The organism is Nitrospiria bacterium (assembly GCA_036397255.1).
Classification (GTDB): Bacteria; Nitrospirota; Nitrospiria; order DASWJH01; family DASWJH01; genus DASWJH01.
The window spans coordinates 57,672-98,874 of record DASWJH010000048.1 but is presented as its reverse complement, the minus strand read 5'-3'; the positions used below and the strand labels follow the sequence as shown (position 1 = coordinate 98,874).

Genomic DNA, 41,203 nt, shown 5'->3' with positions numbered 1-41,203 from the left:
GAGGTTCCTGCAAAATCCAGTTCGTCATTCCCGAATGTTTTTATCGGGCCCGCCTGCCGGCAGGCAGGAATCCAGGATTCAAAAAATCAACATCTTCTGGATTCCCGCTCCCCGATAGAGGCATTCGAGGACAGGTTTCGCAGGAATGACGGGAAGGGCCTGGATTTCCGCTTTCCCCTGCCTGCAAGTGCCCGCCGGACAGGCGGGTAATGACAAAATTTACCCACTCACTTCCACGATGAGCCAATTTAATAAAATATCTTAAAATGAGAAGGATTAATTGTTAGGTGATTGCTTGATAAAAATACTTAATTTCCAGAAAATAAAATTTATGGTACAAACATAAGAGATAATAACCGGTTTTATTTTTTTAGTTTTTTTTTGGTGAATAGAGTAATAAGGCGGGTATGGAAAAAATTCGGATTTTTTTGGCAGATGACCAGGTCCTTTTGCGTGATGGAATTCGTGCAATTTTTGATTGCCAACCAGGATACGAGGTCGTGGGTGACGCAGGGAATGGTGTCGAAGCGATTGAGAAGATCAGAGCAGAAAACCCCGATGTGTTGATAATCGACATTCGGCTTCCGGGCCTGAACAGTTTTCAGGTCATTAACCAAATCCATCAAGAATTTCCGAATTTAAAACTCTTGGTCTTGACCATCTATTCCCAAGAAGAATATATTTGCCAAGCCAAAAAGGAAGGGGCGTCCGGCTTTTTAAATAAAAATTCCCCTTCTTCAGAGTTAATTCGGGCGGTAAAAATAATTAGCCGGGGGGATTCTTATTTTAGTCCTTCCCTCCCTGGAGATTTAAAAGAAGAAATTTTGGGAGACCTTGGCTCGAGAAAAGAGAAAAAAATTGGAATTCCTTTGACGGAAAGAGAACAGGAGGTTCTTTTGCTTATCGCTGAGGGATTAACCAATAAGGAAATCGCAAAAAAATTAACTTTAAGTGTTAAGACTATTGATAACCATCGCTCCAATCTCATGATGAAACTTGGGATTCATGAAACCGCGGGTTTGGTCCAGTTTGCGGTCCTACAGGGTTTTATTGATCTCAAAAAATAGAAACGGGGGAGAGTAACGTAAGTTAAATCTTTTGGAATTAAACGCCTTTATTTTTTCAAAGACTCAAGACTTTCTTTAGGGTCTTTTTTTTTTTGAAAATAAGGGGTTTACCGGATTTACAAGGTGTTATCGCCATATTAGAATCTCTAATTGTTTGATCATGATTAACTTTTAATATTTTAATTTTTAGAAAGGGGTAGTCCCGTGAGCGATAAGACAATATCTGTTGTTATTTTTTCTGGAGAAATGGGAATTCCCAAGCAGCTTGAGGGCGCCATCTCTATTCCGAGTAAAATATCCGTTGTTCTTCAAACATCAGATTTAGAAAAGGGTTTTAAAAGGGTAAAAGAATTAAAGCCTCAAATTATTATTGTTGATTTAAATCAAGTAGAGGATGAAAAAGTTCCCTTTTTAATTAAAATCCAGGTTTCTCATCCTGAGGCAAGAATTTTGGTTCTTTTGGATGAGTACCTTTTAGGGGGGTGGTTGCAAATTTTTAAAGTGGGGGTTAAAGGGATTCTTGAAAAATCAAATATCGAACAAAATCTTTCAAAAGCCATATTGGTTGTTCAACAAGGGGGAATCTTCATAGAACCCAAGAGAATAGAACAGTTTATGGAGCAGACTGCGGCCAGAGTAAAACAAGCTGAAGAAAAAGCGGGGAACCTTCTTACCGATAGGGAAATCCAGGTTTTGAGGCTTTTGGCAGAGGGGTATACCGTTAAAAAAGCCGCTTCCCTACTGGATTTAAGCCCGAAAACAGTAGATACTCACAAGGCAAATTTAATGCGTAAAATAAACGTTCATCATCGAACCGATCTGATTAAATATGCACTGAGGAAAAAAATAATTTCTTTGCATGAAGAGTGAGTGAGTTTTCCTTGAGGTGATGAATTTCGGATAATAAATGGAAATAGAACAAGCGTTTTCTTTAAACCTTACCTCCCAAAAATTTTAATACCAACAAGGGGAAAGGGGTAGTTCATCCTTTTCCCTTGTTGAAAAAATAAGGATCCTTACGGAACCCTTAAGACCTGTTTCTAAATCAGCATCCTTCCTTGGTTTCTTCTCTTCCCATTTCATAAAAAAACTCAAAACCGATTCTTTCATGAACGTTTTATACCTTTGGGTTCTTGGGAAAAAACAATCCTTTAATTTAATTTGAACCCCTAAACCAGAAATAGAAGGAAAAGCGTTTTTTCTTAAAAAAATTACCCGGGCAAAATCCTGTTTTTTTCTTAAAAATACATAAATTGTGAAATTCCTTAAGCTTGACCTGGCCTATTTTCCTGGAGTACATTGAAAAGAAAAGGAGGGCGGTATGAGGGTTTTTGGGGTGTGTTTAGGAATTTTTTTGTTGGTTGGATGTATGGGGCCTTCGAGAATACCCCCTGGCACAGATGAAGGAATTGAAATAAATCTATCTTATCAAATGGCGTTCCAAGAGCTAAAAAGTATGCTCCAGACACGAGGGTATACTGTTTCAATCGCCGATGAACGGGTTGGGATTATTGAAACACTTCCGAAACTTATGGCAGAAAACCCCGGAAGCATTCAGCATAAAGTGCTTCTTTCATTTTTGCTCAGAGGAGATAGTACCCGTACGACAGTGTATATGAGGTTTATTGTAACCAGTGATGTTCCGGAGGAGAGGAAAAAATTTAAGGAAATGCTCAAAGGGCTTTCCCCTTAAAATTGACAAAGGTTTGCAAACATGAGGCCTGTTGAATTCAGAACATTTGTTTTTCTTTTCATTATTCTTATGGTTCCTTCAACAGGATTTTCCTTTCATTATGGGGATCGGGTCAGTCCCGTTCCCGTTTCTGTAGAGCTGATTACAGGGGTCCAGGAAAGGGATATTGTTGAAAAGAGTGAAGATTTGGTGGACCCATGTTGTAAATTTAAAGGGGATGCGGTTTCCTCCCGGTTATTGGCTCGGTTAGGGATTGAGGCCTTCCATCGGGTTGAACTGTTTGGCCTGTTTGGTGGGGTGGGGTTAAGTATCGATGAATTCGGTGGGTTTGATAGTAATTTAAATATGACTTTTGGAGGAGGGGCACGGTTCATACTTTATGAAGCGCCATTTCCGCAGGCCTCCCACATTTTTTTAGAATATTCCTATCTTCAGTTCGATGCGGAAGATCGTGTCGAGATTTCCAAGTGTTCAAATCCAAATGCCAGTAGTAATTGTAGTCTTTCCACTGCTACCTTTGTGGGGACGGTTCAAGATGATGAGATTAAGTGGAGGGAACATGTTGTGAAAATTGGGGGTGATTCCCGGGTGGGTTATTATAGACCTTATGGGGGGATCAGGTTTTCTTTGGTGAGGGGGGATGAACATTTTTCTTTGGTAAGCTCTCCCTCTGTTTCAGATCCAGGTTTTAATCCAAATATTCGCTCTGCTAGTATTGAAGAGGATGATTTTTTCGGAGTGTTTGGGGGTGTTGATTTTTTTTTAGATCCAAGCGATTCTCTGGTCTTAAACATTGAGGTTAACCTTTTTGATGTTAATTCAATTCAGGGGGGTTTACGTTTTAAGTTTTAAAATTGTGGGATTGGAAAGAGTAGGTTATGAGAAAAACTAATTTTCTTTTTTTAATAATTTTGTTTGGAGCAATAATTGCGGGAGGGTGCTATCGTTACACCGATGGGTATCCAAATAGTTCCTTTTATTCTTCTGAATCCTCAATCCTTCCGTTCTCTCAAATTTACTACAATAATCCTGATTACGGCCCGTATTATACCCCTTATCCCTATTATGGATATCCATACCCAAATTATTATCCTTACCCTTATTATTCCCCTTACCCCTATTACCTCTATCCCTATGGACCCTATCCCCGGTTTTATTTTGGGGGATATTATGTTTATCCACAAGGGGGTTTTCCTTCCTCGTCTCCCCACCGAACTTTTCGTTCCCACTCTTCAAATAACCCTTCTCCTAATACCCCTGCCCCGCCTAAAAAAGAACGACGTTTTAAGTAAAAAAATCGTTCCCTTAAGTGGGTCTAGTTTTCATTGGATTTGTGTTTGAATTTGACAGGTTCGTAAAATCATGATATTTAAGCTATAGATTTAAGTCCTCCTTTTTTTCGTTGAAAAAATTGAATTTTTAAAGTATCCAATAGGACATTTATGGAAAATTTAGAAAATTATTTGGAAAATCTACAAAAAAAGTTGGGTCTCACCGATTCTGAAAACCTTGCTGATCGGCTTTCCATTCCCCATGAAACCCTAAAGGGTATGTTGCGGAACCAATGGATACCTAATGATGAGCTTTGTTTGAGAATTGCCTATCTTTCTGGAGACGATCCTGCTTTGGTTTTAGCCATTGCTCATTTTTCAACTGCCAAATTGACTTCAAAACCTTTCTGGGAAAAAATTCTTTTAAAATTGAGAAACGGTCGTGTTTTTAGTCGGGGTTATAGGGATCGACGTTCATGGAATGAAAGGCGTCTGCTTTACTCAAAACCTCCACCACCATTAGTTTCTGGCTCAACCCCAGAGAGGCGTCAAGGTGCCGAAAATCGTCGGATGGTGATGGACCGGCGGCTACCATCCTTTTAATTTAAATTTAGGGGATAACAATGCTCTCTAAGACCTTGAGTTGTGTGCTCTATGGTCTGGATGCCCACCTGGTCGAGGTCGAAGTTGATCTGTCCTTAGGTCTTCCCATGTTTTCAATTGTAGGACTTCCCGATCTGGCCGTAAAAGAAAGTAAAGATCGGGTTAGGGCGGCCATAAAAAACACCGGGTATCCTTTTCCAGTCAAAAAGATTACTGTTAACCTCGCACCCGCCGATGTGAAAAAGGAGGGCTCAGGTTTTGACCTTCCCATGGCTGTTGGAATTTTGGCTGCGGAAGGAATTATTAAGGAGGAAACCCTTCGAGATTTTTTGATGATCGGTGAGCTATCCCTGGATGGAAGTATCAAAGGGGTAAAAGGGATTCTTTCCATGGCAGTGGCTGCCCGTAGTGCAAGGGTGAAGGCTTTTCTGGTTCCTGCTTCAAAGGCAGCGGAGGCTGCTGTTGTTTCAGGGGTTGATGTTTTTCCCATGGAAACATTACCTCAAGTTGTTGAATTTTTGAATAAACGGATTAACCTTGAGCCCCGAAAGGTAAATTTAGAGGGGTTATTTGCGCAGAATTCCCACTACCAACAAGATTTCTCCGATGTAAAGGGCCAGGACCTTGCCAAAAGGGCTTTGGAGGTATCCGCTGCTGGGGGCCATAACATTCTGATGATGGGCCCCCCCGGTTCGGGAAAAACCATGTTGGCCCAACGGATACCCACCATTTTACCCCCAATGAATTTTGAAGAAGCAATTGAAACCACCAAAATCCATAGTATCATGGGGCTTTTAGCCGAACGACAAGGGTTGGTGGGAACTCGTCCTTTCCGATCGCCCCATCATACCATTTCGGATGCGGGGTTAATTGGAGGGGGCCAAATTCCAAAACCAGGGGAAGTGAGTCTTGCTCATAATGGTGTTCTTTTTCTGGATGAGCTACCCGAGTTTAAACGAAATGCTCTGGAGGTGCTGAGGCAACCGTTAGAGGAGGGGAAGGTTACCATTTCCCGTGTCAATGCATCCTTGTCTTATCCTGCTCATTTTATGCTAATTGCGGCCATGAACCCCTGTCAATGTGGATTTTTTACGGACAGGACAAGGGAGTGTTTATGCACCCCCGCCCAAATACAAAGATACCGGGCAAAGGTTTCTGGTCCTCTTTTAGATCGGATTGATATACATATTGAGGTGCCTACCGTGCCATTTAAAGAGTTAACTCTGGATCCCCTTCGGGAAGATTCAAAAGCCATTCGAGAAAGAGTGCATCGAGCCAGAAAAATGCAGGTAGAACGGTATAAAAGAGAGGGCATTTATTGTAATTCCCAATTGAATCCCAAACAGTTGAAAAAATATTGTGAATTGGATGATGATTCCCAAAAACTGTTTGAAATGGCCATGAATAAATTAAGTTTATCCGCCAGGGCCTATCATCGGATCCTAAAGGTATCCAGAACCATTGCGGATTTAGATCAAAGAGGGCGAATAGGTGCTCAGGACGTTTCTGAGGCCATTCAATACCGGACCTTAGACCGAAAAAATATTGTTTAACCCATTCCTTTGTGATTATCCCTTCCCTTTCTACCCTTTTTCTTAAAAAGAATGATACAATAATGAAGGTTTCCTGTATTTATTAGGGACCGAAAAAAGTAAGGTTTTATCAATAATAAAGGTTATTATTCGTGGCCCCAAGGGAAAGAAACCCAACCTCTTCCGTTAAGCGGTTATTGCTTTTGGCCTTCCTCTTTTTTGGGAGTGTATCTTTTCTTTTTTTTGCCAGTGGCGCAGGCATCGTTTGGTATTTTTCTAGGGATTTACCCTCTTTGGATTCATTGCGCCAATATCAACCCAGTTTAGTGACCAAAGTGTATTCAGAAGATGGGAGTGAAGTTGGACAGTTTTATATTGAGCGTAGGGTCCTTGTTCCCCTTTCTCAGATGCCCCAAGAACTTTTTCAGGCTATCATTGCAGTGGAAGACTCAAGGTTTTTTGAGCACAAGGGAATTGATCCTTTTGGAATTTTCAGGGCGATTTTAGCCAATTTGGAGGCTTTTAGGATTAGGCAGGGGGCAAGTACCATTACCCAACAGTTAGTTCGGTCTCTTTTTCTTTCCGCTGAAAAAAGCTTTAAGCGAAAGATTAAAGAGGCCATCCTGGCACGGAAAATAGAGCGGATTCTTAGCAAAGATGAGATATTGGAAATTTACCTCAACCAAATCTATTTTGGCCATGGGGCCTATGGGGTCCAAGCGGGAGCACGAACGTATTTTGGTAAAGATGTTAAAAGTCTTTCTCTTGCTGAATCTGCCTTTCTCGCAGGTCTGCCCAAGGCACCAAGAGACTATTCTCCCTATAATGATCCAGAAAAGGCAAAACATCGGCAAGGGGTGGTTTTACGCAGGATGGTGGATGAGGATTTCATTACCGCAGAGAAATATCAAGAAGCTTACCAGGAAGACATGTATTTCCAAAAGTTAGGCCATAGTGAGGAGACCGGGCCTTATTTTTTGGAATATGTGAGGCAGTATATCGCTTCTATTTATGGGGAAACTGCTTTATACCGAGGGGGATTAAACGTTTATACCACTATGAACCTTCAAATGCAAAAAGTGGCCACTCAGGCGGTTAAGGAAGGATTGCGAGCCATTGATAAACGTCAAGGATTCCGTGGACCCATTGATCATTTTATGAATAATGAAGCAAATGAAAATGGAAGTTTAATGAAGGGAATGGTTAATACCATTGAAATAAAGCCAGGAGCTATTTTAAGAGGGGTGGTAACCGAAATCTCCCCAGATGGGGTGGGGGTGCTCGTTAATGATGTGAAAGGGAAAATTTTAAAAGGAGATATGAACTGGGCGAAAAGAAAGGTTACCGGCAAAGATTTAAGGAAAGATTTTCAGGTTTCCTCTGAATTGGATCCCGGAAAAATTTTTCAGATTGGTGATGTGCTATGGGTTAAAACCAAGACATATCATCCCCTTTCCAAGGAGGGCACTTTTTCTTTGGAGCAGGAACCGTTGGTTCAAGGCTCTCTCTTATCTTTAGATCCAACCACGGGTGCGATTAAAGCCATGGTGGGGGGGTATGATTTTGAAAAAAGTGAGTTTAATCGGTCCATTTATGCCAAACGGCAACCCGGATCGGCATTTAAACCTATAATATTTGCAGCGGCCCTAAACCTGGGTTTTACCCCGGCGTCCATTGTGTATGACTCCCCTGTCATTTTTGAAAACTTTCAAATGGAAAAAGTTTGGAAACCAGAAAATTATGAAAAGAGGTTTTATGGGCCTATTTCTTTGAGAGAAGCACTGACTCACTCCCGTAATGTGGCCACCGTCAAACTCTTAGAAAAAATAGGAATAAAAAATGTAACTCAGTTTTCCCGTCAACTGGGCATTGTAAGTCCTTTAACCAATGACCTTTCCCTAGCCTTGGGTTCATCCAGCCTATCCCTGGTTGAATTAACCTCGGTTTTTGGGGTTTTGGCAAATGAGGGTTTACGAAATGAGCCTTATGTTATCGATTTAGTCACGGATCCTTCGGGGAAGGTATTAGAGCGCCATTACCCTGAATCTCAAGGGGTCGTCCCCAAGCATACCGCGTATTTAATCACTAACATGTTGGTGGATGTGGTTCAGCGGGGGACAGGAAGGCGGGCAAAAGTCTTAGGAAGGCCACTTGGGGGAAAAACAGGAACAACCAATGATTTTACCGATGCGTGGTTTGTTGGGTTTGTAAAAAATTTAGCCACGGGGGTTTGGGTTGGGTTTGACGATATGCGATCATTGGGGGATCGTGAATCTGGGGCAAAAGCCGCCCTTCCTATATGGATTTCTTATATGAGAGAAGCGCTTGAAATAATTCCTTCGATACCTTTCGAGATTCCTGAGGACATTGTGTACGCAAAAATAGACCCAAAAACGGGACTGCTGGTTTCTCCTGAATCGAAAGAAGGGGTCATTGAAGTTTTTGTGAAAGGGACAGAACCTCAGGAGCATTTCTCCTCGTCCCCTAAACCTGTTGAATTTTTTGAGTTGGATCAATCCCTTTAAGTTATATTTTTCCCTCCAAAAGTAAATTTTTAACCCTGGTTTCGAGGGGGTTTTTAAAAAGGGTGTCGAAAGCTAACTAAAACCTGAAAAAAAAGGTAAAAAAGGTTTTTGTTGCTGTCATTGTTTCTTGTTCCTCCTTTATTAAATAAAACCGTTGAATCCAATTTCAAATACTTTTAAAATATAATGGAGTAGTAGAAAAGTTAACAGGCCATTTCCCATCTATGGTTCAAGAATGAGACGCATTGACGAAAAGCTAAAGGAAAAAAATCCCTCGGATCTGATTCCTGGTCTCAAAAATATCCTCCAAGAGAAACGGTTTGAAATATATGAACTTCACAAGCGGGGGGCATCAGGAAAGCATACCGTTGTCGCTTTGACAACACTTGTAGATGAGGTCCTCACTCATTTGTACCGGGAAATTTTTAAAAAAAATCCCACCCATGAAAACATCCAATCACAATGTTGTTTAATTGCCGTGGGAGGGTACGGAAGAAAAGAGTTGGCCCCATTCTCGGATATTGATCTTATGTTTTTATTTGAACCCGGGGTGAAAGCCGAATATGAGGAAATAGTAAAGGAAATGCTTTACCATCTCTGGGATTTAAGGTTTACCCTGGGGAATAGTTTGAGAACAGTTGCAAATTGTATTGAAGAAGCTCAAAAAGATATAACGGTTAGAACTTCCTTGATGGAAGCCCGGTTACTCTCCGGTAATGAATTTCTGTTTCGAAAATTTAGAAAGGAATTATATGACAAATTCGTGGGTCGAAAAATTGATCGATATGTAAAGGAAAAAATAGAGGAAAGAAAAGCGAATTTTTCACGATATGGGGGAACGGTGTATCTTTTGGAACCGGATATTAAAAAAAGTGAGGGAGGGCTCAGAGAAATTCATTACCTCCAATGGATTGCTCTAGCCAAATATAGAACCTGTTCTCTTCCTGAACTCCAGCAGCAAGGGTATTTATCTGTGAAAGAGTTTAATATCCTGGCTGAAGCTCAAGATTTTCTCTGGAAGGTTAGGGCCGAAATGCATTTTTATGCCGGTAAAAATTCGGATATCCTGACCTTTGATGAACAACAAAGGCTGGCAGGGCTGTTTCATTTCTGTGATCAAGACCATCAGTTAGGGGTCGAACGGTTTATGCAGCAATATTATCTTTATTCCACACGTATTCATGAGATCTGTTCCAGGTTTATTGAAAGGAATAAAAACAAGGGAAGGGTTGTCAATATCTACAATCGTTTTTTCTCCAAGACCCTTAATGGAATGTTTGCTCTTGGAAAAGATGAAATCAGTGTATTGGGAGTGAATAGGGAAAAAATTTTATCCCAAGGAAAATATATTCTTGAGCTGTTTTATTTGGCGAAAACCCATAAACTTCGGATTTCGGATGAGACTCTGGAAATGATTCATCATGGGATGGAATTTCTCCCTGAATCTTTTTTTAATACCTCTGATGTGGCCCACTTATTTATTTTAATCTTGAGTGAGCCGGGGGGAATTGCTAAAACCCTTCGTTTAATGCACCAGGTATCTTTGCTGGAAAAGGTAATTCCCGAATTTTCCAGGGTCAACCGGCTTGTGCAATTTAACCAATATCATAAATTTACAGTGGATGAACATTCATTCAACGCCGTTGAGCATGCGGAAAACTTAACTAAAGTCGGGGAAAATTTAAATAACATTTATAGTGAAATCAAACGAAAGGACATCCTCCATTTGGGTATACTCCTTCATGATATGGGAAAAGGATTGGGGGGAGATCATAGTGAGAAGGGGGCTGAGATAGCGAGCTCTGTTGCATTTCGTTTGAATTTTGATAAACGAGACCGGGATCTTTTGGTTTTCCTGGTTAGGTTTCATCTTTTAATGACTCATATCGCTTTTCGACGGGATCTTTCCGATGAAAAGGTGTTGGTTAATTTTGCCAGAAAGGTTGCAAAACCTGAGGTTCTTAAAAAATTATATGTGCTCACCTGTTCTGATATTAAAGCGGTGGGGCCTGGTACATGGAACGGGTGGAAAGAGAACCTTTTGGCGGACCTTTTTTATAAAACATTGGAAGCATTGGCGGGAACCGAAAGCACCCTTTCTAATAAACAGCGCATTCAAAAAATTTGGGAAGAGGCCCTACAACGGGTGGGTTCGGATTATCCCCAAGATTGGCTTGAGGAACAGCGAAAGGATATGTCGGAACGATATCTTTTGGTGACTCCCGTTGAAAAAATCATTAAAGATTTATATCGGATTCGGCAATTGGAACCTGGGGGAATTGTTGTAGATGTGGAAGATCGTGACCCCTCAGGGGTGGTTGATTTGAGTGTTTATACTTTTGATAATATTATTCCTGGACTTTTCTCTAAAATTTCAGGGGTTCTTGCGGCCAAAGGTCTACAAATATTGGGAGCACAAGCCCACACTAGAAAAAAGGGGATTGTGGTGGATACGTTTCAAGTGGTAGATCCTGATTATACTGGAAAAACCCCGCAAGAACGGTGGAACGAAATCGAGGAAACCCTGAAAGGGGTTTTACAGAAGAAAATTGAGGTGGAAAAACTTTTTGGAAAAAGGTTTTCTGGAGGTGAGAATAAACAGGTAGGCGCTTTATTGGAACCCACCTTGGTTGAGGTGGATAACGATTCCTCAGATGATTATACTATCATTGAGGTTTTTGCGGCCGATCGGCGGGGATTACTGTATGTTATTACCAAAACCATTTTTGAATTAGGCCTCTCGGTTTTTTCTTCCAAAATTGCAACACGTTTGGACCAAATTGTGGATGTCTTTTATGTCAAGGATGAGGAAGGAAAAAAGGTAGTTGATGAAAATAAAATTAGTGACCTAAAAGAAAAAATTATTAAAGCAATTGAAATTTAAAATCTCTCCTGAGATCCCCCCTTTTTTCCTTTCCCGTACCCAATAAAATTTATCTTTTTCCTTATGAAGTAAAGGAAATAAATTAAATAAATTAAAAAACAACCGTTGACCTAAAAAACTAAAAAGATTTTCTATAAACCCTTTATGTTCTTTACTTAGCAATCCTGTTTTGTTAATGATGAGAAAAGAAAAAAAATTGCAACGGTTGAAAAATCCTAATTCTTGTGGTTGGTTCACCGTTGAATGAATTTTTTGGAAAATTTTGGAGGAATGGGAAGGTGACGGCTTTTAGAATAGGAATGGCACAGATTAATCTGACCGTTGGGGATATAGAGGGAAACGGGGAGAAAATCCTTTCGTATATAGAAAAAGCCGAAAAACTGGGAGTGGATCTACTTTCCTTCCCTGAATTGGCAATTACAGGTTACCCCCCAGAAGATTTATTTTTAAAACCTAACTTTATTCAGGAAAATATTGAAATTCTTCGAAAACTGTCTCGGAAAACCGAGGGAACCGCTGTAATTGTGGGGTATGTCGAAAAAGGGGAAAAACTCTATAATTCAGCCGCTGTTATGGCACAAGGGAAAATTTTTGGCTCCTATCGAAAAATGTTACTACCCAATTATGGTGTATTTGATGAAAAGCGTTATTTCAGGGAAGGGGAAGACCCGCTGGTTTTTGAGTGGTTAGGAACCCGTTTTGGGGTAACCATTTGTGAAGATGTGTGGTTTTCCCATGGTCCATGTCGGGTTCAGGCTGGAATGGGTGCCGTTTTGATTATGAATATTAGTGCCTCTCCCTTTTATGTAGGAAAGTGGAAGCTGAGAGAGAGAGTTCTCTCCCAACGCGCACGGAAGGATCGGGTTTGGATTGCCTATAATAATCTTGTGGGGGGGCAGGACGAATTGGTTTTTGATGGGCATGGAATGATCCATGATGATCGAGGGATTTTGATCAAAAGAGGGAAAGTTTTTGAAGAAGATTTAATTCTATTTGATTTAAATTTTAAAAATTTAAAGGATGCCGAAAAAATTCAAAAACCCCTCCTAACCAATAAAAATAAATGGTTCGTAAAAATTCAATCTCCTTTGTATAGAAAAAATAGAAAACCGATCAAAGCTTTGAGGAAAAACGAGGAATTCCGGATTAACCCAGTGGAAGAAATTTACCGGGCCCTGGTAATGGGAACAAAAGATTATGTTGAAAAAAATGGGTTTTCTGAAGTGGTCATTGGATTGAGTGGAGGAATTGATTCTGCATTGACGGCCACCATTGCCGTTGATGCCCTGGGGTCAAAGAGAGTCGTTGGGGTGTTCCTTCCCTCCCAATACACCTCTCTGGAAAGTGATCAGGATGTTCATTCTTTGGTAAAAAATTTAAATATTCGTTTTATTCAGATTTCCATTCAAAACCTTTTTCGAGAATATACCAAAACCCTGAAAAAAACCTTTGGAGGGATTCCGAAAGAGATTACAGAAGAGAATATCCAAGCCAGGATTCGGGGAAATCTTTTAATGGCTCTATCTAATAACTTTAAATGGTTGGTCCTTACCACCGGAAATAAAAGTGAAATGAGTGTGGGCTATGCAACCCTCTATGGGGATATGGCAGGTGGTTTTGCGGTCATCAAGGATGTTCCCAAAATGATGGTATACCGGTTGGCTCGATATCGAAATGGACCACATGGGGGGCTTATCCCACAGTCCACAATCAAAAAAGAACCCTCTGCTGAATTAAAACCGAATCAAAAAGATGTGGATTCATTACCTCCGTACCGGATATTGGATCCCATTTTAAAAGCCTATGTTGAAGAAGATCTTTCTTTTTCAGAAATAGTCCAATTAGGGTTTGATTGGAAAACCGTTAGAAAAGTGATCGATCTTGTGGATAATAGTGAATACAAAAGAAGGCAAGCCCCACCTGGAATTAAAATTACCCCCCGGGCCTTTGGAAAGGATCGAAGGATGCCCATTACAAACCGATATAAAGATAGGGGCAAAATCCCTTGATCCAAATTTAAAGGAAAATCACAGGATGAATAGGTAGAGGTTTTTTATTTATTTTGTGTTTCCCTATTTAATTAAATTAGGTTTTTTTATTTAAAATAAGAGTCGTCCTTTGGGTTAATAGTTGAAGTTGACTAAATTCCTTTTTTCTTATATATTTAAAGGACTTTTAAGTTTTAGCAATATCTGAAATATATTAAAAATGCCTGCTAAATTCCAAATATGGAGGTTTAAAGTTTTTGACTTTTCATAGCGTTGAAGACGTGCTTAAAGATACCCGCCAAGGAAAAATGATCATCATGCTTGATGATGAAGACCGAGAAAATGAAGGGGATCTTGTCATGGCTGCTGAAAAGGTGACTCCAAAAATCATTAATTTTATGGCCCTTCATGGGCGGGGATTAATCTGCCTCACTTTGACATCAGAAAGAGCAGAGGAACTTCAATTACAATCCATGGCTCAAGAAAATACGGCATCCTACGGGACTGATTTTACGGTCTCAATAGATGCCAAAGTTGGGGTCACAACAGGAATTTCCGCAGCGGATCGAGCCAAAACAATTCTGACTGCCATTGATCCAAAAACCAAACCGGCTGATTTATTGAGGCCCGGGCATGTTTTCCCCATTCGGGCGAAAAAAGGTGGGGTTTTGAGGAGGGCAGGCCAGACGGAGGGTTCGGTGGACCTGGCGAAATTAGGCGGGTTGTACCCCGCTGGTGTAATCTGTGAAATTATGAATGAAGATGGGACAATGGCCCGGTTACCCCAGCTTTTTGAATTTTCAAAGAAGCATGGGTTAAAAATGACTACGGTGAAACATTTGATTGAATTTCGAATGAAAAATGAATCCTTTATTCGAAAAGAGGCTTCCGCTTTTTTACCAACCGAATATGGTGATTTTAAAGTGGTTGTATTTAAAAATGAAATCGATGGGGGTTCCCATTTGGCCCTGGTGAAGGGAAAAATTCGGGGGGGGGAAGGGACCTTGGTTCGTGTCCATTCTGGTTGTTTGACGGGAGATGTTTTAGGTTCAAAAAGGTGTGATTGTGGTGATCAATTGCATAAGGCAATGCAAATGATTGAGAAAGAAGGGCGGGGTGTATTGCTTTACCTCAATCAAGAAGGCCGGGGAATTGGTTTGTTGAACAAGTTAAAAGCCTATCAATTACAGGATGAAGGCAGGGATACGGTTGAGGCTAACCTTGAATTGGGTTTTAAACCTGACCTCCGCGATTACGGAATTGGGGCACAAATTTTAGTTAGTCTTGGGTTAAAAAAAATAAAATTGATTACCAATAACCCTAGAAAAATTGTTGGGGTTGAAGGATATGGTTTAAAGGTAGTCGAACGGATTCCAATCGAAATGCCTCCCCATGATCGAAATGTTCGGTATTTGAAAACTAAAAAGATGAAATTGGGTCACCTCCTAGAGCAGGTTTAACTTTTAAAAATAATTTGAATTATGGGAAGAATTTAAGCGGAGAACCGTGTGGCACGAGAAATTCGTATTGGTATAGTGGCCAGTCGGTTTAATGATTTTATTACCGATCCCCTTTTAAAAAATGCTGTAACCGCTCTCAGACAGAAGGGAGTGAAGCAGAGTCATATTGAAGTGGTTAGGGTTCCCGGTGCCTTTGAAATTCCAATTGTGGCAAAAAAACTTGCACTTTCAAACCGCTTTGACTCTATTTTGTGCCTGGGTGCCATCATCCGGGGTGAGACACCCCATTTTGATTTTTTGAGTGCGGAGGTTTCTCGAGGGATAGGGCAGGTTTCTTTAGAGGTGGGCATTCCGGTTATCCATGGTGTTTTGACAACCAATACAGTAGAGCAGGCCATCGAACGCTCAGATTCAAAAAGGAAAAACAGGGGGGAAGAAACCGCCTTATGTGCCTTGGAAATGGCGACACTAATCAAAGTTTTTAAATGAAAAATTCCATTTTACGCTGGAAATTAACTTAATCGGGTTTAAGTAACGGAGAGTTGTTGATGATCAGTTCACGTAGAAGGGGAAGGGAATTAGCCCTTCAAATGTTGTTTCAATGGGATTCGGTTCAAAACTCCTCCCCCCAAAGCATTTTCGAAGCATTTCAGGTCCAAGGGGCTTCCGAAAATGTGGAAGGGTTTGCAAAGGTTCTTGTAAAAGGGGTTATTGAGCACCGCTCTGAGATTGATCAGATCATTCATAAAAATGCGGAGCATTGGACCCTGAATCGAATGCCGATTGTGGACCGAAATATTCTCCGTTCTTCAATTTTTGAACTTCTTTATTTAGATGAAATTCCGGCAAAAGTCACATTGAATGAAGCCATTGAGGTGGCAAAACGGTTTGGTTCTGAGGACTCGGGGAAGTTTGTGAATGGGGTGTTGGATAATATTTTACAAAAAAACGAACGGCTTTTTCAAAAGTTAAAATCTCAGGAATTCCAAAATAAAAAAATTAATATTTAAGGTAAAAAAAGTTTTATCCCTAGAGTTTGGCCAGGCAGTTTTGAAGCCATGAGGTTAGCAAAATTACTATAGAATAGGTTTAACCAATTAGGCGAAGGGTTTAGATGTGATTAGCCGTTATACACTGCCCGAAATGGGAAAAATTTGGGATATTCAGAAACGCTTTGAGACTTGGTTACGCATTGAAATTCTTGCCTGTGAGGCCATCTCGCAGCTGGGTTTGATTCCAAAGGAAGCGGTTCAGACCATTAAAAGAAAAGCGGTTATAGATGTAGACCGAATTTTGGAGGTGGAAGCAGAGACCAAACATGACGTCATCGCATTTGTAACCTCAGTGGCTGAATCCGTTGGGCCTGAGGGTCGTTATATACATTACGGTTTAACCTCTTCGGATTTATTAGATACCTCCATGGCTTGCTTACTGAGGGAAGCGTCGGAACGGATTATCGGGGGTTTAAATGAATTGCTTGAGGTATTAAAAGAAAGAGCCAAAGAATTTAAACAAACCGTTATGATCGGCCGGTCCCATGGCATCCATGGGGAACCCATCACTTTTGGTTTTAAATTGGCCATTTGGTATGAAGAGACACAAAGAAACCTCGAAAGAATGGAAAAGGCTAAGGAAGAAATTTCGTACGGAAAAATTTCTGGATCCATGGGGACCTTTGCCCATCTGCCTCCATTCGTAGAGGAGTATGTTTGTAACCAAGTTGGGTTAAAACCGGCCCCCATTTCGAATCAGGTGGTTCAGAGGGACCGTCACGCCCAATTTATGACTACCTTGGCCATCGTTGCAAGTAGTTTGGATAAATTTTCAACTGAGATTCGTCATTTGCAGAGAACGGAGGTTAGAGAGGTAGAGGAATTTTTTTCTGATACACAAAAGGGTTCTTCCAGTATGCCTCACAAACGAAACCCGATTGGGAGTGAAAATATTTCAGGGTTAGCCCGTTTGGTTAGGTCCTATTCGCTTGCTGCATTGGAAAATATTCCTCTTTGGCATGAACGAGATATAAGTCATTCCTCTGTGGAACGGGTCATCCTGCCGGATGGAACCATTTTGGTAGATTTTATGATCCAGCGCTTTATCAATCTATTAAAAACGCTTGTGGTATTCCCCGAACGGATGGCAAAAAACTTGGATTTGACTGGAGGTTTAATTTACTCTCAACGTTTTTTGCTAGAATTAACTCAGAAGGGAATCGAACGCGAACAAGCATACGGTTTGGTTCAAAAGTATTCAAGGGAGTCCATGACAACAGGGAAGCGTTTTGATCAACTGGTGAGGAAAGATCCATTGATCCAAAAACATTTTAATCAAAAAGAAATTGACGGATGTTTTGCTCCTGACTTTTATTTGAAACATATTGACACTATTTATAAAAGGGTTTTTGATTAAAACCTGCTTTACCCTTTTTTATTTTTAAGGAAAAATACACATTTATATACTGACAATCTTTCAGGGGATCCCGTAAATATTTTTGAAAATATGGAATTTATCAATTGAGGAATCCCTCAGCCAAACGAGGGAATTCTTAAAACCGATTGGAACGTAACTGATTATTATTTGCCCGCCATGCCTCTCCAGTAAAATGAGGAGAGTTCCCTGGGCATTCTGTTTTTAATAATGATGGCCAAATTCGCATGAAAGCCCGTGTATATGTCACTCTTAAAGAGGGGGTTTTAGATCCTCAAGGAAAAGCCATCGGAAATGCTCTGGGTAGCCTTGGGTTTAAAAACGTTAAAGATGTTCGTGTGGGAAAATTTTTTGAAATAGAGCTGGTTGGTATTAATGCCTCGCAGGCCGATTCTCAGCTTAAAGAAATGTGCGAGAATTTATTGGCCAGTACAGTAATTGAAGATTTTAGATTTGAAATCATTCAGGGTTAGATTCCGGGTTTTTAATCCTTTGTGATATAATTAAATTGCAAAAGAATCGGCTTGATTTCGCTTTAAAAAGGAAAAAACTCCCCAATGAGTCTTGAAGGTCGTCTAGAGGATTTAGGCCTACCGGATATTTTTCAAATTATTGGACTCAGCAAGAGATCAGGCGTTTTGACAATTATCAGAAAGGAAGGATCCGGACGCCTCGTTTTTCATGAAGGTCAGGTTGTTTTTGCCAGCTCTGATCGTTTAGGGCGATTGGGGTACAGCTTGGTCAGAAAAAACTTGATTTCGAATGAGGATTTGGAAAGTGCGTTGAGGCTCCAAAAGGCCAAATCCCTTAAAAAGCCAATAGGAACTATTTTATTGGAAATGGGTTTGATAACTCAAGACGCTTTAGAAGGAGAAATTCGAAATCATATTCTTTTGGTTGTCAGGGATCTTTTGTCATGGGAAAAAGGTTCGTTTCATTTTGAACTGGGAAAAGTAATTACTGAGGATATTGTCTTCAGTGGGGGAATGAATACAGATTTCTTGTTATTGGAAGGGGCTCGTCTCCAGGACGAGGAAAAAGAGAGAGGAGGGGGTGGGGGCTTTCCCTCTGAGCCCACTCCAGAAAAATCTGTTTCACCAATGGGGTCTCTACCTCCTTTTTCTCCGACCCCTGAAACGGAAGAATTCCATCCTGTAGCTTCCCCGGGTCCAAACCCGATCCAACCCCTCTCAATGAGTCCTTCCAAAGGCCCTTTTACCCCCTCAAAACCCCTGTATTCCCCTGTAACTCCTTCAGAAATTCCCCTGTCAGATCCACCCATTGGGGCCAAGAAAAACAGAAAAGATTTAGTTCTTCTGACCTCAATGATTGAAGAGTTATCCGGGCCTTCGACCAGTAGTGAAATTACATTATTGGTTTTAAGATATGCAAGTGAACTGATGAATCGTGCGGTTGTTTTCTTGGTTCGAAAGGATGATATCATGGGGTTGGGGCAATTTGGGGTGGTGCTCAAAGAAGGGGGAGAAAATGAAAAGGTCCGAAGTATCCTTATCCCCCTAGAGGGACAATCGATTTTTAGGGATGTGGTTCACAAAAAAATTTCTTATAGAGGTCAGGTGGATCAAGGCCACTGGGATTCTTATTTACTGGAACAATTAGGGGGGGGCAAACCCTTAGAAGTATTTGCTGCCCCTTTAATGAGCGATGGAAAAGTAATTGCCATTTTATATGGGGATAATTTGCCCAAACAAGAACCTATTATGGAAACAGAAGGTTTAGAAGCATTTATTCGGGTAGCCGGGTTTGCCTTTGGGAAGGCTTTTTTAGAGCGTAAATTGCACGAATCCAAATCCTGAGGAACCCCTTAACAGGGGCCGGAGATTCCTCCCAAATGAGTTTCACACAGAAGGAAAGCTTATGCCAAAAAAAGTATTGGTGATTGATGATTCGGCAACCATCCGTTCGATGATTTCAAATTCCATAGAAGAAATTGGGGATTTTGAGACATTGGAGGCCAGTAACGGATTTGAGGCCCTCAAAATGCTTCCTGCAACCCTGTTTGATTTAATCATTACGGATATTAATATGCCTGAAATAAATGGTTTGGAAATCGTTAATTTTGTCCGAAACCATCCGGTTTATCAAAAGATTCCCCTTATCATTGTAACAACGGAACAAGGCGAAGAAGACCGGAAAAAAGGAATTGAATTGGGAGCCACAGAGTACGTTACCAAACCATTTGATCCCGAAGAGTTAAAAAAGATTGTTTTAAAAGTAATGGAAGAACCGCTTTCATAAATTTTGAAAAATTTCTTTAATAAACCTTGTTAGGGGTATCAGAATGAGTGAGAAAACCCAAAGTGCTTCGATAAAAGAATTTGTGGCGGAAGCAGAAGAGATTTTGGAGGGACTAAATCAAAATTTATTGGCTATGGAGGCAATTCCAGACCGATCGGTTGTAAAGCCGGAAATAATTAATGCCATTTTTAGAGGTGCCCATACCTTGAAGGGGATGGCAGGGATGGTGGGACTTGAACAAGTTTCTATTTTGAGTCACAGCCTTGAGGATTTGTTTGATAAAGTAAGGATGGGGCGTCAAAAGGTAAGCGATGGTTTGGTAGATGTGCTTTTTGAGGGGGTTGAAATTCTAAGGAGTCTTGTGGAACTGGCCTCCAAAGGGAAAAGTAACAAAATTGATACTTCCGTATTAATTCAAAAAATTCAAGAAATTTCTTGTGGGGAAAAAGGACAAACCAGCGATCAAATTTTGGAAAAGGCCGGGGTTGACCCTGAAATTTTAAAAGTCTTGACTGAGTATGAAACCCATCGATTAATTGATAATATTCAGAGGAAGATCCATTTATTTGAAGTCGTTTCCGTTTTTAAATTGGAATCATTTGATCGTGAATTAACCCTTCTGAATTCTAAAATTCAGTCTTTGGGTGAAATTATTACCAACCTTCCCAACAGTGATTTTGCCAATGCCGAGGGGATACAATTTAGATTAATTGTTGGGAGTAGTCATGACTATTCCTCAATTTCAAAGGCCCTAGAAGATGCTGGTGTTCAAATTAAAGAGATCCAGTATGGATTAGAAGGACCATCTGAAAAAGGCCTAAAAGAGACCACATCCCATTTCTCTACGGGGGACCAAAATGAAGGAGACAAGGAGGTTCAGCCTGAGGCCGGTCAAACGGTTTCTCTTAAGAGCCTGAGTCAAACCATTCGGGTTGATATCAATAAATTGGATGGCCTTTTAAATGTGGTTGGGGAACTGGTTTTAACCAAAGCCGTCATTCAACAAATTGCAAAAGATTGGGTGATGGAAAGAGGGCTAACCGGGTTAGCCGGAGAACTACAGAAAACAGTGCAAATATTAGACCGACGGGTCACGGACCTGCAAGAGGGTTTGGTCGAAGTGCGAATGATTCCAGTGGGTCAAGTTTTTGATCGCTTGATTCGTGTTGTACGAAAAATTTCAAAAGAAATCGGAAAAGAAATAGATTTGCAAATTTCAGGGGAAGAAACGAAATTAGACAAATTAATGATTGAAGAAATTGCCGACCCCTTGATGCATATTATTCGAAATTCCATTGATCATGGAATTGAAAACCGGGAGGAGCGTCGGGCTTCAGGAAAACCGGAAATTGGGAAAATTCGATTGAATGCAATTCAGAAAGGGAATAATGTGGTTATTGAGGTTTCCGACGATGGCAAGGGAATAAACAGGGAAAAAGTTTATCAGACCGCTCTTAAAAAGGGCCTGGTTGTCGAGAATAAGGAATACAGTGATAGGGAAATTTTAAACTTTCTTTTTGTTCCTGGTTTTAGTACTAAAGAGATCGTTACTGAAATCTCTGGTCGGGGTGTAGGCTTAGATGTGGCTGCTAAGAATATAGCAAAGCTGAGTGGTATAGTAGATGTTGAGTCGGAGTTTGGTATTGGAACTACCTTTTCCATTACCCTCCCAATCACCCTGGTAATCATTCAGGCATTGATTGTTAAAGTAGAAAAGGAGGTTTTTGCAATTCCTCTTAATTCTGTTCTTGAAAGCCTTAGAATTTCCCCTTTAGATATTAAGACGGTTAAAAGAAAAGAGGTTATTTATTTGCGGGATCGAACCCTTTCATTGGCCCGGCTAGATGTTATTTTTAACCTGGTCCAGGGGGAAAAGAATCAAGAGAACTTATATGTTATTGTAGTGGGAATTGCTGAAAAAAAGATTGGTTTAGTGGTGGACGGGATAGAAGGACAACAGGAAATTGTCATTAAAACGATTGGGGAATTTTTAAAAGGAGTAAAGGGCATTGCAGGTGCAACGGAATTGGGAAACAGAAAAACGATTCTGGTTCTGGATGTCGGAAATTTAATTGAAGAATCCAGTAAAGGGGAAACTCAAAAAATAGAGCAATCCACTGAAAAATAAGCAAAAGGGAATTTTTATAATTTTAAAGATTTTTTTCAACAATCAGGACCTTTGGGGGATTGGGCTACTTTTTTAGTAATTTCTAAATTTTATAAAATGATTATCATGGCTCTACCTTTTGGGACTGACGAATTTTGTTCACATTATTAAATTTTGTACACCTGATATTTTCTTTCCGACGAACACCTTCCATTTAAAAAATTATAACCTATTGTTTTAAATATTGTTTTTGGTTTTAAGGTTCCCAAAAGCATTGGCATATTGTTTGCTTATTTTTAAGGGGAATCTACAACAACCCTGTGGATTGTTTTAATGACCCATCTTATGAAGGTATTGGAAAATCAGACATACGGCCCCAAAGATATTTGCAATAGGGTAGGAATATCCAACCGGCAATTGGAATATTGGGTATTAATTGGAGTGGTTGAACCTCTCTCAGAACCCCATGGGGTTAAGGTTTTCAGAAGGTTTACACAAGAAGATTTAGAAATACTTCTTCAAGTTAAAAAATTAACTGATGAGGGGGTGTTGGTAAGTCGGGCGGCTGAAAAGGTAAAAAAGGAAAGAAAAAAGGAGGAACCCTTATAGCGGGTTCACCCATTTGGCAGGGTAAGAATGAAGAATCAAAAAACATTTCCTGGTAAACAGAAATCGGAAAAAAATAAAAAAAGAGTGAAAAACAGAAGGACTTTAAGAAAAAGTGAACAAAAAACTGGTTCGAAAAAAAATACAAGTAGAATGGGAGATCCAACACCGACCAGGGACCCCACGATTCAAGAGGAAAAAGATTCGAGTTACTTAGTTGAATCAAAATTAAACGAAAAAAAAACAGAGAAAGTCCAATTGGAAGAAAATGAAGAATCTAATGTTACTATCTCCTCTCATGAACCCATTAAAGATAAGAGTTCCTGCTCCCGAGGTAATTCTGTAATGATGGAACCTTTGAAAAAATATTTTGCTCACACCCATGTTTCAAAAGAAGGGAAAATGGGGTTACCAGATCATGATGAGGGGTGTGAAGGAAAACATGAATTTGAACAAGGGGATGAGGGTTTTTACCTCAGAGAGTACCTTGCATTTATGTTATCCGGGGAGGAATATTCCGTCGATATCATGATGATTAAAGAAATAATAAAACCCGTTGAATTTACACACGTTCCCCGAGCCCCTGAAATTATCATGGGAATTATTTCCCTGAGAGGAACCATTTTGCCCATTTTAAATTTAAGGAAAAAAATGGGTTTAATAGATTTTCCCGTAAATCGTCAAGCACGAATTGTTGTGGTTTCATCTGAAAAGGGATTGGTGGGTTTGTTGGTGGATTCGGTTACTGGAGTGGTTAGAATGTCTGAGCCTGATATTGAACCTCCCCCTTCGGTGTTGAATGAAGTTGAAACGGTTTTTATAAAGGGGGTTGGTAAGTATCGGGACCGGTTTATTATTTTTATGGATATCAATAAGGTTCTTTCTGGTGACTTTTCTCCTTCTGCAGAAGGAAAGGTAAGCGTTTAACCCTTAAAGGCGCGGGGAATGATAATAATCGAGTATTTAGGAGGATAGGTAATGGCAGAAACTAAAAGCATGTCTTCCCCCTCCACCGTTCAGGTTGTTGATTTTATTAATGGCAATGATGAATATGCGATAGAGATTCAATATATTATTGAAATCATAAGTTTTCGGGATCCTGCAACGGTTCCCGGTTCCCCCGAATTTGTTGAGGGTGTGGTGGATCTTCGAGGACAGGTGATTCCCGTTATCAACTTAAAAAAAAGATTAGGAAAAAAAAGGGAGATTGATTCAAAACCAGGCCATATTCTGATTATCAAATTAAAGGATATGTTAATTGGAATATGTGTTGAAAAAGTTTTGGAAGTGACCCATATTCCCATTGAGAAAATTCAAAGTACACAGGACATTTTGAAGGGAGGCGATGTCAATTATGTAAAAGGGTTTTGTAAGGTTTCCAACCGTCTTCTTCTTTTATTGGATGTCACTCTGATTTTATCCGATCAGGAAAAAGAACTGTTAAATAGAGGATAAATGAAAGTTTTTAAGTTGTTTTTAATATTTCCTGTGAAGGGATAGAAAATTTTCCTAGGTAAAACCGGTGGGTAAACCAGAGATTTAAAGGAGCTCCTTTACCCATTTAAAATGAAAGAAAAAACAGCAGAATTTATTTTTTTAAAAACTATAGCCTAGAGGATTAACATGAACATACAATGTCCAAACTGTAAATCAAATTTTGATTTAGAAATATATTTCACTTCAAATGGCTCATCGGTTGATGCCGTTTGTGGCCATTGTAATGCAAAATTAAATTTATCCTTAACGGTAAAGGTTGAAACCGGAGAGGTCTTTTCCAACCAGCGAGCATCTTCAGAAACCGTTTTTTCGGAGGGAGCGAAACCACCCCTTTCCCAGGACAGGGGAACACCATTTAAAAAAGAGAAGGTGCTAGTGGCTATCGAAGGAGATACCAGCCGACAAGCCATTGTGGGTAACTTAACCCGGGCCGGTTTTCCCGTATTGGAAGCTGCCGGGGGTCGTGATGCCCTTGATCTATTACAAAAGGAGAAACCCGCTGTGGTGTTATTAGATGTGGGGTTACCACAAATGTTTGGATTTGAGTTGTGTGACATTATAAAAAAATCCCCATTACTCAAGGAAATAGGGGTAATCCTGGTTGCCTCCATTTATGATAAAACCCGTTATAAGCGACAACCCAGTACCCTCTATGGTGCAGATGATTTTATTGAAAGGCATCAAATTGAAGAGGAATTGGTTTCAAAAATTAATCAATTAATAAAAAATGAGAAAAATAAGGAAAAAAAATCCATATCTGAATCTGATCCGATTGAGCAATCTCCGAAAAAACCCATTGAGAGGGGGAACATTTCCCAAAGTACCGATCAGTCATTTGAAGTAAAGCCTATGGAGGAATTGCATCCAGGGATTAAGAGTAATTTACCCGTTTCACCCGGGGAAAACGGCCTTTCTAAAAAAGAAGGTATAGTTTTATCGCCGGAAACATCCATAAAGGGTGAGAATTTGCATCCTTTAAAAGGAAATGCTTTCCCTCACGAAATTACCCTTAGCGAACCCGCAATGAAGGCTTGCACTTCTGCTGTTACCGAAATCCCTCAAAAGGAGGAAAGAAAAGACAATTCTTCTGTTCACGATGGGGCCCGGCGTTTGGCCAGAATTATTATTTCGGATATTGCCCTTTATAACCAAAAGAATGTCGAGGCAGGCTTACAAAAGGGTAAATTTTCCGAGGTTTTAAAAAGTGAATTAGAAGAAGGTAAAAAACTTTACCAAGAGCGTGTTTCTCCAGAAATATTCAATTCCACTGATTATTTTGAGGAGGCCATCCAGGAATTTATTGCCAAAAGAAGAGCGAAGGTAAAATAAGGAATTTGATTTGATGGAAGAAATTTTAAAAAAATACCAGGAAAGCGAAATTGAAAAACGGTTAGAAACCATTAAGGGATGGGAACAGGAAAGGGAAAACTGCGCTATTCCCTGGTTAATTTTTGCTTTAGGGGACCCGGAATGGCGCGTTCGGAAAGCGGCCAGCTCTGCCTTACTTCAATTTGACCGTGATGTGGAATTGGTTGAAGCTTTAATTGGAGCCTTAAAAAATGAAAAGAACGCGGGTTCTCGAAATGCTGCCGTTGAAGTTTTGACGCATTTTGGGCATTTTTCTGTCTTCCCTTTGATGAGTATTTTTCGTGAAGTAGACCATGATGTTAAAAAATTTATTTTGGATATTTTAGGAGATATCGGTGATCCAAGAGCGACCCAATTTTTTGTAAAAGCGCTTAATGACAAAAATGAAAATGTCCGTTTAGCTGCGGTAGAGGCCTTAGGAAAATTTAAAGATAATCAGGTTGTCCCCAATTTAATATCTCTTTTAGAGTTTTCCAGTCCACTTTTAAATTTTACTATTGTGAGGTCCCTTGAATTGATCGGCGATTCTCGCGCTCTGGACCCACTGGTTTCTATGATGAATAAAAAAGGCCTGGAAAAAGTGGTTCTGGAAGCATTGGGAAGTTTTGGGGATTTAAGGGCGCTTAATCCTATTCTTTCATCCTTGCAAGGTGGGGGGAAATCAATTAAAAAATGTGCGGTTCGCAGTCTCCTAAAACTGAGCACTAAAATTTCCAAACACCAAGAAATATTGATTACCAGTCGTCTGAGAGAAATTTATTCACAGGGACTCGGCCATTTTTTAATGGAAGCCCTGGAAGACCCAGATTTAAAAATTAAAAGTGGGGCCGTTAAGATCTTTGGGTGGGTACGGGAATTTAAGGCAATAACGAAATTAATTCCCTTTTTAGAAGGAGACCTGAGAGATGTGGTGGTGGAAACGTTTATTCATTTGGGAAGGGAAGCCGTAGACGTCCTTATCATTGATATTTCAAGATACCCAGAGAAGGTCCGAGAGGAAATTGGTTTTGTCCTTGGAGAAATCGGGGATCGCCGAGCGGTTTCCGCTTTGATTCAGCTATTAGAGGATCCCGTGGGGCATGTTCGCCAATCGGGTGCGAATTCCCTTGGAAAATTAGGTGATCGAAACGCGGTTAGGCCTTTGATTAGAACCCTGGAGGACCCCTATCCCAATGTTCAGGAAGCAGTTCTTGAAGCCTTACTACTCATCGGGGGAGAGCAGGTGGTTCAATCCTTAAAGGGCATGGTTCATCATGATTCCCCAAGAATGAGGTGTCATGCCATTACCCTTTTGGGAAAATTGGCTCCCATGGAAAACCAGAATGAAATTTTTATGGCTTTGAAAGACGAAAACCCTGATGTTCGTAAAACCGCGATTACCGCCTTGGAAGGAATGCGCACAGAAGAGTCTACCTTGTGTATCCTGGGGGCTTTGGGGGATGAGGAACCCCAAGTTCGCCTATGTGCCCTAAATGTTCTTTTTCAGAATAATAAGGAGAATTGGGTTAAACATATGGCACCTTTAGCCAAAGATGAAAACATTTGGGTAAGGGCCTCCATTGCCAGGGGATTGGGGCATTTTGGGAAAAAAGGGAAACCTCTTCTTTTGGATTTACTAAACGATAAAGTTGGGGTGGTCCAGATTGCAGCCATGGAAGCTTTAGGTAAAATTCAAGAGACATCTGTTGTTCCTCTCATTTTGACAAAGGTACAGACAACGGATCCCGATATTAAGGTTGCCGCCATTGATTCTTTAGGGTGCATTGGGGACCCCAGTGTTAAAGAGTCTTTGAGGATTTTTTTAAAAGATACTCATTGGAACGTGCGAGCCGCTACGGCAAATGCTTTAGGAAAACTCAAAGATGCGGCGGTTCGTGAGTCTCTTTTGCGATTGGCCAATCACGATCAAGACTCCTTAGTTAGACAGTCTGCCAGGTTTGCTTTGGATCAAATTCAAGAAACCTAAGAAAAAATTTTTGAGATTATTAAAAAATAATGCAAAATATCATTGAACTGTCTAATGATGTCTATAAACTTCTCCGAGATATATTTTATGACCATTGTGGAATATTTTATGATGACAAATCTAAATATTTTTTAGAAGGGCGACTTCAAAACCGATTGCAAAAGCACCAATTTCACAATTTCAAGGATTATTACTATTTTTTAAAATATGACAGGAAAAAAGAGGAAGAGTTGGCCTATGTTATTGATCTCTTAACCATTCATGAAACTTATTTTTTTCGTGAAGAACGCCAACTGAAGGTTTTTTCTGAGGAAGTACTTTCGGAATTAGAGAAAAAGAAGGAAGATCGAAAAACCTTAAGGATTTGGAGTGCCGGTTGTTCTACGGGAGAGGAGCCGTATACCTTGGCCATGTTGATTATGCAGGAAGGTTATTTCCGGGATTGGAAGGTTGAAATTTTTGCAAGCGATATAAGCCAGCGGGTTTTACAAAGTGCACGCCGTGGAATTTATCAGCAACATTCGTTTCGATGTACAGACCCCTTTTTTGTGAAAAAATTTTTCCATAATGAAAACCATGGTTTCCGAATATCTGATGACGTTAAAAAGTATGTAACGTTTTTGTGTGTTAACCTCTTGGATATCAATAAATTGGCATTTATCAACACTATGGATATTATATTTTGTAGAAATGTAATAATTTATTTCGACCAAGAAGCAAAACGTAAAGTGATTGAGACGTTCCATCGAAAATTAAATCGCGAGGGGTATTTATTTTTAGGACATTCCGAGTCTTTGTTGAATATTTCTACTGATTTTGCCTTGCGCCATTTTAAGCATGATATTATTTACCAAAGGGGATCCTAAAAAAATGGATGGAAAGACAAAAATTAAAGTTTTAGTTGTTGACGATTCTGCTTTCTATCGCCAATCCATTATTTCCATGTTAAAGGCTTTTCCCGATATTGAGGTAATTGGTAGTGTGGCCAATGGGCATGAGGCCATGAGATTTGTTTTAAAAGAAAAACCAGATGTGATCACTCTGGATTTAGAAATGCCGGAAATGGATGGTTTTACCTTTCTCAGGTGGCTGATGCGAAATGCCCCGATTCCTGTTTTGGTGATTAGTTCCCAATCCGAGGCCGCAAGTGTATTTAAAGCCCTTGAGTTAGGGGCCGCCGATTTTATGGCAAAGCCCACAAAAAAAGCCTCCCTAGAAATAATGAATTTACAGGCGGAGCTTCGTCTCAAAATTGGTACCATAGTAAAAATTCCACCTGAAAAAATGAAAGTTCGGATTCAAGCACCCAGCCGGTTTTCCGGAGAGAGAATGGAGGCTAAAGTTTCAAGAGGATCATCTTACCGAAATTCAGTTGATCTCATTGCTATTGGTGCATCAACAGGAGGACCTCCCGCCATCCAAGCCATTATCACCATGATCCCAAAGGATTTTTCAACCCCGATCGTAATTGCCCAGCATATGCCACCTGTTTTCACCCATTATTTTGCGGAGCGATTGGATCGAATATCGCAATTAGAGGTTAAGGAAGCTGAACCCGGGGATATGGTAGGACCTGGGCGTGTATTAATTGCTCCTGGGGGTTCCCATATGGTTTTTGAACGAACGGGTGATTGTATTTTTGTTCGGATTCAACCTCCACAAAAAGGAGATCGGTATGTTCCCTCAATCGATTCATTAATGGCCTCTTCTGCAAATGTTTTTGGGCCTAAAGTTTTGGGGGTTTTATTAACGGGAATGGGTAATGACGGCAAAAAAGGAATGAGGAAAATTAAGGAAGGCGGGGGAATAACAGTGGCGGAGTCAGAAGAAACTGCTGTTATCTACGGAATGCCTAAAGAGGCAATCAAAGATGGAGTGGTGGACCGAATTTTACCCCTGTTGAGTATTCCTGAGTTTATTTTAAGCCGGGTTTCATTAGGGGAAGCAGTGGGGGAAAAGAGTTAGTAATAAAATTTTAAAAATTTCGTGTTTTCTTATTAATTGTTGGGGGACACGCTATTGAGTTTGGAGGGGCGTCCATTTAAAAAAATAATTGATTTTTTGATCGTTTAAGAGGAGTTTATTTTTCACTAATTGATCTCTAAAATCCTTGCTAAGCTTAAAGTGTTATGAATACATAAACCATTTTTTGGTGCTTTTCAGGAGAGTCAGAATATGGACAAGAACGAAAAAGATAGCGAATTAATGCGTAAAGCCGAAGATTTTTTGAGGATTTTTAAAAAAGGAGAAGAATTTACCCAAGAACTTCTCGTAGAAAATGAGCGACTTCGATTTAAAATCTTAAAAATGGAAGAAGAAAATAAGATCCATAACAAAAAAATGGGAGACCCAGAAATAAAAAAACTTCAAGATACCATTCAACAATTAGAAGATGAACGTCAAAAGCTTTTAAACCGTTACAAGGAGGTAGAAGAAGAGAATAAGGATTTTATTACGAAATATGTCGAGGTGGAAGAAGAGAATAATAATCTTGCGAATCTTTATGTAGCCAGTTACCAGTTGCATTCCACATTGGATTACAATGAAGTTTTGAGAATTATTATTGAAATTATTATCAATATGGTGGGTTCGGATCGATTTGGTATTTTCTTGCGGGATGAAGAATCCGATATGCTTTCGATTGCAGCGGCTGAGGGGATTGAAGGGGAAAAAACAAAAAGGGTAAAAATCGGAGAAGGTGTCATTGGTGAAGTTGCAAAAACCGGAGAGAGTTTTTTTGAAGAAGACCTAGAAAATTCAATACACACTTCTGAATTAGATCCCATTGTTTGTATCCCTTTAAAAATTAAAGAACATCTGATTGGGGTTATTGCCGTTTTTTCTTTATTTGAACAAAAAAAAGAGAAATTGACCAGGGTTGATTTTGAGCTTTTTTCCATGCTGGCAGGGCATGCGGCCACTGCTATTTTTAGCTCCAGGCTTTATTCTCAATCTGAACGGAAGCTTTCGACCATACAGGGATTTATCGATTTATTGGGCGGGAAAGTTTAGAAAAATACTGGGGTAGATTTTTTTTGTTAAAAGGTGGAGGGTTTTATGGGTGACATAAATTTTCTAATTGTGGAAGATTCACCAACCATGCGGCAATTAATTTCCTTTAGTTTGAAAAGAATCCGAAATTCCCGGGTTGTAGAAGCCACGGATGGTGTCGATGCATTAAAAAAACTCTCCGAAGGGAAATTTAATCTCATCATTGCGGATATAAACATGCCTCTAATGGATGGATTGAAACTATTGAGTCTAGTTCGAAAAGACCCAAATTATAAACAAACCCCGGTGATAATTGTAACCACAGAAGGAGCCGAGGTGGATCGAGAAAAAGGCCTTAAGTTAGGAGCCAATGCCTACCTTTCCAAACCTATCCAAACCAACGAACTGCTTAAAACTGTAAAAGAACTATTGCAAATTCAGGCTGAATAGGTGTAAAAAACTCTAGTCAGAGAAATTTTCCCGTTTAATAACCTGTTTTAGGCGAATCCATTCCCATTTAAAGCCCAATATAGTATAAAATGGATTTTTTGAAGGAGATGTATTTTGCGCTTTGGAATTCTTAATTTTCCCGGTTCAAACTGTGATCATGATTGTTATTGGGTGGTAAAAAACCTTTTTTCCCAAAATGTGGAGTTTGTTTGGCATAAGGAAACCTCGCTTTCTTCTTTTGATGTGATGATTATCCCCGGTGGATTTTCTTATGGGGATTATTTGCGTTGTGGTGCAATTGCGAGGTTTTCCCCGGTAATGAAGGCTCTTGAAAAATATGTTAAACAAGGGGGGCTGGTTTTGGGGATTTGTAATGGTTTTCAAATCCTTCTTGAATCAGGAATTTTGCCCGGGGTTATGCTCAGGAATCAATCCTTGAAATTTGTGTGTAAGGATGTTTTTTTAAAGGTTGAAAATAACCGAATTCCTTTTACCCGGTCTAACCAGGAAAATGATATCTTAAAACTTCCCATTGCCCATGCGGATGGGAACTATTTTGTCGATTCCAAAACCTTGAAAGAAATGGAAAAGAACCACCAAATTGTTTTTCGATATTGTAATGCCGAAGGAAAATTGTCTGAACCCAGTAACCCTAACGGTTCCCTTCACCATATTGCCGGAATTTGTAATAAGGAGGGAAATGTCTTGGGTTTAATGCCCCACCCTGAAAGGGCGTGTGATCCTCTGTTTCAACAAGTGGATGGCCGAGTCATTTTTGATTCATTAATTCATTCGAGGATTTCCTAATTCGATGAACAAGGTTCGTGAAGATTTAATTAAACAAATGGGGCTGACCGAAGAGGAATATTTGAAAATTTGTGAAATTTTAAGCAGAGAGCCTAATCCCGTAGAGCTGGGCATTTTTTCAGTGATGTGGAGTGAACATTGTAGTTATAAAAGTTCTAAGCGTTTTTTAAAAAAATTTCCAACTCAAGGTGATTGTGTAATTCAGGGTCCAGGGGAAAATGCCGGAGTGGTGGATATTGGGGATGATTGGGTGGCTGTCTTTAAAATTGAAAGTCATAATCATCCCTCTTTTATTGAACCGTTTCAAGGGGCGGCAACCGGGGTTGGGGGAATTCTTCGCGATATTTTTACCATGGGGGCCAGGCCAATTGCCTTATTGAATTCCCTTCGTTTTGGTCCCTTGGAATTACCTAAAAACCGATATCTTTTTAATGGTGTTGTTAGTGGAATTGCCAGTTATGGAAATTGCATTGGAGTTCCCACGGTGGGAGGAGAAATTTATTTCAACGAGATCTATTCAAAAAATAATTTGGTAAATGTCTTTTGTTTGGGAATTGCAAGGAAAGGCAATATTATTCGGGGAAGAGCGGATGGGATTGGTAACCCTATAATGTATGTAGGGTCAAAAACGGGAAGAGATGGAATACATGGGGCCACCATGGCTTCAGAGTCATTTGGGTCCCAGTCCAATCAAAAAAAACCCATGGTCCAAATTGGGGATCCCTTTACTGAGAAACTCCTTTTAGAGGCCTGTTTGGACCTTATAGAAAAAAAATTATTGGTTGGGATACAGGACATGGGTGCTGCTGGGTTAACCAGCTCAAGCATTGAAATGGCGGGGCGATCGGATAACGGAGTTCGATTGGATGTTTCCCTTGTCCCGAAACGTGAAGAAGGAATGACCCCTTATGAAGTTATGCTATCAGAATCACAGGAAAGAATGCTTTTGGTTGTAAAAAGTGGGAAAACAAAAGAAGTCGAGAATATTCTCGGAAAATGGGACCTGGAGGCGGTGGTGATTGGGGAGGTCATAGCTGAAAAACGGATATATGTGATGGAGGGCGATCGAAAGGTAGCGGATATTCCGATTCACGGTTTAATTGATGATGCCCCCGTCCTTGAACGCCCTTTGGCTCCCCCTCCTTTTTTGGATCAACTTCAGGCTTTGAATCTAGAAGTTTTGAAAGAACCAGATGATTTCAACGAAATCCTTTTAAAACTGATTGGTTCCCCTTCTTTAGCCAGCAAGCGGTGGGTATATGAACAGTATGACCACATGGTGAGAACCAATACCGTGGTTTTACCAGGAGGAGGGGCCTCAGTCATACGGGTAAAGGGAACCCAAAAGGGATTGGCCTTAACCGTTGATGGAAATAGCCGTTATTGTTTATTAAATCCCTATTTAGGTGGGCAAATTATTGTTGCAGAAGCGGCCCGAAATGTGGTGTGTGTCGGAGCCCGTCCCCTTGCTTTAACAAATTGTTTGAATTTTGGAAATCCAGAGCGGTTAGAAGTAATGTGGCAGTTTGCTTTGGCGGTTGAAGGGATTTCGGAAACCGCACGGCAATTCAAAATTCCGGTTGTGAGCGGCAACGTAAGCTTCTATAATGAAACCCAAGGAGTAGGAATATATCCCACTCCGGTGATTGGATTAGTCGGGCTGATGGAGGATGTTTCACTTTTTACCACCCCCTGGTTTAAGAATGAGGGAGACCTAATACTTCTTTTAGGGAAAACATTGGAGGAGTTGGGCGGGACCGAATATCTGCACCTTGTTATGCATCAGGAGAAAGGCCTTCCCCCTTCCTTGAATCTTTCCTTAGAGGAAAGGGTGCAGCGGGTTTGTTTCAAGGCCATTCAAAATCGTTTGCTTTCATCGGCTCAAGATTGCTCAGAGGGGGGATTAATGGTTGCACTGGCGGAGAGTTGTTTCCTTTCACCGGGACATTTATTAGGGGCGGAAATTAATTTAGAAGCCAGTGGAATACGGCTAGATGCTTTGTTATTTGGTGAAACGCAGTCCCGAATTATCGTTAGTCTTTCTGAGAAAAACCTTGAACCCTTAAAAAACCTCGCAAACTCAGAAGGGGTGCCATGGCAGATTTTGGGTCGTGTAGGTGGAGACCGTTTAACCGTGTATGAGAAAAGTAGAAAAAAAATCCCTTCCCCTGTTATTTCCCAAAGGGTTAATAGTTTGAGGGAAATATGGGAAGGGGCCATCCCTCTATTGCTTGATCAGGGAGGGGCCTCATATGTTTGATAAATTCAAAGAGGAATGTGGTGTTTTTGGGATCTACGGACATCCTGAAGCCGCACATCTTACCTATTTAGGAATTCATGCCCTCCAACACCGTGGACAAGAAAGCGCCGGGATTGTTTCTTTTGATGGCAAAGAATTTTACCAAGAGAAGGGAATGGGTTTGGTTTCAGAAGTTTTTTCTGAGTCCAAATTGCGAAAGCTCATGGGGTATATGGCTGTTGGCCACAACCGGTATTCTACCACAGGAGAAAGTTTTTTAAAAAATGCACAGCCCCTGGTCATGAATTATGCCTTAGGAACCCTGGCCATTGCCCACAATGGGAATTTGATTAATGGGGGAGTCCTTCGGGATGAACTTGAGGCGTATGGTTCGATTTTTCATACCACAGTTGACACAGAAGTCATTATGCATTTGGTGGCGCACTCAAAGGAAAAGGCTCTATTAGGGAGAGTGATTGATGCCTTAAGGCAGGTTCGTGGAGCGTTTTCACTTCTTTTCCTATCCGATGAGGGTTTGATTGCGGTTCGTGATCCCCATGGTTTTCGACCTCTTTCTTTAGGACGCCTAAAGGACGCATATGTGGTTTCATCCGAGACCTGTTCTTTTGATTTAATTGAAGCAGATTTTGTCCGGGATATCGAACCTGGGGAACTCGTCTTAATTAATCGTGACGGAATTTCTTCTTTGAATCCTTTTTCCCCTTCAAAACAGGCGTCATGTGTATTTGAATATGTTTATTTTTCCAGACCGGACAGTATTGTTTACGGGCAAAGTGTCCACAACATTCGAAAACAGCTGGGAAAACAATTAGCCATGGAAAAAAACGTGAATGCCGATTTGGTTATTGCGGTACCGGATTCGGGTGTTCAGGCCGCTCTTGGTTTTGCGGAAGGAGCCAATCTTCCTTATGAAATGGGGTTAATTCGAAGTCATTATGTAGGAAGGACCTTTATTGAGCCCCAACAATCTATCCGCCATTTTGGGGTAAAATTGAAATTAAATGCAGTGAGAAGTGTTATTGAAGGGCAGCGGGTGGTGGTTGTGGACGATTCCATTGTCCGGGGTACCACCGCCAGGAAAATTATTAAAATGATTCGGAATGCGGGAGCGAAAGAAGTTCACGTCAGGATCAGTTCGCCCCCTATTGTTTCCCCTTGTTTTTACGGAATTGATACCCCGCGAAAAGGAGAATTGATCGCTTCCTCTCAAGCGGTAGAAAAAATACGTGATTTTATCACCGCAGATACCCTTGAATATTTAAGTGTAGAGGGTTTGCTCAAAGCAGCTGGTGGTTCCAAAATTGGATTTTGTACAGCCTGTTTTACAGAAAACTATCCCATCCCAATCACTCGGGAAAATAACCAACTGGATTTATTTTAGTTGGCCTTTCTTCATATGACCTTATTACGTCCCGCCCGTTTTGCCGCATAGAGGGCTTCATCAGCGCATCGAATCATATCCTGAAAGTTTTGAATTTTCGGATGAGGAAACCCGGAAACCCCAATGCTGACGGTTATGGAAATAGTGTTTTCCATTCTTTCTAAAAAAGGAAAAGATTCAATGTCACATCGTAAACCTTCTGCAAATTTAAGAGCTTCTTCCTTGTGGGTTTGACACAAAAATAAAATAAATTCCTCTCCCCCAAACCGGGCTGCAACATCATGGGAACGGCATAAGGATTTTAACATGTGAGCAACTTCTTGTAAAACCTGGTCCCCGTTTTGGTGGCCAAAGGTGTCATTAATGGTTTTAAAGTGGTCAATATCCAATAATAGACATGCTAGGGGAAGCTGGAACCTTTGAGCCCGTTGCAGTTCTATGGATAGTCTTTCATTGAAATAACGTCGATTATAAAGTTTGGTCAGATGATCTGTTACCGATAGTTCTTTTAATTTTTGATTCAACTTTTCAAGCTCTTGGTTTTTTTCCTTTAATTCTTCCTGCATCCCCTTCGTTTTCAATAAATTTTTAACCCTTGCCAAAAGTTCACTTTGATCAAAAGGTTTGGTCAAATAATCGCTGGCTCCCATTGAAATTCCTTTGATTTTTGATCTTGAATCCTTTTCGCTAGTTAAAAGAATAAACGGTAGGTCTAGGTACTTTTCATGATTCCTAATTAAGGATAGAAGTTTATAGCCATCCATTTGGGGCATAACCACATCAGAAATGACAAAATGAATTTCGTCTCGTAATAGGATTTCAAGTGCGTTGATCCCATTTTCGGCTTCTAGAATCAGGGAGAAAAAGGAGCATGATTTTAATGAGTTTACGATAGATTCCCTAATCGATGAGGAATCTTCAACGACTAATAAGGTTTTTTCCATGATTTACGAAGGTTTTTGGGTTAAGTTGGTTTAAAGTATAACCCAATTATTATATTTTGCCTAGAAGGGTGTGTTTTTCATAAAAGGGAAACAAGGTTTGATTTTTAGGTTATTTAATTCCTTTATTTTTTGTTCATGGTTAATTAATTTCTTAAAATAGGTAAAATTTAGACATAAATAGTATAAAATTTACACTTTATGTAATTTTTTTTCCTTTACTTTTTTCATTTCACATCCCAAGAAAATAAATTAACAGAAAAAAAGTTATAACTTATTAGTTTTATTGCAATTTAATTAGTATTGGGAAGTTTAATTAATTGGTACAATCCTTGCACCTAAAAGCTAACTATTAAATATAGGAGGAAAAATTATTTAATCTATTCTCCTAGACCATTTAATGAAAGAGGAATCATATGGGAAACGAATTTAAGGTGTTAATTGTTGATAATGACCCATTAATGAAGAGTTATCTTAAAAGTTTTTTAACGTCCTTTGGGTATAAAATTTTTTCGACCCGAAATGGCCCAGATACCCTTTCCGAAGCCGTTTCCATTGACCCCAATCTCATTTTATTTAATCTTCCTTTTGGTTCGAATTCCTTAGAAACGGTAAAGCAATTGAGTAACCATGGAAAAAGAATTCCTGTCATTCTCTTGGCTGACCTACAGCAAATCCCTCCAATCAATCGGAACTTATACGATCGAGATGGAATTGAAGTTGTAAAAAAACCTTTGGATTATCAAGATCTTATTTTAAAGATTGGCAAAGTTTGTAGCTCCCTTCCCCAAGAAGGAATGAAGAAGGAGGAAACTGAAAAACGGGTAAAACCAAAAAATAATCACCCCCACCTTTTAACTGGATCAAGCAGGAAAATGGAGGAGGTTAGGACCGTAATTGACCAGGTGGCCAAAACTGATATTACGGTTTTAATTGGGGGAGAAAGTGGAACTGGGAAGGAGTTGGTTGCCCGAACCCTTTATACCTGTTCCACACGGGTCGATCGCCCTTTTGTGAAGGTATTGTGTGCAGCTATTCCAGACGGTTTATTGGAGAGCGAACTATTTGGGCATGAGAAAGGGTCTTTCACGGGGGCTCATCGCAGTAACCCTGGAAAGTTTGAATTTGCAAATCACGGTACTATATTTTTGGATGAAATAGGTGATATTCCTTTTTCTCTTCAAGCAAAACTTCTTCAGGTTTTACAAGATGGAGAGTTTTCCCGGTTGGGAGGTAATGAAATTAAAGTGGATGTGCGGGTGATTGCGGCAACGAATAAACATTTAGAGGTGGCCGTTCGCCAAGGAACCTTTAGGGAGGATTTATATTACCGTTTAAATGTGGTCAGTATTCACCTTCCCCCCCTGAGAGATCGGAAAGAGGATATTCCGACTTTAACTGAAATCTTTGTTAGAAAGTACGGTCAACAGTTTAACCGTGAAATGAGAGGAATCTCTGACCACAATATGAAACGTTTTTTGGATTACGATTGGCCGGGAAATGTTAGGGAATTAGAAAATATGGTTAAACGAATTGTTATTTTAGGAAATGAAGATGCTGCTGTGAGAAATTACTTCAAGGAAAAAGAGAATAATTTAAATGTTTCTTCTTCAAAGATGGAGGAAAACCTCCCCGAACCGGTTGTTTCTTCCGTTGTTTCGCTGGATTCGTCTAGTTTTTCCCTGAAAAAAACGGGAAAAACCGCTGCCCGTAAAGCCGAATCCGAATTGATTAAAAAAGTTCTACAAGATACCCATTGGAATCGAAAGGAAACGGCCAAAATTTTGGGAATTAGCTATAAAGCCCTTTTATATAAAATTAAAGAGTGCGATTGGGAAGAAAAAAATTAAGGATAAATTAAGATTTCGAATGGGGAAACCCGGTAAAAATTTTTTCGATATTCTTCCCGTAATGAAAAAACGAAAAATTGTATTAGGTACTAGTTGAAGTTTTTCTGAAAATTGGGATTGTTTTTACTTGAGCTGATGGAAGGGCTTTGCCCATTCCAAAGAGAGGAGGGCATGTCGTGTTGGATCGGGTCACACAAACGCTAGATCGTGAGTTTTTTGAATACCTTCTTGATTTAGAAGTTCGAAAAGCAGTTCGATACCTTTACTTTTTTTCCCTCTTGATTATTCAGCCCGACCAAATGAAGAAGGAGGAAGAGCCTTTTCCGTTCTCGGATGATTCTTTGCTCAAAACATTTGCAAACCTTATTCGGGATGAGATTAGGGGAACGGATATTATAGGCCGGATTGCAAACAATAAGTTTTTCTTAATTCTGCATCATGCAGACTATCAAAGCACCTGTCAGATTGGAAACAGAATTAAAGATCGGATACAGGATTATACTTTTATTGTGAAGGTAATGGAGCGGAAGCAAACGATTAGTATCGGAGGGGCCTCTTTTCCAACCCATTCCAATGACATTGAAAGCCTGATTTCAAAAGCAGAGGAAATGTTAGAAAAAGCCCGGGCAGAGGGTGGAAATTTGATTTGTCTTCCCCAAGAATAAAAGAAAATTTTGGCAATAAAATTCAGTCGGTTTTAGGGGGAATATCGGATAAAGAAGGAGTTTTAGGTGAAAAAGGAAAATTTTTGGAAAGAGATGTGGTCCTGTTTCAACCGTTACGAGATGATCATTGCTTGTGTTTTATTCAATCTCCTATTCTCCGGTTGTGTAATGGGGACTTCAAGTCCAAAAAACAGTCAACACCAAGAATTTTTTCAAATAAAAAATCTTATGATCAATGATTTGCCAGAAGTGACCGAGGTGGTGATTCAAGGCGAGGGGCCTCTTTTTTATAGAGCCATCAAAGTTCCAGAATCTCACCAACTGATACTGGAAATTCCAGGGGTTACGCTGGGTAAACACATCAAACCGATGGTAGTTAACCGTGGGGCCGTGTTGGATATTTATCCACGGGAAACCCGAAAACCAAAGGAGGGCGTTCAGTTTGAAATCAACCTAAACCCTTCTGCAACGACTCGGGTGAGAGGTGAAGAAGGAAAAATCATTGTAGAAATTTTTGATTCCAGGTTTTCTGCTACTGATGAGGGTTTCCCTTCCGGGAATGATGGCAATAAATTAGTTTCCCTTGCCCTTTCCACTGAAAATGATTTTCAAAGGGAACACGCATTAGCCGAATCCGGTAAAGATTATTTAATCGGGTCTGAAGATGTTCTCGAAATAATGGTTTGGAAAAATGACGTTCTCTCCAGAACAGTAAAGGTTAGGCCCGATGGGATAATCTCTTTTCCCTTAATTGGGGATGTTTCGGCAGCGGGTTTAAAACCCAATCAACTTCGGGAAAGAATTGCCGGCCTTTTAAAAGAATATATGGAAAATCCCGTGGTTACTGTAATTGTCCAAGAAATCAATAGTTATGTGGTTTATTTGATGGGGGAGGTAGTTAATCCTGGAAAGTATCAGTTGAAAAGCAATGTAACAGTAATACAAGCCTTAGCTCTAGCAGGAGGTTTTACCCAATTTGCGTCCCGAAATAAAATAATTATTTTACGAAAGGGTTATAAAGAGTACCCAGAAACCAAGATCAAAGTAAAATACGATGATATTGTGTCAGGTGGTGAAATGGAAAACATTTTTCTAAAACCGGGAGACACAATTCTGGTGCCATGAGTTTGTTAGAAATTTCCCAATAATCCATGCCTTGGCCTTTATGAGAAACTTTATTTTTTTTATTGGGTTATTTCTTTTTATCTGGGGTTTTTTAATTATGGGAACTTGCGAGATTGTAAAAGGTGAATTGATAGTGGAACCTGCTATGTCGTTCACAGAAACCTTTGATGACAATATATTTTCCAGCGGTTCTGACCGTGAATCTGATTATATTACATCTATATCGCCAACTTTAAGGGTCAGTTACCAGTGGCCTCTTGTGAGCACGGCTTTAACCTATAGAGGAAGTTTGGATGTTTACGCAGACCACTCCCAACTGAATCGTTATAACCAGAATGGGGGGTTGGACTTAAACCTTGATCGGCTCCTTAACCGTTTTAACAAGAGGGGAGAACTAACCTTTACCGAAAGATTTGTCATAACGCCTGATTTACCTGATTATGAGTTAGACCCCGGTGTGGTTACAGGTGAAGATGATGGAACCCAGGTAGGGAGAAACACGGCCTTTCGGAATCATTTTGGAGCAGAATACCGATATCAACTTTCTCGGCGCGCTCAGGCGTCTTTAGAATATACAAATACCCTTACAGAATATTCCGATCCAACTCTTGTGGATCGTTTTGGGCAATCGCTTAAGTCTACCTATGCCTACCAATTATTTCGAAATGATACAATGACCCTTGCTGCCCGCTATCAAAATGTTTCGTTTGATGGGGAGGACAGCTCCGATACTTATTTGGCCACTCTGGGATGGAGGCATATTTTTTCCTCCACTTTTAGTTTTCAGGTTGAGGGGGGAGTTCTTCATTTGGCCGAAGCTGGGACCGAGGAATATAGGCCTTTTTTTTCAGGCAATATCGATAAAGGTTTTTTGTTGGAAAGAAATACTAAAATTAATTTTTCATATAACCAGGATATTAGGTCAACCGGTTTGGTCAATCGCTTGGTTCAACATCAAAATGTAAGGGTATCACTTTCAAAGAGTTTTACACAGTTCCTTACCGGTCAAATGGGGGGAAGTTATGGTACGAATAAAACCATAAAGGGGGGGGAGGTTGACATTCAATTTTTTAGATTGAATGCAACATTGAACTATTTATTTAACAAATGGTTATCTGGAAATGTTTCTTATACCCATAACCGGCAGGTATCTGGTGGAAATCTGGGTGAAGATCTTTATAGAAACCGGGTTCAAATGCAACTTTTAGCGATTTTTCCGTCTTTCTAACATAAAGGACCTTATGAATGAATAACCAATTTTCACCTGAAATTCAAAAGATGATCTTCCAATATATTGATGTTTTTTTTAGACGTAGATATTGGATCTTTTTTCCAATCATTGTAGCCCTGGGGGTTAGCCTAGGGCTAAGTTATTGGCTCCCTAAAGCGTATCGGTCCACCACAATGATTTTAGTCGAACCCCAAATAATACCCCAGGATTACGTTAAATCAACTGTAACTACTCCAATTTCGGAACGGT

At 40.1% G+C, this 41,203-nt stretch carries 36 protein-coding genes (1 of these 36 running past the window's edge); 35 read left to right on the top strand and 1 reads right to left on the bottom strand.

Going from position 1 to position 41,203, the window contains the following annotated elements:
* From VGB26_06510 to purF, 30 genes are all read left to right on the top strand, one after another.
* The coding region (locus VGB26_06510) for a hypothetical protein (protein HEX9757438.1) at positions 1-210 on the top strand (210 nt) is incomplete at its 5' end.
* 197 nt (positions 211-407) lie between these two features.
* Positions 408-1,067, top strand: coding sequence for a response regulator transcription factor (locus tag VGB26_06505; GenBank protein HEX9757437.1), 660 nt, complete (start codon positions 408-410; stop codon positions 1,065-1,067).
* Between the two features lie 204 nt (positions 1,068-1,271).
* The gene (locus VGB26_06500; protein ID HEX9757436.1) at positions 1,272-1,937 is read left to right on the top strand and encodes a response regulator transcription factor; all 666 of its coding nucleotides are present in this window, start codon (positions 1,272-1,274) and stop codon (positions 1,935-1,937) included.
* Positions 1,938-2,388: 451 nt separating this feature from the next.
* Positions 2,389-2,760 (top strand): hypothetical protein, encoded by a 372-nt coding sequence (locus tag VGB26_06495; protein ID HEX9757435.1) that lies wholly within the window; start codon positions 2,389-2,391, stop codon positions 2,758-2,760.
* A 21-nt stretch (positions 2,761-2,781) separates the two neighbouring features.
* Positions 2,782-3,612: a hypothetical protein gene (locus VGB26_06490; GenBank protein HEX9757434.1), complete on the top strand. Its 831-nt coding sequence runs from the start codon at positions 2,782-2,784 to the stop codon at positions 3,610-3,612.
* 590 nt (positions 3,613-4,202) lie between these two features.
* Entirely contained in the window at positions 4,203-4,634 is a 432-nt protein-coding gene (locus VGB26_06485) for a hypothetical protein (GenBank protein ID HEX9757433.1), read from the top strand.
* Between the two features lie 20 nt (positions 4,635-4,654).
* Positions 4,655-6,187 (top strand): YifB family Mg chelatase-like AAA ATPase, encoded by a 1,533-nt coding sequence (locus VGB26_06480; protein HEX9757432.1) that lies wholly within the window; start codon positions 4,655-4,657, stop codon positions 6,185-6,187.
* 131 nt (positions 6,188-6,318) lie between these two features.
* Positions 6,319-8,691, top strand: a complete 2,373-nt coding sequence (locus VGB26_06475) for a PBP1A family penicillin-binding protein (GenBank protein HEX9757431.1) — start codon at positions 6,319-6,321, stop codon at positions 8,689-8,691.
* A gap of 235 nt (positions 8,692-8,926) precedes the next feature.
* The gene (gene glnD / locus VGB26_06470) at positions 8,927-11,575 is read left to right on the top strand and encodes a [protein-PII] uridylyltransferase (GenBank protein HEX9757430.1); all 2,649 of its coding nucleotides are present in this window, start codon (positions 8,927-8,929) and stop codon (positions 11,573-11,575) included.
* Positions 11,576-11,853: 278 nt separating this feature from the next.
* Entirely contained in the window at positions 11,854-13,584 is a 1,731-nt protein-coding gene (locus VGB26_06465; protein ID HEX9757429.1) for an NAD+ synthase, read from the top strand.
* 236 nt (positions 13,585-13,820) lie between these two features.
* Positions 13,821-15,023 (top strand): bifunctional 3,4-dihydroxy-2-butanone-4-phosphate synthase/GTP cyclohydrolase II, encoded by a 1,203-nt coding sequence (locus VGB26_06460; GenBank protein HEX9757428.1) that lies wholly within the window; start codon positions 13,821-13,823, stop codon positions 15,021-15,023.
* A 48-nt stretch (positions 15,024-15,071) separates the two neighbouring features.
* Entirely contained in the window at positions 15,072-15,512 is a 441-nt protein-coding gene (gene ribH / locus VGB26_06455) for a 6,7-dimethyl-8-ribityllumazine synthase (GenBank protein ID HEX9757427.1), read from the top strand.
* Between the two features lie 59 nt (positions 15,513-15,571).
* The gene (nusB, locus tag VGB26_06450; protein HEX9757426.1) at positions 15,572-16,033 is read left to right on the top strand and encodes a transcription antitermination factor NusB; all 462 of its coding nucleotides are present in this window, start codon (positions 15,572-15,574) and stop codon (positions 16,031-16,033) included.
* Between the two features lie 106 nt (positions 16,034-16,139).
* Positions 16,140-17,432 carry an adenylosuccinate lyase gene (purB, locus tag VGB26_06445; GenBank protein HEX9757425.1) on the top strand — a complete coding sequence of 431 codons (1,293 nt, stop codon included), beginning with the start codon at positions 16,140-16,142 and terminating at the stop codon, positions 17,430-17,432.
* A 245-nt stretch (positions 17,433-17,677) separates the two neighbouring features.
* The gene (purS, locus tag VGB26_06440) at positions 17,678-17,923 is read left to right on the top strand and encodes a phosphoribosylformylglycinamidine synthase subunit PurS (GenBank protein HEX9757424.1); all 246 of its coding nucleotides are present in this window, start codon (positions 17,678-17,680) and stop codon (positions 17,921-17,923) included.
* Between the two features lie 84 nt (positions 17,924-18,007).
* Positions 18,008-19,267: a DUF4388 domain-containing protein gene (locus VGB26_06435; protein ID HEX9757423.1), complete on the top strand. Its 1,260-nt coding sequence runs from the start codon at positions 18,008-18,010 to the stop codon at positions 19,265-19,267.
* A gap of 61 nt (positions 19,268-19,328) precedes the next feature.
* Complete coding sequence (locus tag VGB26_06430) at positions 19,329-19,709, top strand: response regulator (protein ID HEX9757422.1); 381 nt, start codon at positions 19,329-19,331, stop codon at positions 19,707-19,709.
* A 43-nt stretch (positions 19,710-19,752) separates the two neighbouring features.
* Positions 19,753-21,837 (top strand): chemotaxis protein CheA, encoded by a 2,085-nt coding sequence (locus VGB26_06425; GenBank protein HEX9757421.1) that lies wholly within the window; start codon positions 19,753-19,755, stop codon positions 21,835-21,837.
* Between the two features lie 312 nt (positions 21,838-22,149).
* Positions 22,150-22,425, top strand: a complete 276-nt coding sequence (locus VGB26_06420; GenBank protein HEX9757420.1) for a MerR family transcriptional regulator — start codon at positions 22,150-22,152, stop codon at positions 22,423-22,425.
* Positions 22,426-22,575: 150 nt separating this feature from the next.
* Complete coding sequence (locus tag VGB26_06415; protein ID HEX9757419.1) at positions 22,576-23,349, top strand: chemotaxis protein CheW; 774 nt, start codon at positions 22,576-22,578, stop codon at positions 23,347-23,349.
* A 51-nt stretch (positions 23,350-23,400) separates the two neighbouring features.
* The gene (locus tag VGB26_06410; GenBank protein ID HEX9757418.1) at positions 23,401-23,877 is read left to right on the top strand and encodes a chemotaxis protein CheW; all 477 of its coding nucleotides are present in this window, start codon (positions 23,401-23,403) and stop codon (positions 23,875-23,877) included.
* 168 nt (positions 23,878-24,045) lie between these two features.
* Entirely contained in the window at positions 24,046-25,248 is a 1,203-nt protein-coding gene (locus VGB26_06405) for a response regulator (GenBank protein ID HEX9757417.1), read from the top strand.
* Between the two features lie 13 nt (positions 25,249-25,261).
* Positions 25,262-27,253 (top strand): HEAT repeat domain-containing protein, encoded by a 1,992-nt coding sequence (locus VGB26_06400; protein ID HEX9757416.1) that lies wholly within the window; start codon positions 25,262-25,264, stop codon positions 27,251-27,253.
* A 29-nt stretch (positions 27,254-27,282) separates the two neighbouring features.
* A complete protein-coding gene (locus VGB26_06395; GenBank protein HEX9757415.1) occupies positions 27,283-28,119 on the top strand; it encodes a CheR family methyltransferase in 837 nt (278 codons plus the stop codon).
* A gap of 4 nt (positions 28,120-28,123) precedes the next feature.
* Complete coding sequence (locus VGB26_06390; protein HEX9757414.1) at positions 28,124-29,218, top strand: chemotaxis response regulator protein-glutamate methylesterase; 1,095 nt, start codon at positions 28,124-28,126, stop codon at positions 29,216-29,218.
* 210 nt (positions 29,219-29,428) lie between these two features.
* Positions 29,429-30,265: a GAF domain-containing protein gene (locus VGB26_06385; protein HEX9757413.1), complete on the top strand. Its 837-nt coding sequence runs from the start codon at positions 29,429-29,431 to the stop codon at positions 30,263-30,265.
* Between the two features lie 45 nt (positions 30,266-30,310).
* Positions 30,311-30,694, top strand: coding sequence for a response regulator (locus tag VGB26_06380; protein HEX9757412.1), 384 nt, complete (start codon positions 30,311-30,313; stop codon positions 30,692-30,694).
* 114 nt (positions 30,695-30,808) lie between these two features.
* On the top strand, positions 30,809-31,501 hold the full coding sequence (gene purQ, locus VGB26_06375; protein ID HEX9757411.1) for a phosphoribosylformylglycinamidine synthase subunit PurQ: 693 nt from the start codon (positions 30,809-30,811) through the stop codon (positions 31,499-31,501).
* A 4-nt stretch (positions 31,502-31,505) separates the two neighbouring features.
* Positions 31,506-33,761 (top strand): phosphoribosylformylglycinamidine synthase subunit PurL, encoded by a 2,256-nt coding sequence (gene purL / locus VGB26_06370; GenBank protein ID HEX9757410.1) that lies wholly within the window; start codon positions 31,506-31,508, stop codon positions 33,759-33,761.
* A complete protein-coding gene (gene purF / locus VGB26_06365) occupies positions 33,754-35,142 on the top strand; it encodes an amidophosphoribosyltransferase (protein ID HEX9757409.1) in 1,389 nt (462 codons plus the stop codon). The genes purL and purF overlap by 8 nt, the downstream gene beginning before the upstream one ends.
* A gap of 11 nt (positions 35,143-35,153) precedes the next feature.
* Here purF and VGB26_06360 read toward each other — a convergent pair whose 3' ends face one another.
* On the bottom strand, positions 35,154-36,086 hold the full coding sequence (locus VGB26_06360) for a diguanylate cyclase (protein ID HEX9757408.1): 933 nt from the start codon (positions 36,084-36,086) through the stop codon (positions 35,154-35,156).
* 413 nt (positions 36,087-36,499) lie between these two features.
* Between VGB26_06360 and VGB26_06355 the strand changes: the two genes are divergently transcribed.
* From VGB26_06355 to VGB26_06335, 5 genes are all read left to right on the top strand, one after another.
* Entirely contained in the window at positions 36,500-37,933 is a 1,434-nt protein-coding gene (locus VGB26_06355) for a sigma-54 dependent transcriptional regulator (GenBank protein ID HEX9757407.1), read from the top strand.
* Positions 37,934-38,109: 176 nt separating this feature from the next.
* Positions 38,110-38,598, top strand: a complete 489-nt coding sequence (locus VGB26_06350) for a GGDEF domain-containing protein (GenBank protein ID HEX9757406.1) — start codon at positions 38,110-38,112, stop codon at positions 38,596-38,598.
* A 66-nt stretch (positions 38,599-38,664) separates the two neighbouring features.
* Entirely contained in the window at positions 38,665-39,723 is a 1,059-nt protein-coding gene (locus VGB26_06345; protein HEX9757405.1) for a polysaccharide biosynthesis/export family protein, read from the top strand.
* Positions 39,724-39,820: 97 nt separating this feature from the next.
* Positions 39,821-40,951, top strand: a complete 1,131-nt coding sequence (locus VGB26_06340) for an outer membrane beta-barrel protein (protein HEX9757404.1) — start codon at positions 39,821-39,823, stop codon at positions 40,949-40,951.
* 17 nt (positions 40,952-40,968) lie between these two features.
* Positions 40,969-41,203, top strand: the beginning of a protein-coding gene (locus tag VGB26_06335; GenBank protein ID HEX9757403.1) for a GNVR domain-containing protein. The gene runs 1,280 nt beyond the window's last position; only the first 235 of its 1,515 coding nucleotides appear in the window; the start codon lies at positions 40,969-40,971; its stop codon lies beyond the right edge, outside the window.

Coding starts and splice junctions, on each gene's coding strand:
- VGB26_06505 (HEX9757437.1), top strand. CDS start 408: ATGGAAAAAATTCGGATTTTTTTGGCAGATGACCAGGTCCTTTTGCGT.
- VGB26_06495 (HEX9757435.1), top strand. CDS start 2,389: ATGAGGGTTTTTGGGGTGTGTTTAGGAATTTTTTTGTTGGTTGGATGT.
- VGB26_06490 (HEX9757434.1), top strand. CDS start 2,782: ATGAGGCCTGTTGAATTCAGAACATTTGTTTTTCTTTTCATTATTCTT.
- VGB26_06485 (HEX9757433.1), top strand. CDS start 4,203: ATGGAAAATTTAGAAAATTATTTGGAAAATCTACAAAAAAAGTTGGGT.
- VGB26_06480 (HEX9757432.1), top strand. CDS start 4,655: ATGCTCTCTAAGACCTTGAGTTGTGTGCTCTATGGTCTGGATGCCCAC.
- glnD (HEX9757430.1), top strand. CDS start 8,927: ATGAGACGCATTGACGAAAAGCTAAAGGAAAAAAATCCCTCGGATCTG.
- nusB (HEX9757426.1), top strand. CDS start 15,572: ATGATCAGTTCACGTAGAAGGGGAAGGGAATTAGCCCTTCAAATGTTG.
- purS (HEX9757424.1), top strand. CDS start 17,678: ATGAAAGCCCGTGTATATGTCACTCTTAAAGAGGGGGTTTTAGATCCT.
- VGB26_06435 (HEX9757423.1), top strand. CDS start 18,008: ATGAGTCTTGAAGGTCGTCTAGAGGATTTAGGCCTACCGGATATTTTT.
- VGB26_06430 (HEX9757422.1), top strand. CDS start 19,329: ATGCCAAAAAAAGTATTGGTGATTGATGATTCGGCAACCATCCGTTCG.
- VGB26_06425 (HEX9757421.1), top strand. CDS start 19,753: ATGAGTGAGAAAACCCAAAGTGCTTCGATAAAAGAATTTGTGGCGGAA.
- VGB26_06420 (HEX9757420.1), top strand. CDS start 22,150: ATGACCCATCTTATGAAGGTATTGGAAAATCAGACATACGGCCCCAAA.
- VGB26_06415 (HEX9757419.1), top strand. CDS start 22,576: ATGGGAGATCCAACACCGACCAGGGACCCCACGATTCAAGAGGAAAAA.
- VGB26_06410 (HEX9757418.1), top strand. CDS start 23,401: ATGGCAGAAACTAAAAGCATGTCTTCCCCCTCCACCGTTCAGGTTGTT.
- VGB26_06405 (HEX9757417.1), top strand. CDS start 24,046: ATGAACATACAATGTCCAAACTGTAAATCAAATTTTGATTTAGAAATA.
- VGB26_06400 (HEX9757416.1), top strand. CDS start 25,262: ATGGAAGAAATTTTAAAAAAATACCAGGAAAGCGAAATTGAAAAACGG.
- VGB26_06395 (HEX9757415.1), top strand. CDS start 27,283: ATGCAAAATATCATTGAACTGTCTAATGATGTCTATAAACTTCTCCGA.
- VGB26_06390 (HEX9757414.1), top strand. CDS start 28,124: ATGGATGGAAAGACAAAAATTAAAGTTTTAGTTGTTGACGATTCTGCT.
- VGB26_06385 (HEX9757413.1), top strand. CDS start 29,429: ATGGACAAGAACGAAAAAGATAGCGAATTAATGCGTAAAGCCGAAGAT.
- VGB26_06380 (HEX9757412.1), top strand. CDS start 30,311: ATGGGTGACATAAATTTTCTAATTGTGGAAGATTCACCAACCATGCGG.
- purL (HEX9757410.1), top strand. CDS start 31,506: ATGAACAAGGTTCGTGAAGATTTAATTAAACAAATGGGGCTGACCGAA.
- purF (HEX9757409.1), top strand. CDS start 33,754: ATGTTTGATAAATTCAAAGAGGAATGTGGTGTTTTTGGGATCTACGGA.
- VGB26_06360 (HEX9757408.1), bottom strand. CDS start 36,086: ATGGAAAAAACCTTATTAGTCGTTGAAGATTCCTCATCGATTAGGGAA.
- VGB26_06355 (HEX9757407.1), top strand. CDS start 36,500: ATGGGAAACGAATTTAAGGTGTTAATTGTTGATAATGACCCATTAATG.
- VGB26_06340 (HEX9757404.1), top strand. CDS start 39,821: ATGGGAACTTGCGAGATTGTAAAAGGTGAATTGATAGTGGAACCTGCT.